This is a genomic window from Nocardioides exalbidus (assembly GCF_900105585.1).
Lineage (GTDB): Bacteria > Actinomycetota > Actinomycetes > Propionibacteriales > Nocardioidaceae > Nocardioides > Nocardioides exalbidus.
The window spans coordinates 4463155-4509050 of the sequence record NZ_FNRT01000002.1 but is presented as its reverse complement, the minus strand read 5'-3'; the positions used below and the strand labels follow the sequence as shown (position 1 = coordinate 4509050).

Genomic DNA, 45896 nt, shown 5'->3' with positions numbered 1-45896 from the left:
GGTCCCGCTGGTCGCGGCCCTCGTGGCTGCCGGCACGTGGTGGATCGGGGCGCTGATCACCTTCGGCGCCGTCGGCTGGTAGCCGGTCCTCCGCCTCAGGCGCCGACGATCCGGCGCACCAGGTCCTGCCAGCCCGCCTCGACCCGCTCGATCGACAGATGCTCGTGGTTGACCTGCTGGTCGAGCACGACGAGCTCGAGCGGGGCCAGGACCGCGGTGGCGAGCATGAGCAGGTCACCGGAGACGCCGAGCTCGCCGAGCAGGTAGCGCACGTGCATGTTGGCGAACGACAGCGCGGCCACCGAGCGTGCGCCCGGTCGTCCGGCCGCGGCGATCAACCGGGCGTGGCTGAGGTTGGTGGCCAGGCGCGAGTGCCCGAAGGCCAGCAGCCGGTCGTAGGCCGGGGCGCCCGGCCCGAGGGGCGGGGGACCGGAGAGCACGCTGGCCTGCCACGCGGTCTCCGACTCGTTGAGTACTGCCGCCATCAGGCCCTCGCGGCTCTCGAAGCGCCGGAAGAGCGTGCCCTTGCCGACGCCGGCCTCGGCCGCGACGGTGTCCATCGTCACGCAGTCGACCCCCCGCGTCTCGACGAGGTGCAGCGCTGCCGCGAGGATCGCCTCGCGGTTGCGAGCCGCGTCGGCCCGCTCCGGGGCGGGGCCGTCCGCCATCGGGAGCAGGTTGGTCATGCCGCCACCCTAGGGTCCGGAAAAAGATCTGGACATCGGGAATGAAAACGGACCACGGTCCGTTTTTCCGGTATGACCACTCACCACCAGACCCGTGTCGCCGTCCTGCTCGGCTCCCTCCGTGCCGGCTCGCTCAACCGCCGCATCGCCGAGCACCTCCGCGACAACGCCCCCGAAGGCGTGACCGTCGACGTCGTCGAGGGCCTCGACACCATCCCGTTCTACAACGAGGAGATCGACGGCGACACCGTGCCCGCCGGCGCCTCCGCCCTGCGCCAGGCCGTCGCGTCCGCCGACCGCGTCCTCGCCGTGACCCCGGAGTACAACGGCACCATGCCTGCCGTGCTCAACAACGCCATCGACTGGCTGTCCCGCCCCTACGGCCAGGGCGCCATCGTCGGCAAGCCCTTCGCGGCCATCGGCGCCACCCCGACGCCGTACGGCGGCAAGTGGTCGCACGAGCACGCCCGCCACTCCGCCACCATCGCCGGTGCCGTCGTGGTCGAGGGCATCGTCGTCGACGAGTCCGCCGTCGAGGGTGACCCGCTGCAGAACGAGGAGGCCATCCAGCGCTTCCTCGGCGCGCTCGACGCCCTCGTCGCGCACGAGGTCGAGGCCGCTGCCTGACCCACTCCGCTGGTTGAGCAGGGCGAGGAACGAGCCCGTGTCGAAACCAAGGATGAGTAGGTTCGTGGAGTGAGCCTCCACGACCTGACCGCGCTCGAGCAGGGTGACGCCGTCCGCCGCGGCGAGGTGTCGCCGCTCGAGCTCGTCGAGCACTACGCCGGACGCGCCGACCACGTCGGCGCCTTCATCACGACCACCGTCGAGCAGGCCCGCGACCACGCGCGCCGGCTCGCCGACACGGGACGCCCCACGGACGCAGGTCCGCTGTGGGGCGTCCCGACGGGCATCAAGGACCTCCACCCGACGGCGGGCGTCCGCACCACCTTCGGCTCGGCGGCCTACGACGACTTCGTCCCCGACGCCTCCGACAACGTCGTCCTGTCCGTCGAGGCAGCAGGGATGCCGAGCCTGGGCAAGACGAACACCCCGGAGTTCGGGTCGCCCTGCTACACCGAGCCGGACGTGGCTCCACCGGCCGTCACGCCGTGGGACACCACCCGCACCGCCGGCGGATCGTCCGGTGGCGCCGGAACCGCGGTGGCCGCCGGCCTGCTGCCGGTCGCGCCCGGGTCCGACGGCGGTGGATCGATCCGGATCCCCGCCTCGTGCTGCGGCCTCGTCGGGCTGAAGCCGAGCCGCGGGCGGATCAGCGGCGCGCCGATGTACGGCGACCCGATCGGCCTCGCCACGCCCGGCACCCTCGCCCGCACGGTCCGCGACGCGGCCGCCCTCCTCGACGTCCTCGAGGGCCGTCGCGTCGGGGATCCCTTCTGGGCGCCCGAGCCGACCACCTCCTTCCTCGATGCCTGCGACCGCGAGCCCGACCGGCTCCGGGTTGCCCGCTTCATCGCGCCCGTGATCGCCGACGTCGAGGTCGCCCCGTCCAGCGTGGCCGCCTGGGAGGCCGCGTCGGCCCTGCTCGCCGACCTCGGCCACGACGTCGAGGACGTGCCGGTCCCGATCCCGCCGGCGGCGGTCGCCGACTTCGAGACCTGCTGGGCCGTGCTGACGGCCCTGTCGCCGGCGCCGCCCGGACGCGAGGACCGACTGCGACCGCTCACCCGCTGGCTCGGCGAGCGCGGCCGCGCGGTCAGTGGCCCCGAATTCGGCCTCGCCATCGGCAGCCTGCGTCGCCACGCGGCCGCCGCCCTTGCCGCCCTCGCGCCGTACGACGTCGTCCTCACCCCGACCCTCGCCCGCCCGCCGGCGCTGGTGGGCGAGCTGCGCGACGACGCCGATCCGGCGCGCGACTTCGCGAACCAGAAGGACTTCACGCCCTGGACCAGCGCGTGGAACGTCACCGGCATGCCGGCGGTGTCGCTCCCGCTCCACTGGACCGACCACGGGCTCCCGGTCGGCGTGATGCTCGCCGCCCGGCCGGCCGAGGAGGAGCTGCTGCTCGCGCTCTCGGCCCAGGTCGAGGAGGCAGCGCCGTGGGTGGACAGGCGGCCGCCCGGCTGGTGACATGGCTGCCATGGGCCAGCTGACGCCGTACCTCTGCGTGGCGGACGCGCGTGCCGCGATCGAGTGGTACGTCGACGTCCTGGGCGCCGAGGTCGTCCTCGAGCCGATCCTGATGGACGACGGCCGCGTCGGCCACGTCGAGCTCGCCGTCGGTGGCGGTCGCTGGATGATGTCGGACGAGTTCGACTCCGCCGGGGTCGCGGCGCCCGACGCCTCCCGCGGTGCGAGCGTCTCGCTCCACCTCGAGGTCGACGACGTCGACACGGTGTGCGGCCGCGTCGTCGCGTCGGGCGTGACGCTCGACCGCGGCCCCGAGGACAGCCCGCCCGCCGGTCGGGTGGCGGTCTTCCGCGACCCCTTCGGGCACCGCTGGTTCGTCAACCGGCCGACGGGCTGAGGGGCCATCGGAAGGGCTGTGCACCCGAGTCTCCCGGTTGTCGGCCGAGATCTTGCCTACGAAGCGGGGTGGTCACCGGATATCCGGTGACTCCCGGGTCAGCGATCAGTCGCCGATCCCGCGCGCGTGGAGCGCGTCGCCGGTGTCGCGGGCCCGGGCGACGACGCGGATCACGAAGGGGATCAACCGAGCCCGGGGTGAGCGCTCGAGACCCCGCGCGACGGCGGCGTCGCGCGACTCCTCGGCCAGCATGATCGTGGTCGGGATCGCCCGCAGCATCAGCGAGAAGGCCAGGGCCACTGCCTCGGGATCGACCCCGACCCGCCGCAACGGTTGCAACCCGCGTGACACCGCGTCGAGCACCTCGTCGACCGGCGTCGTCACGGTCAGCGTCGTCGCGAGCAGGATCAGCGCGACCAGGTCTCCGACGACCTCGACCGCGCGCGGCCAGCCGTTCTGCCACACCGTCCACGCGCCGAGGATCGCCGCCGTCAGCAGCAGCCACCGCATCGCCCGGAGGGTGAGCCCGAGCCGGGCACCCGACCACACCAGCAGCCCGGCCGCGACAGCCAGGAACGCGACCGCCGACCCCGGCCCGCGTACGACGACCACGACGAGGCTGGCGACCATCAGGCCGAGCAGCTTCGCGCCGGCCGGGAGCCGGTGCAGGGGCGTCGTACCGGGCTGGTGCAGGCCGAGCAGCTGGGCGCTCACGCCGACCGCCGGTAGTGCTCGACCACGTCGGCCGGGTCTCCGTCGAGCTCCACCCGGCCGTGGCGCACCAGCAGCGCACGGTCGCACCGCGCGGCGAGCTCGAGGTCGTGGGTGACGACGACGACCTGCTGGGAGAGGCCGAGCAGCAGCTCGCCGATCCTCCGGCTGTTGCCGAGGTCGAGCAGGGTGGTCGGCTCGTCGGCCACGAGGATCGACGGCTCGGTCGCGAGCACGCCGGCGAGCGCGAGCAGCTGGCCCTCGCCGCCGGACAGCGCGTGCACGCTGCGGTCGCCGAAGCCCTCGAGCCCGTGGTCCGCGAGGACCCGGTCGGCCCGGGCCAGCCGGTCCGCCTTGTCCTTCACCTGGCGTCGCAGCGATAGTGCCACGTCCTCGCGCGCGGTCGGCATCACCAGCTGCGCGGCGGGGTCGGTGAACATGAACCCCACCCGGCGTCGTACGTCGCGTCCCTCCCGTGCCACGTCGAGGCCGTCGACGAGCACGCGGCCGGTGGTCGCGGGGACCAGCCCGTTGACGAGCCGGGCGAGGGTCGACTTGCCCGAGCCGTTGGGTCCGATCAGGGCGACCCTCCGCTCGGTGAGGTGGAGCGTCGTCTCGTGGAGGATCTCGCGGGTGCCGTCGTGGGTCGGGACCGTGACGGTGACCTGCTCGAGGCGGATCTCGCTCACGTGGCGGGCGTGCCCTGGGGCCGCGCCTCGGCGGTCGCGGTGACCGGCCGGCCGAGCAGGTCGGGGAAGGCGCGGTGGACGGCGGTGGCGACGAGCGCCATCGCGACGTTCTTGAGCAGGTCGCCGATCCAGAAGATCTTGTCGATGTCCCACGCCTGGCCCCACGTGAGGTCGGCACGGAGCACGAGACCGGCCATGCCGAGCGTGTGGATGAACAGTGCCGAGCTGAGCAGGCCGGCGCAGAAGATGGCGACCGGGCTGACGAGCGAGCGGCGGGGGAGCCGCTCGACGATCGCGCCGCAGAGCGCGGCGGCGAAGACGAACCCGACGAGGTAGCCCGCGGTCGGGCCCGTCAGCACCGCAAGGCCGGCCGCTCCGCCGGAGAAGATCGGCAGCCCGGCGGCGCCGCCGGCGACGTAGAGCAGGACGGCGAGGAAGCCGGGGCGGCTGCCGAGCACCGCGCCGGAGAGCAGCACCGCGAAGGTCTGCAGGGTGATCGGCACCGGGCCGGCGACCTTGATCGCGGGCAGCAGGGCACAGGCCGCGACGAGGGCGGCGAACGCGGCGATCAGGGCGATGTCGGTGCCGGGGTTGCGACGAGTGCTCATGCGGGGGATCCTCTACCTGAACGGTGATCAGTTGAACGGTGTTCAGGTTAGGGTCGCCGGGTCCACACGTCAACGACGAGAGGGGAGGGCGACGTGCCCCACCACCGCTCCGACGTGCTCGACCACGCGATCTCGCTGCTCGATCGGGGCGGCCTGGCGTCGCTGACCATGCGCCGGCTCGGCACCGAGCTCGAGGTGCAGCCGAGCGCGATCTACCACCACTTCGAGAGCAAGCAGGTGCTGCTCGCCGCCGTCGCCGACGAGATCCTCGCCCGCGGCGCGCGCCCGCGCACGGCCGCCGAGTGGCCCGACCAGCTCCGGGAGATCTGCGTCGAGCTGCGGCAGGCGATGCTCGCCTGCACCGACGGCGCCGACGTGGTCGCCACCGTGTGGGCCTTCGGCCTCGGTGCCGCGGCGCCCGTCGCCGACCTCGAGAAGGTCCTGACCGACGCCGGAGCGCCTGCCGAGCTCGTCGCGGTCGCCTCCCGCACGCTGGTCCACTACGTCTTCGGCCACGCGTTCGAGGAGCAGACCGCCCGCCAGGCCGTCCGGCTCGGCGCCGTCGAGCGCTCCCTCGACTCGCTGCCCGACTTCGACCTCGGCCTCGACCTCGTGGTCGACGGCCTCCGCGCCCGCCTGTCCTGACCGGGCACTGCGCCCGGATCGGGCGCAGGCGTCAGGTGCTCGTGTCGACGTCGGCCCCGTGGAGCTCGGCGAGCAGCACGGCGCCGGCGAGGTCGAGCCTGGTCTTCTTCAGCGAGGCGGCCGACAGGTCGACGCCGTCGAGGCTCGCGCCGCGGAGGTCGGCGCGGTCGAGGGTGGCCTCGCGGAGGAGGGCCCGGTCCAGGCGTGCGCCGCGGAGCACGGTGAGGGTGAGGTCGGACAGCGACAGGTCGGCCTCGCGCAGGTCGACGCCGCTGAGGTCGACGCGCGAGAGGTTGGCGCCGCGGACGGTCACGCCGAGCCACGACCCGCCGGTGACGGTGACCGGTCGCAGCACGCACTCGGCGAACGTCGAGCCCACCAGCTTGCAGCCGTCGAGCGTCGCGTCGAAGAACGACGTGCGCCGGAAGTCGCAGCCGACGAAGGCCGTGGCCGTGTGCGTCGAGGCGTTGAACCGGCCGCCGTGGAAGGTGCACCGCTCGAAGACGGCGCCTGCGGTCGAGGCCTCGGAGAGGTCGACGTCGGTGAAGGTGCACTCGACGAAGCGGGCGGCGCCGAGGTCGTCGCCGTACCAGTCCTCGCCCCTGAAGTGTTCGCCGCTGGCTTCCTGAGGGACGGTCACGCCGCCCACCGTATCGGTGGGCCGGCGGATAGGGTCGTGCCCGTGATCGCGTCCCACCAGCACCGCTTCATCTTCCTCAAGACCCGCAAGACCGCGGGCACGAGCGTGGAGATCGCGCTGTCGAAGGTGTGCGGACCCGACGACGTCATCACCGAGATCAGCCCCGAGGACGAGGCCCTCCGCCAGGCCGCCGGCGGCCGCGCGCCGCAGAACTTCCAGTCGCCGCCGCTGCCCCGCAAGGCCTACAACCACATGGGCGCCAAGGCGACGCGCGACCTCGTCGGTGAGGACGCGTTCCGCGACTACTTCACCTTCGCCATCGAGCGGAACCCGTGGGACGCGGTCGTCTCCCTCTACTTCTGGAAGTACAAGGACCGACCCGAGCTCCCCGACTTCGAGACCTACGTCCGGGAGATCTGGATCGAGCAGCTCGCCAACAACCGCCGGCTCTACCGGATCCGCGGCACGATGGCCCTCGACCGGGTCCTGCGCTACGAGAACCTCGCGACCGAGCTGCAGGAGGTCTGGGACCACCTGTCCCTGCCCGGTACGCCGGACCTCCCGCGCGCCAAGGGCAACGCACGGCCGGCGGGGCACTACCGCGAGCTCTACACCGACGCCTCGCGTGAGCGGGTCGCGACGGTCTTCGCCGACACCATCGAGGCCTTCGGCTACGAGTTCTGAGGCCCGACGTCCAGTGACGGCGGCCGGTCGAAGTCGGGACCGTCGCCGACCATGAAGACGTCGAGGTCGATCGTCGCGGTCTGCCCGGCGCCGAGCGTCGGGATGACGCCGAACTTCACCTCGAGGAAGCCCCACCCGACCTCGATCGCCGTCACCGGCGCCGCCCCGGCCGCGGCCTCGACGTCGTTGACCACGATCGCGACCAGCGCGCCGTCGTGCTCGATCACGAAGTGGCCCATGCAGTCGTTGAAGCCGTCCCAGCTCGGGCCGTACCAGTCGGGGAACCCCAGCGCCCGCCCGATCTCGGCGTGTGCGGCCGCGCGCGAGGTCATCACCGACCCGTCGAGGTCGATGCGGAGGTAGCCCGCCCGCTCGATCAGCGCGTCCATCTCGCCGACGACGCTGGTGTGCACCTTGTGGATCGGCCCGGACCGCAACCATGGCAGCTCGGTGCGGACGTGCGGTCTGCTCACACCGGCGAGGGTACGACGCCCAGCAGCCGCTCACACGCGGCGACCAGGCGGGCACGCAGCGGGGCACCCCGCTCCGCGAACCCCCGCTGCGCCTCGACGTAGGCCGCTTTTCCCTCCGCGGTCTCGATGCGGACGGGCTCGAAGCCGAGGTCGGCGAGGTCGTAGGGCGCCGCCCTCATGTCGAGCACCCGGATGTCGCGGGCGAGCTCGAAGCAGTCGGCGACCAGGTCGCTGGAGACCATCGGCGAGAGCCGGAACGCGTGCTTGTAGAGGTCCATGCCGGCGTGCAGGCAGCCCGGCTGCTCGAAGTCGGGACGGTCGTCGCGGCCCGGCTGGAGGGTGTTGAGCGGACGCGCGGACGGCGTGAAGAAGCGGAACGCGTCGAAGTGCGAGCAGCCGATCCGGTGCGACTCGACGACGGCGTCCGTCCCTTCCTGGCCGAGCCGCAGCGGCCAGTCGTGCCGCGTCCCGTGGTCGGCGGAGCGGTGCACCATCGCCCACTCGTGCAGGCCGAAGCAGCCGAACTGCGGCGCGCGCCCGGCCGTCGCCGACAGCAGGGTGTGGAGCTGGCGCAGCAGCGGGAGCTGCGACTCCACGAAGCTAGGCGCCACCGTGACCGGGTCGCCCGCATAGCCCTTCAGGTGGGCGTAGTCCCCGGCGTCCTCCAGCGCGACCCCGAAGCCCGGGTGCCAGCGGCGCAGCTGCGCGGGGCGCTGGGAGTAGTAGGTGAAGAGGAAGTCGTGGACCGGGTGCTTCACCTTCTCCGCCCGGCGGGCGAGGTGCGGCGCCACGAAGTCGTCGACGCGGGCGGCGTGGGCCTCGGCCCGCGCGCGCCACTCGGATCCGGTCAGCACCTGCACGCCGCAACGGTAGTTCGTGAGGACCCCTCGTCCCGACATCGCGGGAACCGCACTCGCGACACCGCGCGTCGTCCTAGGGTGCGGCGCGTGAGCACCCACACCTGGCTGATGCCGCCCCGTCGCCGCTGACCGTCGTCGCGCTGGCGGTCTTCCTCGCGCTGGCCGTCGCCGCCTCTGTCGTGTGGCAGGTGAGCACCGCGAACGACCGACGTGTGGACGCCGCATCTGCGGGTTCGTCTCGCTCGCGGTCCTGGAGTCGCTGCCCGCCCGGGTGCGGCCGCTCGAGTGGTCGGTCGCCGAGGCGTGAGCGTGCCGCCTGTTCGGGCTTGTTCGGGTTCGCGTCGCGGGTGTGGGTGGCGCTCGTCCCGCGGGACAGGATGGTCGAGCGCGTCGTCGCGTGCGCTGCCTGGGACCGGGTCACGGGGGTGTCTGGTCCGCAGCGCGCTGGTGCGCCCGACGCGGCAGGGAGGAAGGACGGGAGGTCCCGCATGGGGAGGGACCTCCCGACTTCCCGGGCGTCCCCGGCGTCCCCGACCGGCCGCACGCCGACCGCACCCCGACCACATCCCGACCACATTCAGGGTCGTGCGACCGCGTGCGGGCGCGTGCCGGTCGGTTGGATAGCCTCGGACCATGCGCATCTGCAGGTTCACCACGGGTGACGAGCCCCGTTTCGGCGTCGTGACCGGCGAGGTCGACGAGTTCGGCCAGCCGGCCGAGGACTCGGTCGTCGTGCCGCTCGCCGGAGACCCGCTCTACGTCGGGATCAAGCTCGTCGAGGAGGAGCTCCGGCTCAGCGACGTACGACTCCTCGCGCCGATCATCCCGCGGAGCAAGGTCGTCGGCATCGGCCGCAACTACGCCGCCCACGCCGCCGAGCTCGGCAACGACCTGCCCGAGGAGCCGCTGATGTTCCTCAAGCCCAACACCACGGTCGTGGGCCCGGGCGACCCGATCTTCTACCCGCCGCAGACGAGCGACCTCCACTACGAGGGTGAGCTCGCCGTCGTCATCGGCCGCATCTGCCGCGACGTCCCCGCCGAGCAGGCCACCGACGTGATCTTCGGCTACACGATCGCCAACGACGTGACCGCCCGCGACCTCCAGCGCTCCGACGTGCAGTTCACCCGCGCCAAGGGGTTCGACTCCTTCTGCCCGCTGGGCCCGTGGATCGAGACCGACCTCGACCCGCAGGCGTTCAGCGACGGGGTCGCGGTGCAGACCCACCTCAACGGCGACGTCGTCCAGGACGGCTCGACCGCCGACATGATCTTCGACGTGCCGACCCTCGTCGCCCACGTCTCCTCCGTGATGACGCTGCTGCCCGGCGACGTCATCCTCACCGGCACCCCCGAGGGCGTCGGGCCGATGGAGGTCGGCGACGAGGTCGAGATCTCGATCGCCGGCATCGGCGCCCTCACCAACCCCGTCAGCAAGAGAGCATGAGCCCCGACATGAGCACCCCCGTACGCGTCCGCATGGCCCCGTCCCCGACGGGGTCGCCGCACGTCGGCCTGGCCCGCACCGCCCTCTACAACTGGGCGTTCGCACGCCACCACGGCGGCACCTTCGTCTTCCGCATCGAGGACACCGACAAGGCGCGCAACACCGAGGAGTCCTACGACTCGCTCATCGACCTGATGACGTGGCTCGGCCTCACCTGGGACGAGGGCGTCGTCGTCGGCGGCCCCTACGGCCCCTACCGCCAGTCCGAGCGCACCGACATCTACGCCGACGTGCTCGCCCGCCTGCGGGAGTCGTCGTACACCTACGACTGCTTCTGCACCAACGACGAGGTCGAGGCGCGGCGCAAGGCGAGCGGCTCGAAGGTGATGGGCTACGACGGCTTCTGCCGCGAGCTCTCCGCCGAGCAGCGAGCCGCCTTCGAGGCCGACGGCCGGGCGCCGATCGTGCGGTTCCGGATGCCCGACGGCTCGATCACCTGGGACGACTTGGTCCGCGGCGACATCACCTTCGAGACCGAGCACGTCCCGGACTTCGCGCTCTGCCGTGCCAACGGCGACCCGCTCTACACGCTGACCGCGCCGGTCGACGACGCCACGATGGCGATCACCCACGTGCTCCGTGGCGAGGACCTGCTCTCCAGCACCCCGCGCCAGATCGCCCTCTTCGACGCGCTGAAGGAGCTCGGCGTCGCGACGACCACGCCGGCCTTCGGCCACCTGCCCTACGTCATGGGCGAGGGCAACAAGAAGCTCTCCAAGCGCGACCCCCAGGCCCACATGGCGCTCTACCGCGAGCAGGGCTTCCTGCCCGAGGGCCTGCTCAACTACCTCGCGCTGCTCGGCTGGGCGATCTCGGGCGACCGCGACGTGTTCTCGCTCGACGAGATGGTCGAGAAGTTCGAGATCTCCGACGTGAACCCCAACCCGGCCCGTTTCGACCTCAAGAAGGCCGAGGCCATCAACACCGCGCAGATGCGGCTGCTCCCGCTCGACGAGATCACCCACCGGGTGCTGCCGTTCCTCAAGGACGCCGGCGTGGTCGGCGACCCGGTGGGCGACGCCGACGCGCAGCTCCTCGAGCTTGCCATGCCGCTGGTCGCCGAGCGCATCAACAAGCTCACCGAGGCCGCGCCGATGCTCGGCTTCCTCTTCGTCGACGAGGCCGACTTCGTCCGCGAGGAGGAGCTCGACGGCACCGCCAAGGACGTCGTCAAGGCCGCGTACGACGCCCTCGCCGGTGTCGAGTCGTGGAGCACCGCGGCCATCGAGGACGCGCTGCGCGTCGCGCTGATCGAGGGTCTCGGGCTCAAGCCGCGCCTTGCCTTCGGCCCGGTGCGCATCGCGATCTCCGGGCGCAAGGTCAGCCCGCCGCTCTTCGAGTCGATGGAGCTGCTCGGCCGCGACCGGTCGCTCGCCCGGCTCCACGACGCGATGTTCGACTGAGCGGGCGCCGCGACATGGCCACCGCGCTCCCGCCCGACTTCCGGCCGCGCTACCACGAGCTGCACCGGGTCGGGCGCCCCGGCTGGTGGCGCTCGCTCGTCGGTGCGGTCGTGCTGCTGCTCCTGGTGTTCGTCGTCGTGCCGGCGGTCGCCGGGCTCGTCGCCTTCGGGGTCCTCACGGCGACGGGCAGCACGGTCGACGAGGCGACCAGGATCCTCGACGTCACCAGCGGGGTCACCCCCGCCGGGCTGGCGTCGCTCAACATCATCCTCGGCCTCGCCATCCCGACGAGCTGGCTGGTCGTCTGGCTGATGCACCGGCTCAAGCCGCGCTGGCTGTCGTCGGTGATGCCCCGGATCCGCTGGCGTTTCCTGCTCGCCTGCCTGCCGATCTCGGTGGTCGCGCTCGTCGCCAGCCTCGTGGTCGCGATGCTGGTCCCGAGCGCCGACGTCGCCGGCACCAGCACGGCCGGGTCGCTCAACGAGTTCACGACCACCACGCGCGACTTCCTGCTCGTGATCGCGCTGCTGACGCCGTTCCAGGCAGCGGGGGAGGAGTACCTCTTCCGGGGCTACCTCACCCAGGCGTTCGGCTCGATGTTCGCGAACCGTCGAGTCTCGCTGGTGCTCGCGGTGCTCGTGCCGTCTTTGCTCTTCGCGCTCGCGCACGGCCTCGGGCAGAGCGTCCCGGTCTTCTTCGACCGGTTCGCCTTCGGCGTCGTGGCCGGCATCCTGGTGATCCGCACGGGTGGCCTCGAGGCGGCGATCGCGATGCACGTCCTCAACAACTTCGTCGCCTACGGCCTCGCGCTGTCGTTCGGCGACATGACCGAGGCGCTCAACGCCAGCGGGCCGTCGAGCTGGTGGATGATCGCCTCCACCCTCGCCCAGTCGCTCACCTACCTGGCCCTGGCGAGCTGGCTCGCGAAGGCGATGCACCTCGTCGACTCCGGACCGCCGGTCGGACGGGTGCTGCCGCCTCCGCCGGGCCACCCCGAGTTGGTCGGCCAGCCACCTCGCGTGTAACGTTCGGGATCGGTTCGGGGAGGTTCGCCACCCGGGACCACGTGGGAATCAGGAACGGTCGCCCTGCCCGCAGGGTCGACGGAACTGATACCCCCATGGGGTATGGTGTAATTGGCAACACGGCTGGTTCTGGTCCAGTTGTTCTAGGTTCGAGTCCTAGTACCCCAGCGGATCCCGGCCCACGGGTCAGGATTTGGTGGCGACACTCCGGTGTCGCTACAGTTTCACCCGCTGCTTCCGAGCAGCACCATGCAAGCCCCCGTCGTCTAGCGGCCTAGGACGTCGCCCTCTCACGGCGGTAACGCCGGTTCAAATCCGGTCGGGGGTACCACGCATGCGAGGCCCGGTCTTCGGACCGGGCCTCGAGCCATTTCCGGCCTCTTCGTGTTCGGAGAGCGGTGGCACAGCCACATTCCGGGCCTGTCGAACGTGGCTCACACACCGCTGCCACGCGTGTCGTCGTACGACGCGCAGCTGCCGGTGGCACAGCCACATTCCGGGCCCGTCGAACGTGGCTCACGCACCGCTCGAGGCGGCCGTGTGGGAGAGCCGGACGGGTGCCGAGCTGGTCCAGACCTCCGTGCCGCGCGGGATCCGATCCGGTGGTGCCTGCACCACTCTTTGCGCCTCACCGGCAGGTTTTGCCCGTCCTGGCCTTCCCCGCGACGTCGCGGCCTCGCGATGCTGCCGCGCATGACATCTCGCGTGGGGGCGCTCGTGTCCTCGGTACTCCTTGCTCTCGGCCTGACCGTCGTCGCCGTCGCTCCGGCGCACGCGGCGGGAGGCACCACAGTCAGCTTCGACACGGCCAGCGGCCTGCACGTCGTCGACTCCCGTACCCAGTCGACGGTGGTGAACATCGGCTTCCAGGTCTCGACCAGCAGCGTGTGGTTCCGTTCGACGGCAGGCATCGCCTCGTGGCCTGCGAACTGCCAGTCGGTCGACGAACCAGCTCTCGGACAGTACGTCTACTGTCCCGGCGCCTCCGTGGCTGGCGTCGTCGGCGTCTTCGGCGCGGGCTCGGACACCATGCGGGTGCAGGGCGTCTGCATGGAGTACGTCGGTGCGGCCCTCGGCGACGGGTCGGACACGTTCGAGCACACCGACTGCCCGACGGCCGCGACCGAGGTCCTCGGGGAGGGCGGTGACGACTCCATCGTCACGGGCAACGGCCCCGACGAGATCGACGGCGGGCCGGGCAACGACTTCATCCGCACCAACGGCGGCGACGACAAGGTGAGCGGTGGCGACGGCAACGACAAGCTCGAGTCCGGAGCAGGCAACGACACCGTCTCCGGGGGCACCGGCAACGACGCGATCTACCCGAGCGCCGGCAACGACGTGGCCAACGGCGACGACGGCGACGACCTGCTCGCGAGCTACCAGGGAGACCCGGACTCCGGAGCCGACGACCTGCGGGGCGGCAACGGCACCGACACCATCGACCTCGGGAACCACACGCCCGGCGCCACCATCGCGCTCGACGACGTGGCCAACGACGGCAACTCGGGCGAGGGCGACAACTACCACTCCGACTTCGAGCGGATCCTGGGCAGCCCGGGTGCCGACGTCATCATCGGCACCAACGGCCCCGACTACATCAAGGCCGGCACCGGCAACGACACCGTCCAGGGCCTCGGCGGCAACGACGAGATCGACGGTGACAGCGACAACGACGTCATGGACGGCGGAGCCGGCAACGACATCCTCTACGGCGGCTACGGCAACGACGACGTCACCGGCGGCCCGGGCATCGACTCGCTCTACGGCGACTACACCGCGTGCTCGGCCTACGGCTGCCCGGCCGGCGCCGACGTCCTGCGCGCCGCCGACGGTGAGGTCGACACCGTCAACTGCGGCTCCGGCGCCGACCAGGCGTACGTCGACGGCAACGACGTCCTGGGGACCGATGGCTTCCAGGTCTGCGAGGCAGTCACGCGGATCGGCCCCGTGCCCGACCCGGACACCAACGGCGCGACCGTCAGGGCCGGAACGGCCAGCCGCGCCAAGGGCGTGAAGGCCACGCTCACCTGCGTGGCGGCCTGCACGGCGACCGCCCAGGTCGTGGTGAGCAAGAAGGTCCAGAAGGCCCTCAAGCTCAAGAGCCGGGTGCTCGGCACGGCCAGGAAGTCGCTGAAGTCCGCCGGCAAGGCCAGCGTCAAGGTCGGCATCGCGAAGTGGGCCGTGCAGAAGCTCAAGGGCAAGGGCACGGTGAAGGCGACCCTCACCGTGAAGGTGAGGTCCGGCACCACGGCGACCCTCACCCAGAACATCAGGCTCAAGCCCTAGACGCACCGACGGGCGGTGCGTGAGGAGGATCTCTAGGCTCGGGAACCCTCCTCACGCACCGCCCCGAGGGCGGAGGTGCGTCACTCCTGCGGCTTGACCGCCAGCACCGCGCAGTCCGCACCGAGCAGGATGCGCTGCGCGACGCTGCCCATCAACAGCTTGCCGACCGGCGAGCGCCGGCGCAGGCCGATGACGACCAGGTCGGCGGACACGTCGCCCGCGACCGAGAGCACCTGGTCGCCGACGTCGGCGCCCATCGAGCGGCGTACGTCGACCTCGATGCCGGCACCGCCCAGCTCGACCGCCAGTGCGGCGAGCTCGTCCTCGTCGGCGTACCTCTCGTCGACGAGGGCGTCGCCGCGGGTGGCGTTGACCACCACGACCTTGCCGTCGCGGAGCTTCGCCTCGTCGATGGCACGCGCCAGGGCTGCCTCGCCGTACTCGTCGGGCGTCCAGCCCACCACGATGGTCGTCATCGCACCTTCTCCTCTTCGGTCGATTCCTCGATGTCGGCCGCCACCGCGGCGGGCGCGGGACGCACCCGGCGGACCACGAGCGGAGCGATCACGGCAACCGCCACGATGACATAGATGACCACCGCGAGCGGCTCGCTCCAGAGCGCGGAGACGTCACCACCGGAGATCGCCATCGCCTCGCGCAGGCGGAACTCCATGAGCGGGCCGAGGATGACACCGAGGATCAGCGGCAGCACCGGCAGCGCGAACCGCCGCATCATCAGCCCGAGCAGCCCGAGCACGAGCAGCAGGAAGAGGTCGAAGGCCTCGAGGTTGCTGGCGTACGCACCCAGGGTGGCGAAGAACAGGATGCCGGCGTAGAGCTGCGGTCGCGGGATGCGCAGCAGCTTGGCCCACAGCGGCGCGAGCGGCAGGTTGAGCACCAGCAGGAGCGCGTTGCCGACCAGCAGGCTGGCGAGCAGCGCCCACACCAGCTCGGGCTGGTCGGTCATCAGGCTGGGGCCCGGCTCGATGCCGTATCCCTGGAAGGCCGAGAGCATCACCGCCGAGGTCGCGGTGACCGGCAGGCCGAGGGCCAGGAGGGGCACGAAGGTGCCGGCCGCGGACGCGTTGTTGGCGGCCTCCGGTCCGGCCACGCCCTCGATGGCGCCCTTGCCGAACTCGTCCTGACCGCGCCGGACGGCGAGCTTCTTCTCGGTGACGAAGGAGAGGAACGTCGGGATCTCGGCACCGCCCGCGGGCACCGCGCCGAACGGGAAGCCGAAGGCCGTCCCGCGCAGCCACGGACCCCAGGAGCGCTTGAGGTCCTTGCCGCTCAGCCAGGGCTGGCCCACCGGGATGATCCGCACCGGGCTGCGGCGCAGGTGGGCGGCGACCCAGAACGCCTCGCCGAGGGCGAAGATCGCGACGGCCACGACGACGACGTCGATGCGGCCCGCCAGGAGCGGCTGGTCGAAGCTCAACCGCGTCTGGCCGGTGTTGAGGTCGAGCCCGACGAGGCCGATGGTGAGGCCGAGGAACAGCGCGATGAAGCCGCGCAGCGGCGATCCGCCCAGCACGCTGGTGACGCTGACCATCGCGAGCACCATCAGTGCGAAGTAGGACGGTGCGCCGATCTCGACCGCCACCGAGGCGAGCGCGGGGGCGAAGAAGACCACGAGCATCGTGCCGATCGTCCCGGCGATGAACGACCCGATGGCCGCGGTGGCCAGCGCCTGCGACGCCCGCCCCGCCTTGGCCATCAGGTTGCCCTCGAGGGCCGTCATCACCGACGCGGACTCACCGGGGGTGTTCAGCAGGATCGCCGTCGTCGAGCCGCCGTACATGCCGCCGTAGTAGATGCCGGCGAACATGATGAACGCCGGGATCGGCTCCAGGCCGTAGGTCACCGGAAGCAGCAGCGCGATGGCCATCGCCGGTCCGATGCCGGGCAGCACGCCGACGAACGTGCCGAGCAGCACGCCGATCGCGGCGAAGAGCAGGTTCTGCGGGGTGAGGATGGCGCCGAAGCCGTCCATCAGCAGGTTGAGGCTGTCCATCAGAGCACCCCGTCCAGGATGCCGGCCGGGAGGATGACGCCCAGCCCCTCGTGGAAGAAGTACCAGCTGGCCACGGACAGCACGAGGCCGACGATGACGTCGCGCACGAGCGTCCGGCTGCCCAGCGCCCAGGCGGAGCCGACGAAGAGGATCGCGCCGCTCAGCGCCCAGCCGACGAACGAGATCGTCAGCACGGTGAAGAGGAGGACGCCGACGAGCTTGGCGACCGTGATCCAGTCGGCGGGCTGCCGCAGGTCGATGTCCTCGCCGCCCTCGGCCTCGGGCACGTTGCCGCGGAGGGTGGCCAGCACGAGCAGCAGCCCGAGCGCGACCGTCACCGCGCCGATGACGTAGGGGAACACGCGCGGTCCGACCGGGTCGCCGAACCCGATCCGCAGGGTGGTGGCGTCGTAGAAGGTGTAGGCGCCCACCACGACCAGCAGCGCGGCCAGGCCGAGCTGGGCCATGTCGCGGTCGGGTGTCGCGGGCGGGGGTGCGTCAGGTGTCTGACGGTCGGTGTCGAGTGATGTGCTCACAGCAGGTCCAGCTCCTCGAGGGTGGTGGCGACACGCTGGTCCTGCTCCTGCAGGAACGCCGTGAAGTCGTCGCCGGTCTTGAACTCGTCGATCCAGCCGTTGTCGGCGAGGGCCTGCTGCCACTCGTCGGTGTCGTGCATCTCCTCGAGCATCCCGATGAGCTCGTCACGACGCTCCTCGCTGATGCCGGGGGGCGCGAAGACTCCGCGCCAGTTGGTGAAGACCAGGTCGATGCCCGACTCGGTCAGGGTGGGGGAGTCGCTGATGCCCTCGCCCTTGAGCCGCTCCTCGCCGGAGACGGCCAGCAGCCGGAGCTGGCCCGAGGCCAGCTGGCCGGTGAACTCGCCGACGCCGGAGAAGCCGACGTCGATCTTGTTGCCGAGGAGGGCGCTGGTGAGAGGCCCGCCGCCGTCGTAGACGACGTAGCGCACGTCGCGCGGGTCGATGTCGACGGTGCCGGCCAGCTGCATCGGGAAGAGGTGGTCGGGTCCGCCGGGAGAGGAGCCGCCACCGACCACGATCGAGCCCGGGTCGTCCTGCCAGGCCGCCACCAGGTCGTCGATGGTCTTGTACGGCGAGTCGGCCGGGACCAGCACGCCCTCCTGGTCCTCGATGAGCTGGGCGAGCGGCGTCGCGTCGTCGAGCTTGTACGGGGCGCCGAAGGAGTAGAGCGAGCCGACGACGCCGAGGCCGGCGGTCATCATGGTGCGCTCGTCGCCCTCGGCGTTCATGAGGCGCGTCATCGCGACCGAGCCGCCGGCACCGATCACGTTGGTGACCTCGAACGAGCCGCCGGTGATGTCACCGTGCTCCATGATCGCGACAGCCGCGCGGCCGGTCTGGTCGTAGCCGCCGCCGGGGCTGTTGGGGATCAGCATCGTCATGTCGCTGCTCGCCGCACCGCGGGTGACCCCGCACCCGGTGGCGAGGAGCAACGCGCTGCTGAGGGCCACGACGGTGGCGAGCACTCGCCTCGTCCTATGGCGCACCATGTGCACTCCGATCTCTCGATGTCTCGCGCCGGACCCGACAGAGTCCGACCCGACGATGGTGGAGACTTCGTGTGGTGCTCGTCACGCTTGGGAAAGCAATGGAGGTTGTGGAACTTGTGGTCACGCTCACGATGGCGTCCGGCGACCCTCGCCGGCCAGTTCCTCGTGCTCCAGGTCTCGGTGCTGCTGGTCGTGGTGGTGGTGGCGAGCGTGGTCTCGGTGCAGCAGAGCGACGCCGACTTCCGTGCCACCCGGGGTGCTGCGATGCGCGACGCTGCGGAGCGCCTGGCCAACGACAGGTTCGTCCGGTCGACCTTCCGCGACGGCACGGTCGCCGAGAACCGCGGGGCCCTGGCCACGATCACCCAGGTGACACGCGACAGTTACCAGGCCAGCGGGGTCTACGTCGCCGCACCTGACGGCACGGTGCTGGTCAGCAGCGACTTCGCCGGCCGCGGCGAGCGGCTCGACCTGCTCGGAGGCCCTGCCCAGCGCCTGCGTGCGTGGACCGGCGACGTGGACGACTTCGGCACCTCCTCGATCGCCGCGCAGGTGCCGATCATCAACCGCCGCCTCGAGCTGGTCGGCATCGCGATGGTGACCGAGGAGTACCCCACCTGGCGACAGCGGGCCCGGAGCGTCCTGATCGACGTGGTGCCGGTGGCCGGGCTGGGCCTCGGGCTCGGCATCGCCGGGTCGTTGCTCCTCTCGCGCCTCATCCGGCGCCGCACCCGCGGACTCGAGCCCGCCGCCATCGCGGCGCTCGCCGACCAGCGCGAGGCGCTCCTGCACTCCCTGCGCGAGGGCGTCTTCTCGGTTGCCGTCGACGGCACCGTGACGATGCTCAGCGACAGCGCGCGCGAGCTCATCGGCATCGAGGGTGACGTCGAGGGCCGGCGCGTCGACGACCTCGACCTCGACCCGGCCGTGCGCGGACTGCTCGCCGACGACGCCGAGATCCGCGACCACGTCGTGGTGGTCGACGACCGGCTGCTGGTCGTCAACCGCACCCCGGTCGTCGAGGGCGGTCGCCGCGTCGCCTCGGTCACCACGCTGCGCGACCGCACCGAGCTGCTCGCGCTGCAGAGCGAGCTCGACGCCCGCGAGTCGATCACGAACACGCTGCGCGCCCAGACCCACGAGTTCCACAACCAGCTCCACACCATCTCCGGCCTCGTCCAGCTGGGGGAGTACGACGAGGTGGCGCGGCTGGTCGGCACGATCCGTCGCCGCCGGGCCGAGATCTCCGACGCCGTCCTCGCGCACGTCGAGGATCCCGCGGTCGCCGCGCTGCTGATCGCCAAGACCAGCCTGGCGGCCGAGCGCGGCGTCGACCTCAGGGTCAGCGAGGCCAGCGATCTGCCGCGACTGGACCACGAGTCGTCCACCGACCTCGGCACCGTCCTCGGCAACCTCGTCGACAACGCCGTGGACGCCTCCGTGTCCGTCGGCGGCACGGCCGTCGAGGTCGACCTCCGGCTCGACGACGGCACGGTGCACCTGGCGGTCACCGACACCGGGCCCGGCGTCCCGGCGGAGGTGGTCGGCGAGATCTTCCGGCGGGGCTGGAGCTCCAAGGCGCCGACGGTGGGCGGACGGGGGGTCGGGCTGGCGCTCGTGCAGGTCGTCTGCGAGCGTCGGGGCGGCAGCGTCGAGGTCCGGTCGGGGGCCGACAGCGGCGCCGTGTTCGACGTACGGCTGCCGGGGGCGTGGGAGGACGTGGAGGTGGACGCACGGTGAGCGACGTCAACGTGCTCGTGGTCGACGACGACTTCATGGTGGCGCGGATCCACACGCAGTTCGTCGAGCGCACCCCGGGCTTCGTCGTGGTTGGGGTCGCCAGCACCGGCCAGGCAGCCCTCGACGACGTCGCGCGCCTGCGGCCCGACCTCGTCCTGCTCGACGTGCACCTGCCCGACATGACCGGCATCGACGTGCTGCGCCGGCTGCGAGCCGGTGGGGACGACGTCGGCGTGCTGGTCGTGACGGCGGCCCGCGAGGCCGACACCGTGCGCGCCGCGGCGTCCGGGGGAGCGGTGCACTACCTCGTGAAGCCCTTCGACTACGACGACCTCCGCGTGCGCCTGGAGTCGTTCCGCGCCGCCCACCAGGCGCTGGCCGGCACCGGCGCACCCGCGCAGCACGACATCGACGCGGTGTTCGGCGCGGCCACCGTCGCGGTCCCCGCCGCGAGCCTGCCGAAGGGCCTGAGCCCGGAGACCGCCGACGCCGTCGAGGCGGCGCTGCGGGACGCGGGCGAGCTGTCGGCGGCGGAGTGCGCCGACGTCGTCGGCATCTCGCGCGTGTCCGCCCGCCGCTACCTCGAGCACTTCGTCGCGCGCGGGTCGGTCACGGTCCGCCTCCAGTACGGCGGTGCCGGCCGGCCCGAGAGGCGCTACCGCAGCGGCGGCTGAAGGTCGTCGGAAGGCCGCCGACGGCCGTGTCCGTTTTCCGCTGGTGAGACCAGGGTGCGCGGGCCACACTGGACGCATGACACCGACCGGACACCTCGACACCGAGGCCTGCTACCGCGCGGTGCAGAGCCGGGACCGCCGCTTCGACGGCGTCTTCTACACGGCCGTCCGCACGACCGGGATCTACTGCCGGCCCTCCTGCCCGGCGCGCACCCCGGCCGAACGCAACGTGACCTTCCACGCGACCGCGGCCAGCGCACATGCGGCCGGCTACCGCGCCTGCAGGCGCTGCCTGCCCGACGCCACGCCCGGCAGCCCGGAGTGGGACGTCGCCGCCGACGTCGCCGGCCGCGCCATGCGACTCATCGCCGACGGGCTGGTGGACCGCGAGGGTGTGGAGGGTCTGGCCCGTCGGGTCGGCTACACGCCGCGCCACCTCGGCCGGCTGCTCACCCAGGAGCTCGGCGCCACGCCGCTGTCGCTGGCCCGGGCCCGTCGCGCCCAGAGTGCCCGCGTCCTCATCGAGACCACCGACCTGCCGCTCACCGACGTCGCCTTCGCCGCCGGCTTCGCGAGCGTGCGGCAGTTCAACGAGACCCTGCGCGAGATCTACGCCGCCTCGCCGAGCGAGCTCCGCGGCACGCGCGCCGCCGGCTCGTCGGGTGGCGCCATCGCGATGCGGCTGCCCGTGCGCACGCCCTTCGCCGGACGCCGGCTGCTCGACTTCCTCGCCTTCCACCTGGTGCCGGGCGTCGAGGTCGCCGCGCCCGGCTGGTACGCCCGGACGCTCGACCTGCCCCACGGCCCCGGCACCGTCCGGCTCGAGCTGGCCGACATCCCCGCGGGCCCGGGCACGGCGTCGGTGCGGGCCGAGTTCTGGCTCCACGACCTGCGCGACACCGCGGCCGCGGGCGAGCGCGTCCGCCGGCTGCTGGACGCCGACTGCGATCCCCGGGCGGTGGACGAGCACCTCGGTGCCGATCCCGTCCTCGGTGACCTGGTGCGGGCGACGCCCGGCCTGCGGGTGCCGGGCCAGGTCGACGGCGACGAGACGGCGGTGAGGACCGTGATCGGGCAGCAGGTCAGCGTGACCGGCGCCCGGACGGTCGCCGGTCGGCTGGTGGCCGCGCACGGCCGTCCCGTCGACTCGCCCGTGGCCGGGCTCACGCACCTGTTCCCCGACGCCGCGACCCTCGCCGGGGTCGACCCCGAGACCCTGCCGATGCCGCGGGCGCGAGGCCGGGCCCTGGTGGGCCTCGCCTCCGCGCTCGCCGACGGTTCGGTGGTGCTGGACCGCGGCCCCGACCGCGACGACGTACGCCGCTCCCTCATGGACCTGCCGGGCATCGGCGCCTGGACCGCCGACTACGTCGCGATGCGGGCGCTCGGCCACCCCGACGCCTTCCTGCCCACCGATCTCGCCGTCCGCAGGGTGCTCGCCGATCTGGGAGGCTCGGTCGACACCGAGCGGTGGCGGCCCTGGCGGTCCTACGCCCTGATGCACCTCTGGAACCCCCTGATGCCCGACACGCCCGCTCCGAAGGAGACCTGACATGTGGACCGTGATGCCCTCGCCGATCGGCGACCTGCGCATCGTCGAGCGCGACGGCTCGATCGTCGCGATCGAGTTCTCGCCCTTCAACCAGCCCGCCGACGGGCGGCCGCTCGGGTCCCGCTCCGACGACGACCCCGTGCTGGTCGAGACCGTGCGCCAGCTGACGGCGTACTTCGACCGCGAGCTCACGGACTTCGACCTGCCGCTCGCGCCGGTCGGCACCGACTTCCAGCGCCGGGTGTGGACCCAGCTGGAGAAGATCGCCTACGGCGAGACCGCGTCCTACGGCGAGATCGCCGGCCGGCTCGGAATGACCAACGCCGCCTCGCGCGCCGTCGGCCTGGCCAACGGCCGCAACCCGATCCCGATCGTGGTGCCGTGCCACCGGGTCATCGGTGCCAACGGCACGCTCACCGGGTACGCCGGTGGGCTGGAGCGCAAGCAGCAGCTGCTCGAGCTGGAGCAGGACGCGCTCTTCTGAGTCGCCTCGGCCTCAGCGACCGCGACCCATCACGCCGCCGATGCCCGACGCCACGACGGCGGGTCCTGCGACGAGTCCGAAGATGAAGGGCACGACGTCGCGGCTCTGCTGCAGCAAGGTGGTGTAGGAGTAGTCGCTCGTGTTGCGCAGCCACGGCGGGACCAGCCACCAGCCGAGCGCGATGCCGGCGGCGATGACCAGCCACCAGAGCGCGGACGTCAGCGCTCCCTGGCTGATGCCGTCGAGCAGGCCACCGGCGAAGCCGATGAGGGCGAGACCCGCGAAGGCGATGAGGCCGGCGCCGATGTTGGCGTCGTTGCTCGTCCGGCTCATCGCCGGGACGGCCACCTCGGTGTAGAGGATCAGCGCCAGCCCGATGACGGCGAGGCGCAGCAGGATGGAGAGGACCGCCTTCATCGGCCCTCCTTCGACCACTGCGGGTCGCGACCCGAGCGGGCGAGCACGCGCTCGAAGGGGCTGGCGTCGTCGGTGACGCCGACCGCGGGGGCGAAGAGGCCGGGCGTGCCCGACTCCTCGAAGCCGCCGACGAAGGCCATGCAGGCCTCGGCGGTCGCGTCGTCGCAGTCGTAGGGCTGGCCCGTCGCCCGCGCCAGGTCCCAGCCGTGGAGGACGATCTCGTCGAGGGCGACCAGGCCACCGACCTGACCGGGCAGGTCGACGCCGCCGGCGCGGGTCATCCCGTCCCACGCGGCGGGGTTCCGCCATGCCCGGGTCATCGCCGGGACCTGTGTCGCCAGCGCGTCGCGCCACCCGGGCTCGGGGTCCGGCCAGCCGCTGTCGTCGGGGTTCGTGTCGGTGAGCGGCCCGAAGTCCTTGTCGGCAGCGGCCCGGAACGCGAGCGTCAGCCCGACGAGGTGCGCGACGAGCTGGCCGACCGTGCGGCCCTCGCAGGGCGTGGGTCCACCCAGCTGGTCGTCGGTGACGTGCGCGGCCACCGCCACCAGCCGTTCTCCTGCGGGTCCGAGGTCCACGAGATCGCTCATGGCGCAACTGTGCCCGACAAACGACGGCGGTGAGAAGGAATCAGCTGTCTAGGGTCTCGCTGGACACCACCTCCGCCAGCATCCGGCGGATGCTCGCGATCACCGGTTCGTAGAGCAGGGTGCCGACCACGACCCGCTCGACGGCCCGCGTGCGGTCCTCGGTGGGGATCCGCGACACGTCGAGCTCGACGAGTGGCCGGAGGGAGTCGGCGTAGGTGTCGAGGAGCTCGTCGGTCGCGGGGAAGTCGAGTCGCGCGAGGGTGTCGAGCTGGCCCGCGAGGCGTGCCCGGAGCGGGCCCCCGTCGGCGAGGTGCCACCCCTGCCGCGCGACGAGGCCGTCGACCATCTCGAGCGCCTCCCGGGATGGGGCCGCCTCCGGCTCGGGGGAGAGCAGCCACTGGGCGGTGCCGAAGCTCTCGTGCAGCGGGACCGAGACGTCGTCGACCGCCCCCAGCACGCGCCGCACGTCCTCGAGCGAGAGGCCCGCGACCTCGGTCAGCGCGCGGACGAGGGCGAGGCGGCGCACGTGCGAGTCGTCGTACGACGCCCAGGTGCTGCTCTCGGTCGCGCCGGGCGCCAGCAGCCCGAGGCGGAGGTAGTACTTGATCGTCGCGGTGGGGAGGCCGCTGGTGCGGGACAGCTCGGCGAGGCGCATGCGGACATCTTGACACATCGGATAGTTCAGGTGTCCCATATTGGATAGCAACGCTATCCAGCAATCGGAGGTCATCATGTCTGCTGAGTCCCAGGCCCTCGCCGGGATCCTGCTGCTCTCGCTCGTCACCGTCGAGACGGGCGGCCTCTACCTGATGCGGCTCTGGCGCAGGCCCGGCACGGCGACGGCGTTCCAGATCGGCTTCGCGCGCGCCGGGCACGCCCACGCCGCGGTCCTGCTGCTGCTCGGGCTCGCGATCCAGCCCTACGCCGACGCCGCCGACCTGGACGGCGCGATCGGATGGCTCGCCCGCACCGGCGCCCCGGCCGCGGCGATCCTCATGCCGGCGGGGTTCTTCTTCTCCTCGATGGGCGAGGGGCGCGAGAGGCCCAACGGGCTCGTCGCGCTGGTGTTCGCCGGCGCGACCGTGCTCGCCCTCGGCCTCACCTGCCTCGGGCTCGGCCTGCTGCTCTGAGCCGGTCGTGGGGCGGCGGCTACTCCGACGCGGCGCGCCGCAGCGACTCGGAGAGCCGGTCGGCGGCGGCGAGGACGGCGGGTGCGTGCATCCGGCCGGGCTGGCGCGAGAGGCGCTCGAGGGGACCGGAGACCGAGACCGCCGCGATGACCTTGCCACCGGGGGAGCGGACGGGCGCGGAGACCGACGCGACGCCCTGCTCGCGCTCGCCGACCGACTGCGACCAGCCGCGGCGGCGGATGCCGGACAGGGCGGTGGCGGAGAAGGCGGCGTTCTGCAGGCCGCGGTGCATCCGCTCAGGGTCCTCCCAGGCGAGCAGGATCTGCGCGGCGGACCCGGCGTTCATGGTGAGCTGCGAGCCGACGGGGATCGTGTCGCGCAGGCCGGAGGGGCGCTCGGCTGCGGCGACGCAGACGCGGTGCTCGCCCTGGCGGCGCCAGAGCTGGGCCGACTCGCCGGTGATGTCGCGCAGGCGGGCCAGGACCGGGCCGGCGGCCGCGAGGAGGCGATCCTCGCCGGCGGCGGCCGAGAGCTCGGCCAGCCGCGGGCCGAGGACGAAGCGGCCCTGCATGTCGCGGGCGACGAGGCGGTGGTGCTCCAGGGCGACGGCGAGGCGGTGGGCGGTGGGTCGGGCCAGCCCGGTGCCGGCGACGAGACCGGCCAGCGTGGCCGGTCCGGCCTCGAGCGCTGCGAGCACGAGCGCGGCCTTGTCGAGAACGCCGACGCCAGATCCGTTGTCCATATGCCGATATTGTCATCTCAGGGAGTGGGATGCAAGATGTAGCGTCGCCCCACCGCACGTTGAAGTCGAAGGAGTTTGTGTCATGGGCAAGACCCTGTCCGAGAAAGTCTGGGACGAGCACGTCGTCCGCAGTGCCGCCGGAGAGCCCGACCTCCTCTTCATCGACCTCCACCTCCTCCACGAGGTGACCTCGCCGCAGGCCTTCGACGGCCTGCGCCTGGCCAACCGCACCGTGCGCCGACCCGACCTGACGCTCGCGACCGAGGACCACAACGTCCCCACCATCGACTGGGACAAGCCGATCGCCGACCCCGTCAGCCGCACCCAGGTGGAGACGCTCCGCAAGAACGCCGCCGACTTCGGCGTCCGGCTGCACCCGCTCGGCGACATCGAGCAGGGCATCGTGCATGTCGTCGGGCCGCAGCTCGGCCTGACCCAGCCTGGCATGACGATCGTGTGCGGCGACTCGCACACCTCCACGCACGGCGCGTTCGGCGCGATCGCCTTCGGCATCGGCACCTCCGAGGTCGAGCACGTGCTCGCCACGCAGACGCTGACGCAGGCGAAGCCCAAGACGATGGCCGTCACCATCAATGGCAGCCTGCCCGAGGGCGTCACGGCCAAGGACATGGTGCTCACCCTGATCACGCACACCGGCACCGGTGGCGGTCAGGGCTACATCGTGGAGTACCGCGGTCAGGCCATCGAGGAGCTCTCGATGGAGGGCCGGATGACGGTGTGCAACATGTCGATCGAGTGGGGCGCCAAGGCCGGCCTGATCGCCCCCGACCAGACAACCTTCGACTACATCGAGGGCAAGCCCGAGGCGCCGAAGGGCGACGACTGGGACGCCGCCGTCGCGCACTGGAGGACGCTGCGCACCGACGACGACGCGGTCTTCGACAAGGAGATCGAGCTCGACGCCGCGACGATGACGCCGTTCGTCACGTGGGGCACCAACCCCGGCCAGGGTGCGCCGCTCGGTGCCAGCGTCCCGAGCCCCGACGACTTCGACGAGCCCAACGACAAGATCGCCACCGAGAAGGCCCTGCAGTACATGGGCCTCGAGGCCGGCACGCCGCTGCGGGAGGTCAAGGTCGACACGGTCTTCGTCGGCTCCTGCACCAACGGGCGCATCGAGGACCTCCGCCTGGCCGCGTCGATCCTCGACGGGCGCCACGTCGCCGACGACACCCGCCTGCTCGTCGTGCCCGGCTCGGTGCGCGTACGGCTGCAGGCCGAGGCCGAGGGGCTCGACAAGGTGTTCATCGCCTCGGGCGCCGAGTGGCGCGGCGCGGGCTGCTCGATGTGCCTGGGCATGAACCCGGACCAGCTGGCTCCCGGCGAGCGCAGCGCGTCGACGTCCAACCGCAACTTCGAGGGCCGCCAGGGCAAGGGCGGGCGCACGCACCTCGTCTCCGTCCCCGTCGCAGCCGCGACCGCGATCCGCGGCACCCTCTCCAGCCCGGCCGACCTGCAGGAGGTCTGACCCATGGACAAGTTCACGACCCACACCGGTCTCGGCGTCCCGCTCAAGCGCAGCAACGTCGACACCGACCAGATCATCCCGGCGGTCTACCTCAAGCGCGTGACCCGCACCGGCTTCGAGGACGGCCTGTTCGCAGCCTGGCGCAACGACCCGGACTTCGTGCTCAACGATCCGACCTACGCGGCCGGCACGGTGCTGGTCGCCGGTCCCGACTTCGGCACCGGCAGCTCGCGCGAGCACGCCGTGTGGGCGCTGCAGAACTACGGCTTCAAGGTCGTCATCTCCTCGCGCTTCGCCGACATCTTCCGCGGCAACTCCGGCAAGGCCGGGCTGGTCGCGGCGCAGGTCGACGAGAAGGTCGTGCAGCGCCTGTGGGACTGGATGGAGGACCACCCGGGCGGCGAGATCACCGTCGACCTGGAGAGCCGCACCGTCCGTGCCGGCGTGGGCGAGGACGCCGTCGAGGACTCCTTCGACATCGACGACTACACCCGCTGGCGGCTGCTGGAGGGACTCGACGACATCGGGATCACCCTCGGCCACGACGCCGACATCACGGCCTTCGAGGCCGCGCGGCCGAGCTGGAAGCCAGTCACTGCTTGAAAAAACCCCTGCAAATAAGGGCGATGGTGATTGTCCTCACCCTTCCTTGTGCCTAGCGTGCGACGGAAGGGTCGAGCACGAGCTCGGCTTCCAGAGGTTCATTGGAAGGGAAGCTAGTGAACAAGACAGAGCTCATCGACGCGCTCGCCGCGCGTTACGAGGGGAACCGCAAGCAGGCGGCGCACGCGCTCGAGTCGGTGCTCGACACGATCACGCGCGAGGTCGCGAAGGGCGAGAAGGTCGCGATCACGGGCTTCGGCTCCTTCGAGAAGGCCGTGCGCAACGCGCGCTGGGTCCGCAACCCGCAGACGGGTGAGCGGATCAAGTCGAAGAAGAAGTCCGTGCCGAAGTTCTCCGCCGGCAAGGAGCTCAAGGACGTCATCTCGGGTGCGAAGAAGCTTCCCAAGCTGACGGCCGCCAACATGCCGAAGCCGCCCGCCGGTGTGCGCGCTGCGGCTGCGGCCGTGACCGGCGCTGCCTCCTCGACCGCCAAGAAGGCACCGGCCAAGTCGGCGGCGCCGGCGAAGAAGGCTGCTCCTGCCAAGACCGCCGCCGCCAAGAAGGCGACGCCGGCCAAGAAGGCCTCGGCCAAGAAGGCTGCTCCCGCCACCACGGCTGCCAAGAAGGCGCCGGCCAAGAAGGCTGCTCCCGCCAAGACCGCCGCCGCCAAGAAGGCGACGCCGGCCAAGAAGACCGCGGCGAAGACCACCGCGGCCAAGAAGGCGCCGGCCAAGACCGCCGCCAAGAAGGCTCCCGCGAAGAAGGCCCCGGCCAAGAAGACCGCGAAGAAGTCCTGACACAGCACCAGCACTGAAGGCGGGCCGTCCCATCGGGACGGCCCGCCTTCAGCGTGTCAGGTGGGCACTCGCCTGCGCGGTGTGTGGGCCGACGCCGGCCGCCAGGGCCGCGTCGAGGTCGTCGAGGTCGTCGACGTCGCGACGCACGCTCGTCGCTGCGACACCGACCTCGACGGCACCGCCGCCGGAGTGCCGGGCCGCCGAGTCGACGCCGAACGCCGGTGAGAAGCGGGCGGCAGGAGCGGCGTACAACGTCGTGCCGCTGCCCGCGTGGTCGCGCACGAACACCTCGTGGCCCAGGCCCACCTCGCCCACGACCTCGGCCAGGACCGACGCGAGCTCGACCGGTCGCAGCCCGGGCAGGTCGGCGCACAGCGCCACGGGCACGGCGCCCGGCCAGCGTCGTACGACCTCTGCGGCGCCCTGCACCAGCGTCGCGTTGAGGTCCTCGCTGGTGCCGTCGGGCATCACCTCGGCACCGAAGGCGCGCATCGTCGCCGCCAGCCGGAAGTCGTCGGTCACGACGAGCACGGCCTCGACGCCGGGCGTCGACACCGCCGCCTGCACGGTGTCGAGCGCGAACGCCTCGGCGAGCGCGCGCCGGGCCTCGTCGTCGAGGGGTTCGTCGGCCGAGAGCCGGGACTTGCCGAACGCCGGGGGCTTGACGGGTACGACGACCACGCATCGCAGCGGCTCAGGGGTCTGGGACGTCACCGCAGAATCCTGCCACCGGCGAGGTGCGCGGCGGTGTGCCGGTCGCCGGCGTGGGACCGAGTAGCCTGCTCGCGACGCAGCGAGCGTCACACACGACCGCGGGAAGAGGGAGGGCGCTGGGTGCGCGTCAGGAAGCTGGAGCGGAAGCGCGGCTGGGCCTTCACCGTCGCGGCGAGCATCCTGAAGCCGACCTTGCTGTCCGCGACCTCGCGCACGTGGATCGACGGCGAGAAGATCCCGGCCACCGGCGGCTGCATCGTCGCGATCAACCACATCTCCCACGTCGACCCACTGCTGTCGGCTCACTTCGTCTACGACCACGGCCGGCTGCCGCGCTACCTCGCGAAGTCCGGCCTGTTCACCAACAAGTACCTCGGCGGGTTCCTCACGTCCGCAGGACAGATCCCGGTCGAGCGGTTGAGCCGCAACGCCGTCGGTGCCTACGACGCGGCGGTGCGCGCGATCCACGACGGCGAGTGCATCGTGATCTATCCCGAGGGCACGCTGACGCGCGAGCCCGACCTGTGGCCGATGAAGGGCAAGACCGGCGCCGCCCGGATCGCCCTGGCCACCGGCTGCCCGGTCATCCCGGTCGGACAGTGGGGTGCGCAGGAGGTGCTGCCGCCCTACACGAAGACCCCGCACCTGCTGCCGCGCAAGCACGTCGTGATGAAGGCGGGCGACCCGGTCGACCTCGCCGACCTCGTCGCGGCCCCGCAGTCCGCCGAGGTCACCGCCGAGGCGACCGAGCGGATCATGGCGGCGATCACCTCGCTCGTCGAGGACGTGCGCGGTGGCACCGCCCCCGCCGAACGGTTCGACCCGCGCCAGCTCGGCCTGCGCGAGACCGGCAACCCCCACGAGGACCAGACGAAGAAGAGGAAGGGCAGCCGATGACGAAGGTCGCCGTGTTCAGTGCCGGGTCGTGGGGCACCGCGTTCTCGCTCGTGCTCGCCGACGCCGGCAACGACGTCTCCCTCTGGGCGCGCCGCGACGACGTGGTCGAGGCGATCAACGACCGGCGGGAGAACACCGACTACCTGCCCGGCATCGAGCTGCCCCCGACGATCAGTGCGTCGACCGACGCCGAGCAGGTCGCCGCCGACGCCGACGTCGTCGTCCTCACCGTCCCGTCGCAGAGCCTGCGGGAGAACCTCACCGCGTGGGCGCCGATCATCCCCGAGAAGGCCACCATGGTCTCGCTGATGAAGGGCGTCGAGCTCGGCTCGCTGATGCGGATGAGCGAGGTGATCCAGGAGGTCACCGACGCCTCGGCCGACCGCATCGCCGTCATCAGCGGCCCCAACCTCGCGCGCGAGATCGCGCGGCGCGAGCCCGCCGCCTCCGTCGTCGCGTGCACCGACGAGGACCGTGCCAAGCAGCTCCAGGCGATCACCCACGGCCCGTCGTTCCGGCCCTACACGTCCGTCGACGTGCTCGGCTGCGAGATCGGCGGCGCCTACAAGAACGTCGTCGGCCTCGCCGTCGGCATGGCGGTCGGCCTCGGCTTCGGCGACAACACCACGGCGTCCGTGATCACCCGCGGCCTCGCCGAGACCGCCCGCCTCGCCATGGCGCAGGGCGCCAACCCGCTCACCCTGATGGGCCTCGCCGGGCTCGGCGACCTCGTCGCCACCTGCTCCTCGCCGCTCTCGCGCAACCGCACCTTCGGCGAGCGCCTCGGCCAGGGCATGACGACCGAGGAGATCTACGCCTCGACCCGGCAGGTCGCCGAGGGTGCCAAGTCCTGCAAGTCGCTCCTCGCCCTCGCCGAGCGCGAGGGGGTCGACGCCCCCATCGCCCAGGCCGTCGACGCCGTCGTCGACGGCAAGATGACCGCCCTCGACATGGTCAACTCCTTCATCGCCCGCGACACGAAGGCCGAGACGGACTAGGTCGAGGCGCGAGATCTGGTCCGTCCGACGGCCTCCGCACGCGACGTCATGAGAATTCCCGGTCCGAACCGGGGATTCTCATGACGTCCCGGTCGGCGAGGTCAGCCGACACACCCGTCCAGGGCGGTCCTCAGGTCCTCCCAGAGGTCGTCGACGTCCTCGATGCCGACCGAGAGCCGCACGAGGCCCTCGGGGATCGTCGCCGCCTCGGCCTTCCAGCGCCGTCGGCGCTCGAGGCTCGACTCGACACCGCCGAGCGAGGTCGCGTGGATCCACAACCGGGTCTTGCGGCTGAGCAGGTCGGCGGCCACCTCGCCCTGGGCGAGCACGATGCTCACGATGCCGCCGAAGCCGGGGTAGCGCACCTCCGACAGCGCGGGGTGCTCGGCGAGGCGGCGTACGAGCTCCTGGGCGTTGGCCTGCGAGCGCTCGACGCGCAGGTGGAGGGTGCGCAGGCCGCGCAGCGTCAGCCAGGCCTCGAACGGCCCGGGGATCGCGCCCAGCAGGTCGCGGCGGCCCTTGAGCACGCCGAGGAGGTCGTCGTCGCGGGTGACGATCGCGCCCATCTGCACGTCGGAGTGGCCGGCGAGGTACTTCGTCGCGGAGTGCACGACGATGTCGACGCCGTCCTCGAGCGGACGCTGGAGCAGGGGAGTGGCGAAGGTGTTGTCGACGACGACGTAGGCACCGGCCTCGTGGGCGGCGGCCGTGATCGTGGCGATGTCGGCCACCTCGAGCGCCGGGTTGGTCGGCGACTCGAGCCACACCAGTGCGGCGTCCGCGCAGGCCGCGACGACGGCGTCGGTGTCGGTGATGTCGACGAGCAGGGCCTTCAGCCGTCCGCGGGCCTCGAGGTCGGCGAGCTGCATGACGGTGCCGGTGTAGGCGTGCCTCGGTACGACGACCGTGCCGTCGGCGCCGACCAGGTCGAGCACCGTCGCGACGGCCGCGAGGCCGGAGGCGAAGGTGAGGCAACGACCGCCCTCGAGCTGCCCGAGCGCGTCCTCGAGGGCCGTCCAGGTCGGGTTGCCGTAGCGGCCGTACTCCACGTCCCCGCCGGCGACGTAGGTCGCGGCCATCGTGATCGGCGTGTTGAGCGGGGCGTCGGGCACCTTGTCCGGGCGTCCGGCCGTCACGGCGATCGTGCTGGGCCTGAGCGGAGAGTCTGCAGCCATGGGCGCCAGCGTAGGTGGATAGGGTCGTGCCGATGAACGAGACCTCTGCCGACAAGACGCCCGACGAGCCCGGGCGCAAGCCCCGAGTCGCCGTCGTGTTCGGCGGCCGGTCCTCCGAGCACGGCATCTCCTGCGTGACGGCGGGCAGCGTGCTCGCCGCGATCGACCGCGACGCCTACGACGTCGTGCCGGTCGGGATCGCCACCGACGGCCGCTGGGTCCTCGAGGCCGACGAGCCGTCGCGGCTCGCGATCCGGGGGAGCGAGCTGCCGGTGGTCGACGCCGACCGCTCGCCGGTGGCCCTGATGGGCGCCACCACCGGGACCGACCTCGTGGTCACCGAGCCGTCCAGCGTCCCGTCGGTGATCGGCGAGGTCGACGTGGTGTTCCCGTTGCTCCACGGCCCCTGGGGCGAGGACGGCACCCTGCAGGGGATGCTCGAGATGGCGGCCGTGCGCTACGTCGGCTCCGGCGTGCTCGCCTCGGCGATCGGCATGGACAAGGCCTACATGAAGGTCGTGCTCCAGGCCGCCGGGCTCCCGGTGACCCCCGGCATCGTCGTCACCCGCAGCGAGCTGGCGCAGGACCCGGTCGGCGTACGCACGCGCGTCGAGGACCTCGGTTTCCCCTCCTTCGTGAAGCCGGCCCGGGCCGGATCGAGCATGGGCATCAGCAAGGTCCACGACGCCTCGGAGATCACCGAGGCGCTCGAGGAGGCCTTCCGCCACGACCCGAAGGTGCTCGTCGAGCAGTCGATGGAGGGCGCGCGCGAGGTCGAGTGCGGCGTGCTCGGCACGATCGAGGGACCGGCGGAGACCTCGCGTCCCGGCGAGGTCCGCACCGGCGGCGACCACGAGTTCTACGACTTCGAGGCGAAGTACCTCGCCGACCAGCACACCGAGATCGACATCCCCGCCGACCTGCCGGCCGGGACCGAGCAGGAGCTCCGCGCGATGGCGGTGCGCGCGTTCGAGGCGCTCTCCTGCGAGGGCCTGGCGCGCGTCGACTTCTTCGTCATGCCCGACGGGGCGCTCGTGATCAACGAGCTCAACACGATGCCGGGCTTCACCCCGACGTCGATGTACCCCAGATGTGGGCGGCGTCCGGGATGTCGTACCCCCAGCTCGTCGACCGGCTGCTGCAGCTCGCGCTCCACCGCGACACCGGCCTGCGCTGAGTCCTCAGAGGCAGGACAGCCCCTCGCCGAGGTGCTCCTTCAGCACCGGCGCGAGCTCGGCGAGGGCGCGGTCGATGCCCTCGGCGCGGTAGTCGGACGGCACGTCCACCTCGACGTAGGGCGCGAGGCTGAGCGCCACCGGCGTCGCGTCCTCGCCCTGGTCGGTGAGCTGGTCGTCCGGCACCCACCACCCGACGCCCTTGATGATGTTGCACTCGGCCGTCTCCTCGTAGTCCGACGGCAGCGGCACGCCGCAGGTGAGGACGTACGCCGGATCGCCCCACGCCGCGCCGAGCGCGTCCGCGGGCTCGACGTCCACGCGGTCCTGGCCGGCGAGCGTGCCGGGCAGGTCGGCGACGAGGGCCTCGCACGTCGCGCGGTCGGCGGGGGAGAGGTCGGGGTCGTCGACCTCGATGGGCCCGCCCCCGCTGCAGGCGGTCAGGAGCGCACACGCGAGCACGGACGCGACGACGCCCCGGCCCATGGGTGGACCGGGGCGTCGCCGTCGGGGCACGTGGCTCAGATGTGGACGACCGGGCAGGTCAGCGTCCGGGTGATGCCGTCGAGGTTCTGGACCTTCGAGACGACGAGCTTGCCGAGCTCGTCGACGTTCTTGGCCTCCGCGCGCACGATCACGTCGTAGGGACCGGTGACGTCCTCGGCGAGCGTGACGCCGTTGACCTGGGCGATCTCGCGGGCTACCTCGGCGGCCTTGCCGACGTCGGTCTGGATCAGGATGTAGGCCTGGACGACCATCGTGGACTCCTCGGTCTCGTTCAGCGGGTGTGACCGGCCAAACCTACCGCGCGACGCGTCGGTGCCGACAGGGGCCGGGTGACAGTGGTCACCGGCCCGGTCTGGTGGGATGGGGACATGGCCCTCGACCCGGACGCAACCCTCGGTGAGGCCGGCGAGTTCGGCCTCATCTCGCAGCTCGTCGCCCAGTTCGGCGAGGCTCTCGCCGACGACGAGCACGTGCTCGTCGGGCCCGGTGACGACGCCGCCGTGCTGCGCATCAGGCACGGCCACGTCGTGGTCTCCACCGACATGGTCGTCGAGGGCCGCCACTTCCGCCGTGACTGGGCCAGCGCCGAGGACGTGGGCCACCGCGCGGCCGCGCAGAACCTCTCCGACATCAACGCCATGGGCGGCACCGCCCGCCACCTGACCATCGGCCTGGCCGCGCCCGCCGACCTCCCCGTGCAGTGGGCGCTCGACTTCGCCCGCGGTTTTGCCGCGGAGTGCGCCACCGTCGGGGCCACGGTCGTCGGGGGCGACACCACCCGCGCCGACGAGATCGTCATCGCGGTGACGGTCCTGGGCCAGTGCACCGTCTCGCCCGTCCTCCGCTCGGGCGCCCGTCCCGGCGACGTGCTCGCCCTCACCGGTCGCCAGGGCTGGGCGGCCGGAGGACTCGCCGTCCTCGGGCGCGGGTTCCGCTCCCCGCGGGTGCTGGTCGAGGCCTACCGCCGGCCGGAGCCGCCGTACGCCGCCGGCAAGGAGGCCGCCGAGGCCGGGGCGACCTCCCTCATCGACGTCTCCGACGGCCTCCTCGCCGAGGCCGCGCACCTCGCGGAGGCCAGCGGCGTCGCGATCGACGTGCGCACCGGCGCCTTCGAGGTCCCGGAGCCGCTCGTGGCGGTGGGCGCGGCGCTCGGCGCCGACCCGATGCAGTTCATCCTGGCCGGCGGCGACGACCACGCGCTCCTCGCGACCTTCCCCGACACCGGGTCCGTGCCCGCCGGGTGGCAGGTCGTCGGCGACGTCCGCGAGGGCGAGGGCGTCACCGTCGACGGGGGCGCGTACGACGGCCCCACCGGCTGGACCCACTTCTGACACGACGAAGCCCCCGCCACATCAGTGACGGGGGCGACGACAGGAAGTCTGGTCAGGTCAGCGGGAGACCTTGCCGGCCTTGAGGCAGCCGGTGCAGACGTTGAGGCGCTTGGGCGTGCCGTTGACGGTCGCCCGGACGCGCTGGATGTTGGGGTTGAAGCGACGCTTCGTGATCTTGCGCGACCAGGGACGGTTGTTTCCGAAGCCCGGCTTCTTGGCGCAGATGTCGCAGACGGCAGCCACCGTGCACTCCGATCCGTTCGAGGTTGATGTGTCAGGGAGCCCTCACCGCAGGAAGCGGCAGAAGGCAACCGCGCAAGAGTAGCCGAGGTCCGGCGCAGGCATGAAATCGCAGTCCGGTCGCACCCTCCTACTACCCTGTGGCGCGCACCACAGTTCATCCCACGACCCCTTCGACCACACCCTCGACCACACCCTCGACCAACCCGGAGCACACCGACTCGATGGAGCCAGTCACCCACGGCATCACGCTCGACGGCGTCGCCCGGTTCGTCGACATCGCGACCGACGCGCTGTCCTCGGCGCGCGAGGAGATCGACGCCCTGAACGTCTATCCCGTGCCCGACGGTGACACCGGCACCAACATGTTCCTCACCGTCTCGGCTGCCCGCGACGAGCTCCGCGCCGCCCGCGCGGCCGACCCCGACCTCACGCTCGACGAGGGGATGGCACTGCTCGCCCGCGCCGCGCTGATGGGGGCGCGGGGCAACTCCGGGGTGATCCTCAGCCAGATGCTCCGCGCCTACGTCACCCACCTCGCGGGTGCGGACGGCCAGGACCCGCGCGCCCGGACGATCGCCGTCGCGATGTCCTCGGCCACCGACGCCAGCTATGCCGCGGTCGGCACCCCGGTCGAGGGGACGATCCTCACGGTCGCCCGCGCAGCGTCCGACGCCGCCCTCGCCGCCTCCCAGCACGACGGCGCCCGGGCCCGCGACGTCTTCTCGGCCGCGGCCGCGGCTGCGCGCACCGCCCTCGCCCGTACGCCGGACCAGCTCCCCGTGCTGGCCCAGGCCGGCGTCGTCGACGCCGGGGGCCGCGGGCTCACGATCGTGCTCGACGCCGTCGAGACCACCGCGACGGGCCGCCGTCCGACGCCGTGGACCGCACCGATCGGCACCCACCACATCCCCGTCTCCCCACTCGTCTCGGCCCACGCCGGCGGCGCGGGGGAGGGCGACCACCTCACCGAGGACGGTCCCGGCTACGAGGTGATGTTCCTGCTCGACGCCGCCGACGAGGCGATCGCCCCGCTGCGCGCGACGCTCACTGCCCTCGGCGACAGCCTCGTCGTGGTGGGCGGAGACGGGCTGTGGAACGTCCACGTCCACGTCGACGACGTCGGCGCCGCGATCGAGGCGGGCATCACGGCCGGGCGCCCGCACCGGATCCGGGTCACCCACTTCGCCGAGCAGGTCGCCACCCGCCACTCGCCGTCGGGCCGCGCCTCGACGCGCACGGGCCGCCGGGTCGTCGCCGTCGCGGCAGGCCCCGGGCTGGTCGAGCTGTTCGAGTCCGCAGGTGCCGTCGTCGTCACCGGCGGTCCGGGGCAACGCCCGTCGACGGGCCAGCTGCTCGAGGCGATCACGGCCTGCGGCGCCGCGGAGGTCGTCGTGCTCCCCAACGACGGCGACTCGGTCCGTGCGGCCGAGATCGCGGCGCGCACCGCCGAGGCCGAGCTCGAGGTCCACGTCGAGGTGATCCCGACGGCCGCCCAGGTGCAGGGACTCGCGGCGATCTCGGTCCACGAGCCCGGCCGTGCCTTCGACGCCGACGTCCGCGAGATGACCGCGACCGCGCGCCACGCACGCCACGGTGCCGTCACGATCGCGGCCCGGCAGGCGATCACGATGGCCGGGCCGTGCGAGCCCGGCGACGCGCTCGGCGTCATCGCGGGCGACTTCGCGGTGGTCGGCTCCGACCTCGAGACGGTGGCGACCGAGGTCCTCGAGCGACTGCTCGCCGGTGGTGGCGAGCTCGTCACGATCGTGTCCGGCGAGGGTGGCGTCGAGCTCGCCGAGGTGGTCGCCGCCCACGTCGAGGACCGGCATCCCACGGTCGACGTGGCCGTCCACGACGGGGGGCAACCGCGCTACCCGCTGCTCGTCAGCGTCGAGTGATCGGCAGGATTGGACCATGGTCGCGATCACCCCGGAGAGCCCGATCGGTGCGGTCTTCGGCAACCACCACAAGAAGCGCAAGCTCGCCGAGGAGGGCCTGGGCCTGGCGACCGTCGGTGACCTCCTGCGCCACTTCCCCCGCCGCTACGTCGCCGCGACCGAGCTGTCCGAGGTCGCCAGGCCGGTCGTCGGGGAGCAGCTGACGATCGTCGGCGAGGTCCGCTCCTGCGAGAGCGCGTCCTTCTTCTCCGGCAACCGCCGCCAGTTCCGTACGACGGTGCGGCTGCGCACCGACGGACCCGACTTCTCCGTGACCATGTTCAGCCCCTACCAGGGCCAGGCCGACCGCCACGAGGCGGAGTTCCGGCCCGGCAGCCGGGCGGTCTTCACCGGCAAGGCCAAGCTGTTCCGGCAGATCTGGCAGCTCGAGCAGCCGCACGGGTTCGCCCTCGACGGCCCGGAGGCCGCCACCCTCAGCAACCTGCTGCCGGTCTACCCGCTGACCGCGAAGCTCTACACGTGGGACCTGCAGAAGGTCGTCTCGGCCGCGCTCGACCTCGTGACCGGCGTCCCCGACGTCTTCACCCCCGAGCTGCGCGAGCGCTTCGACCTGCTCACGGTCATGCAGGCGCTGCGCTGGATCCACGCACCCGACGACTGGAGCCAGCTCGGGGCGGCGCAGAAGCGGTTCCGCTTCGAGGAGGCGCTCGTGCTCCAGCTCGTGCTGGCCCGGCGGCGGGCCGTGCACCGAGCGCAGGGCGCCCAGTCGCGCGCCGGCCGCGCCGACGGCGTGCTCGCGGCCTTCGACGCGCGCCTGCCGTTCGAGCTGACCGACGGCCAGCGCGAGATCGGCGGCCTGGTCGCCGAGGAGCTCTCGCGCGACCACCCGATGAACCGGCTGCTGCAGGGTGAGGTCGGGTCCGGCAAGACCCTCGTCGCGCTGCGCGCGATGCTCCAGGTCGTCGACGCAGGTGGGCAGGCGGCGCTGCTCGCCCCCACCGAGGTGCTGGCGCAGCAGCACCTCCGCTCGATCACCGCGATGCTCGGCGACCTCGCCCAGGGCGGGATGCTCGGTGGTGCCGCCGAGGCGACGACCGTCGTGCTGCTCACCGGGTCGATGGGGAGGGCGGCGCGGCAGGAGGCGATGCTCAAGATCGTCACGGGCGAGGCCGGCATCGTCATCGGCACCCACGCGATCCTCGAGGACCGCGTCGAGTTCGCCGACCTCGGGCTGGTCGTCGTCGACGAGCAGCACCGCTTCGGCGTGGAGCAGCGCGCCGCCCTCACCGACAAGGCCGGCACCCCGCCCCACGTCCTGGTCATGACGGCGACGCCCATCCCGCGCACGGTCGCGATGACCGTCTTCGGCGACCTCGAGACGTCCGTCCTCGCCGAGCTCCCCGCCGGTCGGGCCCCGATCCAGACCAACGTCGTCCCCCTCGCCGACCAGCCGGCGTGGATCGACCGGGTCTGGCAGCGGGTGCGCGAGGAGGTCGCGAAGGGGCACCAGGCCTACATCGTGTGCCCGCGGATCTCGGGCGACAACGGCGAGGAGGGCGAGACCGACCAGCTCGACCTCGACGAGGACGGCAAGGAGATCGCCCCGAAGCGGTCGCTCGCCGCGGTCGAGGAGGTCCACGCCGAGCTGGCGGCCGGGCCGCTCGCCGGCCTCCGCACGGCGATCCTGCACGGCAGGCTGGCGCCCGACGAGAAGGACCGGACGATGCGGGCGTTCGCCGCCGGTGAGGTCGACGTGCTCGTCTCGACGACCGTCATCGAGGTCGGCGTCGACGTCCACAACGCCACCGCGATGGTGCTCCTCGACGCCGACCGGTTCGGCGTGTCCCAGCTGCACCAGCTGCGCGGACGCGTCGGACGTGGCGGCCTGCCGGGCCTGTGCCTGCTGGTCTCGCACGCCGAGATCGGCTCGCCCGCCCGCGACCGCCTCGACGCCGTCGCTGCCACCACCGACGGCTTCGAGCTGAGCCGCGTCGACCTCGAGCAGCGTCGCGAGGGCGACGTCCTCGGGTCCCACCAGTCGGGCTTCAAGTCCAGCCTCGTCTCGCTCCGGGTGCTGCGCGACGAGAAGACCATCGACCGTGCCCGGGAGGCGGCGGAGGCGCTACTCTCCGAGGACCCTGGGCTCGAGCAGGCGCCCGCACTCGCCGACGCAGTGGCCGACGTGGAGCGTTCTGCGGCGTCAGGGTTCATGGAGAAGGGCTGACCACGGGGACATGACGCGCATCATCGGGGGATCGGCGGGCGGCCGCCGGCTGGAGACGCCGCGCGGCCAGACGACGCGACCCACCAGCGACCGCGTCCGCGAGGCGCTCTTCTCGGCGATCGAGTCGCGCACCGGCTCGCTCGACGGGCTGCGCTTCCTCGACCTCTACGCCGGCTCCGGCGCGGTCGGCCTCGAGGCCTGGTCCCGCGGCGCGGGCGTCGTCACGCTCGTCGAGCAGGACCGGCGTACGGCCTCCCTCATCACCCGCAACGCCGCCACCCTCGGCTTCTCCCGCGCCAGGGTCGTCGCCACGACCGTCTCGACGTTCCTCGCAGCGCAGCCCGCCGCCCCCTACGACGTGGTCTTCCTCGACCCGCCCTACCCCACGACCGACGCGGAGGTCGACGCCGACCTGGTCGCGCTGGTGGCGCACGGCTGGCTCGTCCCGGGCGCCATCGTCGTCGTCGAGCGCGCCGCCAAGCGCACCGTCGTCACCTGGCCGGAGGGCATCGAGGAGGAGCGCATCAAGCGCTACGGCGAGACCGCGCTTTGGTACGGTCACGCCACCCCGGCAGCCTGACTCCAGCCTCGCTGCCACGGGCCCGACAGGAGGGAGCGCGCGTGCGTCGCGCAGTCTGCCCCGGGTCGTTCGACCCGGTGACCAACGGCCACCTCGACATCGTCGGGCGGGCGGCCGGGCTCTTCGACGAGGTCGTCGTCGCGATCGGTGTCAACGCCTCCAAGAACCGGCTCTTCAGCCCCGACGAGCGCATCGCGATGCTCGAGGAGGCCACGGCCGACCTCGGCAACGTCCGGGTCGCCGGCTTCGAGGGGCTCATCGTCGACTTCTGCCGCGAGATCGACGCGGTCGCGATCGTCAAGGGCCTGCGCGGCTCCGGCGACTACGAGTACGAGCTCCCGATGGCCCAGATGAACTCCCACCTCACCGGCGTCGAGACGGTCTTCCTCCCCGGTGCCGTGGGCAACGCCTTCGTGTCGTCCAGCCTGGTCAAGGAAGTCGCCGCGCTCGGTGGCGACGTGCGCGGGCTGCTCCCCGAGGCGGTCCACGAGCATCTCGTACGCCGCCTCGCGGAGCGGCGCTCCTGACCCGGCGGCAGTCCCACGTGCCACTCGTTTTGCCCCCGTGCCCGCGCGGCGGATACGATTCCGAGGTTGTGTTGGTGTCCAGAAGCAGGAGTTCGACGTGAGCAGCCTGGACCCGAGGGCGCCGCTCGTGCTTGACACTCGCGAGCTCGGCCGCCGCCCGGGGTCCCAGCGTGAGCTCGAGCTCTCGGTTCCGGCGCCAGCAGAACTTGGTATCGAAGTCCTCTCTGTCCCCGAAGGATCGCCGGTCGAGCTCGACCTGCGGCTGGAGGCGGTCATGGAGGGCGTGCTGCTCACGGGCACGGCCACGGCCGCGCTCGCGGGGGAGTGCGTACGGTGCCTGGAGCCGATCGAGGACGAGGTCCACGTGACGCTGCAGGAGCTCTACGTCTACCCCGACCAGCACGACAAGGCCGCGGAGCACGACGACCACGACCTCGACGACGAGACCAGCCGGCTCGAGGACGACCTGATCGACCTCGAGCCCCTGCTGCGGGATGCGGTGGTGCTCGCACTGCCCTTCCAGCCGCTGTGCATGGATGATTGCCCCGGGTTGTGCATCGAGTGCGGTGCGCGGCTCGCGGATGATCCGGACCACGCACACGAAGCGCCGATCGACCCGCGCTGGGCAGGACTCCAGCAGCTGCAGGACCCCACAGACTGACCACCTCGCCGGGAGACCCCGGTGGAGCAACGAGCAACAGGAGACAACCATGGCTGTTCCGAAGCGGAAGATGTCGCGCAGCAACACGCGTCACCGCCGTTCGCAGTGGAAGGCCGTCGCGCCGACCCTCGCGACGTGCGCCAACCCCGCCTGCGGCGCCAAGCACCTCCCGCACCGTGCGTGCGGCCAGTGCGGCCAGTACGGCGCGCGCGCCGACCGTCGCCAGGTCCTCTGAGTCCCCTGACCACCGACGAGCTCCGCTCGGCGCTCGGTGATCCGGTCCTGGATCCCGAGCTGCTCGAGCGCGCCCTGACCCACCGTTCGTTCGCCTACGAGAACGGACAGATCCCGACCAACGAGCGCCTGGAGTTCCTCGGAGACTCCGTGCTCGGGGTCGTGGTCACCGAGACGCTCTACCGCACCCACCCGGACTTCTCCGAGGGCCGGCTGGCCAAGCTCCGCGCGGCCGTCGTCAACGCTCGCGCGCTGGCCGACGTGGCGCGCGAGATCGAGCTCGGCCAGCACATCATGCTGGGCCGCGGCGAGGAGACCACCGGCGGTCGCGACAAGGCCTCGATCCTCTCCGACACCGTCGAGGCGGTGATCGGCGCCATCCACCTCAGCGGTGGCATGGAGGAGGCCGCCAAGGTCGTCCACCGGCTCTTCGACCCGGTGATGGAGGCCGCGGCCTCGATGGGCGCCGGCCTCGACTGGAAGACCTCCCTCCAGGAGCTCTCCGCCGACCTCGGCCTCGGCGTCCCCGAATACCTCATCGAGGACGACGGGCCCGACCACATGAAGACCTTCGTCGCCCGCGTCCGCGTCGGCGAGCAGGTCCTCGGCAACGGCACCGGCCGTTCCAAGAAGGAGGCCGAGCAGGGCGCCGCGGAGACCGCCTACCGCGAGATCGAGGCGGCCCACGCCTCGAGCACCTCCGACTCCTGAGCCCCGGAGCACCCCGTGCCCGAGCTCCCCGAGGTCGAGGTCGTCCGCGCCGGCCTCGAGCGCCACGTCGTCGGCAGCACCATCGCCGCCGTGGAGGTGCTGCACCCGCGCCCCGTGCGCCGTGACCACCGCGGCTCCACCGGGTTCGTCGCCGCCCTCACCGGCCAGCGCATCAGCGCCGTGCGCCGACGCGGCAAGTACTTCTGGCTCGCCCTGGCCAACGGCGACGCCCTGCTCGGCCACCTCGGCATGAGCGGCCAGATGCTCCTTTACGAGCCCGGCGCACCCGACGAGCGCCACCTGCGGGTGCGCTTCACGCTGGCCACGCCCGACGGACGCGCGCTCGAGATGCGCTTCGTCGACCAGCGGATGTTCGGCGGCCTCGCCGTCTCGGAGGGCGGTGCCGACCTCCCCACCGAGATCGTGCACATCGCCCGCGACCCGATCGACCCGCTGTTCGACGACGAGGAGTTCGTGCGCCGCGCCCGTCGTCGTACGTCCGGCATCAAGCGGCTGCTCCTCGACCAGGGGCTGATCTCCGGCGTCGGCAACATCTATGCCGACGAGTCGCTGTGGCGCGCCCGGCTGCACGGCGAGCGACCGGGGGACCGGCTCACCGGGCCCGTGCTCCGCGAGCTGCTCGGCCACGTCCGCGACGTGATGGGCGAGGCGCTCGCGCAGGGCGGCACGTCGTTCGACGCGCTCTACGTCAACGTCAACGGGGAGTCCGGCTACTTCGACCGCTCCCTCGACGCCTACGGGCAGGAGGGCGAGCCGTGCCGACGCTGCGGCACGCCGATCCGGCGGGTGGCGTTCATGAACCGTTCGTCCTACTTCTGCCCACGCTGCCAGCGCCCGCCGCGCGTCGTGAAGCAGCATTGACCCCCGGACCCACCCTCGGATTGACCCGTCGCGACCGCGGTGGGACTCTTGTAGACGGCCGCCTCGCGGTCACCGCCCCTCCTCTGAGATGCTCATCGAAAGGCGCCCCATGGCGAAGGCTCTGATGGGTCATGTGACCAACGAGCTGCGTACGACCCCCGCGATGTCGGTGGAGAACCGGCGACTGCGTCGCCGCGTCGAGGACCTCGAGTCGATGGTCCTCCGCCTCCAGGCCGACAACGACCGCCTCGAGGCGGCCGCCCGGGAGATGGCGCGCGAGACCGCTCGCGCCGCCCAGGACCTGCAGCCCGCCTGACCCGGTCCCGACCGGTTAATGATGTGCGACCGCGACGGCCGCGCACGTAGGCTCACGACCTTGTGAGCAGGATCGTCGAGACCGTCTTCCCGGCCCGTCTCGGCCGTGGCTTCCGCTGGCTCGTCGGGTCGTCGTGGGTGACCAACCTCGGCGACGGCATGATGATCGCGGCAGGCCCGCTGCTCGTGGCCTCGCAGACCCGCAACCCGGTGCTCGTCTCGGGAGCGATGCTGGCCCTGACCCTGCCGTGGCTGATGTTCGGGCTCTTCGCCGGGGCGCTCGCCGACCGGCTCGACCGGCGGCGCGTGATCATGACCGCCAACGCCGTGCGCGGACTCGTGCTCGCGGGCCTGTCCGTCGTGATCGTCACCGGGCACGTCAACATCGCGATCGTCCTCGTCGGCATGGTCGCCCTCGGCACCGCCGAGACCTTCGTCGACGCGACCTCCGGCACGCTCACGCCGATGCTCGTCGACAAGCGCGACCTCGGCATCGCCAACTCACGCCTCATGGCCGGCATGATCACCGGCAACCAGCTCGTCGGCCCCGCGATCGGCGCCCTGCTCTTCGCGGCCGGGATGGCCCTGCCGTTCATGGTGACGGTCGTCTGCATCGCCCTCGGCATCGTGCTCGTGTCGCGGATCGGCACGCCGCCGGGCGCGGTCCGCGAGGACGTCGACACCCACATCCGCAAGGACATCGCGGAGGGCGTGCGCTGGCTGATGGGCAACCCGCCGGTGCGCACGCTCGCCTTCATCATCGTCGTCTTCAACGTGACGTGGGCTGCTCCCTGGGCGGTGCTGGTGCTCTGGGCCCTGGAGCGGGTGGGGATCGGCGAGGCCGGTTTCGGCCTGCTGACGACGGCGTCGGCGCTGGGCGGGCTGGTGGGCACCTTCGCCTACGGCTGGCTGGAGAAGAAGGTGCCGCTCGCGTCGCTGATGCGCGCGGTGCTGCTCGCCGAGGTGCTCTTCCACCTCGCGATGGCGCTCACCACCACGCCGTGGACGGCGTACCCCCTCATGTTCTTCTTCGGCGCCTACGCCTTCGTCTGGGGCACGCTCTCGATGGCCGTGCGCCAGCGCGCGGTGCCGCGGGAGTTGCAGGGGCGTGTCGGCTCGGTCTACATGATCTGCGTCCAGGGTGGGGTGCTCGTGGGCTCGCTGCTCGGCGGCGTGATCGCGCACTACTGGGGCCTCACGGCACCGTGGTGGTTCGCGTTCGTCGGCGCCGGGGTGACGCTGGCGCTGGTGTGGCGCTCCCTCGGCCACATCGCGCACGCCGACGCCGACGCGGGCGCCGGCACGGACGCAGTGCCTGCCTCCTAGCGGGATGGTTCGATGGGCGGATGGAAGCGCTCGCTGAGCTCGTCGAGTCCCTGCCCGCCGGCGTGGTCGCCACCGACCCGGCCACCGTCGCCACCTACCGCTTCGACTGGTCGAAGGACACCGGCGCCGGCACGCCGGTGGCCGTGGTCCGGGCCGAGGACGCCGGCCAGGTGCAGACCGCGGTCCGGTGGGCCGCGCGGCACCGGGTGCCCGTCGTCCCGCGGGGCGCGGGCTCGGGGCTGTCGGGCGGCGCCAGTGCGGTCGACGGCGGGATCGTGCTCAGCCTCGAGCGGATGCGGGCGATCGAGATCGACGCCGACTGCCAGGTCGCCGTGGTCGAGCCGGGCGCCCTCAACGCCGAGGTGAAGGCCGCGTCGAGGCAGCACGGCCTCTGGTACCCGCCCGACCCGTCGTCCTTCGAGATCTGCTCGATCGGCGGCAACGTCGCGACCAACGCCGGCGGCCTGTGCTGCGTGAAGTACGGCGTCACCACCGACTACGTGCTCGGCCTCGACGTCGTGCTCGCCGACGGCACGCTCGTCACCCTCGGCGGCAAGCGCATCAAGGACGTCGCCGGGCTCTCGCTGCTCAAGCTCTTCGTCGGGTCCGAGGGCACGCTCGGCATCGTCACGAGGGCGATCCTGCGGCTGGTCCCGGTGCCGCTCCCGCCCGCGACCCTGGTCGCCTCCTTCGGCTCGGTGGTCGACGCGGCGCGGGCCGTGGTCGACGTACGACGCACGCTGCGGCCGTCGATGATGGAGCTGATGGACCGGGCGTCGATCAACGCGGTCGAGGACTTCTCGCCGCGCGGGCTCGATCGCGCCGCAGGTGCCCTGCTGGTCGTGCAGTCCGACGCGCCGGGTGACGCGCGGGTCGCGGAGATCGCCGTGGTGGAGGCGGCCTGCCTGGCGGCGGGTGCGTCCGAGGTCGTCGTGACCGACGACCCGGCTGAGGGGGAGATGTTCGTCGAGGCACGGCGGATGGCCTTCCCCGCCGTCGAGGCGCGCGGGGCGCTGCTGCTGGAGGACGTGGGC

General features: G+C 72.2%; 52 protein-coding genes, 2 tRNA genes and 1 pseudogene (1 of these 55 running past the window's edge). 35 read left to right on the top strand and 20 right to left on the bottom strand.

What is annotated here, in order from left to right:
• Positions 1 to 95 precede the first annotated feature (95 nt).
• Complete coding sequence (locus BLV76_RS21920) at positions 96 to 686, bottom strand: TetR/AcrR family transcriptional regulator (protein ID WP_090967293.1); 591 nt, start codon at positions 684 to 686, stop codon at positions 96 to 98.
• 72 nt (positions 687 to 758) lie between these two features.
• Here BLV76_RS21920 and BLV76_RS21915 point away from each other — a divergent pair, with 72 nt between their 5' ends.
• The 3 genes from BLV76_RS21915 to BLV76_RS21905 all read left to right on the top strand — a co-directional run bounded on the left by BLV76_RS21915 (position 759) and on the right by BLV76_RS21905 (position 3174).
• Positions 759 to 1313 (top strand): NAD(P)H-dependent oxidoreductase, encoded by a 555-nt coding sequence (locus tag BLV76_RS21915; protein ID WP_090967292.1) that lies wholly within the window; start codon positions 759 to 761, stop codon positions 1311 to 1313.
• A gap of 69 nt (positions 1314 to 1382) precedes the next feature.
• Positions 1383 to 2777 (top strand): amidase, encoded by a 1395-nt coding sequence (locus BLV76_RS21910; protein WP_090967291.1) that lies wholly within the window; start codon positions 1383 to 1385, stop codon positions 2775 to 2777.
• 1 nt (position 2778) lies between these two features.
• The gene (locus tag BLV76_RS21905) at positions 2779 to 3174 is read left to right on the top strand and encodes a VOC family protein (protein ID WP_245734468.1); all 396 of its coding nucleotides are present in this window, start codon (positions 2779 to 2781) and stop codon (positions 3172 to 3174) included.
• Between the two features lie 105 nt (positions 3175 to 3279).
• Here the strand turns inward: BLV76_RS21905 and BLV76_RS21900 are convergent, their stop codons facing one another.
• Genes BLV76_RS21900 through BLV76_RS21890 form a run of 3 tightly spaced genes read right to left on the bottom strand, consistent with a single transcriptional unit; the run spans position 3280 to position 5182 of the window.
• Positions 3280 to 3888, bottom strand: coding sequence for an energy-coupling factor transporter transmembrane component T family protein (locus tag BLV76_RS21900; RefSeq protein ID WP_090967290.1), 609 nt, complete (start codon positions 3886 to 3888; stop codon positions 3280 to 3282).
• Positions 3885 to 4574, bottom strand: coding sequence for an energy-coupling factor ABC transporter ATP-binding protein (locus BLV76_RS21895; RefSeq protein WP_090967289.1), 690 nt, complete (start codon positions 4572 to 4574; stop codon positions 3885 to 3887). Before BLV76_RS21895 ends, BLV76_RS21900 begins: the two co-directional genes overlap by 4 nt.
• Positions 4571 to 5182 (bottom strand): biotin transporter BioY, encoded by a 612-nt coding sequence (locus BLV76_RS21890; protein WP_090967288.1) that lies wholly within the window; start codon positions 5180 to 5182, stop codon positions 4571 to 4573. The genes BLV76_RS21895 and BLV76_RS21890 overlap by 4 nt, the downstream gene beginning before the upstream one ends.
• 93 nt (positions 5183 to 5275) lie before the next feature.
• On the opposite strand from BLV76_RS21890, the gene BLV76_RS21885 reads away from it, so the two are divergent.
• Entirely contained in the window at positions 5276 to 5827 is a 552-nt protein-coding gene (locus tag BLV76_RS21885) for a TetR/AcrR family transcriptional regulator C-terminal domain-containing protein (protein ID WP_090972125.1), read from the top strand.
• 31 nt (positions 5828 to 5858) lie between these two features.
• Here the strand turns inward: BLV76_RS21885 and BLV76_RS21880 are convergent, their stop codons facing one another.
• The gene (locus BLV76_RS21880) at positions 5859 to 6467 is read right to left on the bottom strand and encodes a pentapeptide repeat-containing protein (protein WP_090973106.1); all 609 of its coding nucleotides are present in this window, start codon (positions 6465 to 6467) and stop codon (positions 5859 to 5861) included.
• Between the two features lie 42 nt (positions 6468 to 6509).
• On the opposite strand from BLV76_RS21880, the gene BLV76_RS21875 reads away from it, so the two are divergent.
• The gene (locus BLV76_RS21875; RefSeq protein ID WP_139306668.1) at positions 6510 to 7151 is read left to right on the top strand and encodes a sulfotransferase family protein; all 642 of its coding nucleotides are present in this window, start codon (positions 6510 to 6512) and stop codon (positions 7149 to 7151) included.
• Here BLV76_RS21875 and BLV76_RS21870 read toward each other — a convergent pair.
• Both BLV76_RS21870 and BLV76_RS21865 read right to left on the bottom strand, forming a co-directional pair.
• Entirely contained in the window at positions 7139 to 7624 is a 486-nt protein-coding gene (locus BLV76_RS21870; protein ID WP_139306667.1) for a barstar family protein, read from the bottom strand. The two genes, BLV76_RS21875 and BLV76_RS21870, sit on opposite strands and share 13 nt — an antisense overlap.
• The gene (locus BLV76_RS21865; RefSeq protein WP_245734849.1) at positions 7621 to 8484 is read right to left on the bottom strand and encodes a 3-methyladenine DNA glycosylase; all 864 of its coding nucleotides are present in this window, start codon (positions 8482 to 8484) and stop codon (positions 7621 to 7623) included. Before BLV76_RS21865 ends, BLV76_RS21870 begins: the two co-directional genes overlap by 4 nt.
• 181 nt (positions 8485 to 8665) lie before the next feature.
• Here BLV76_RS21865 and BLV76_RS23410 point away from each other — a divergent pair, with 181 nt between their 5' ends.
• From BLV76_RS23410 to BLV76_RS21835, 7 genes are all read left to right on the top strand, one after another.
• Complete coding sequence (locus tag BLV76_RS23410) at positions 8666 to 8791, top strand: hypothetical protein (RefSeq protein WP_281246176.1); 126 nt, start codon at positions 8666 to 8668, stop codon at positions 8789 to 8791.
• A gap of 326 nt (positions 8792 to 9117) precedes the next feature.
• Positions 9118 to 9930, top strand: coding sequence for a fumarylacetoacetate hydrolase family protein (locus BLV76_RS21860; protein ID WP_090972117.1), 813 nt, complete (start codon positions 9118 to 9120; stop codon positions 9928 to 9930).
• 8 nt (positions 9931 to 9938) lie between these two features.
• Complete coding sequence (gene gltX, locus BLV76_RS21855) at positions 9939 to 11393, top strand: glutamate--tRNA ligase (protein WP_090972115.1); 1455 nt, start codon at positions 9939 to 9941, stop codon at positions 11391 to 11393.
• Positions 11394 to 11407: 14 nt separating this feature from the next.
• A complete protein-coding gene (locus BLV76_RS21850) occupies positions 11408 to 12418 on the top strand; it encodes a CPBP family intramembrane glutamic endopeptidase (protein WP_090972114.1) in 1011 nt (336 codons plus the stop codon).
• 96 nt (positions 12419 to 12514) lie between these two features.
• Positions 12515 to 12586 (top strand) — tRNA-Gln (locus tag BLV76_RS21845).
• An 87-nt stretch (positions 12587 to 12673) separates the two neighbouring features.
• Positions 12674 to 12749: transfer RNA gene (locus tag BLV76_RS21840), tRNA-Glu, on the top strand.
• Between the two features lie 362 nt (positions 12750 to 13111).
• Entirely contained in the window at positions 13112 to 14707 is a 1596-nt protein-coding gene (locus BLV76_RS21835; RefSeq protein ID WP_175539785.1) for a calcium-binding protein, read from the top strand.
• An 80-nt stretch (positions 14708 to 14787) separates the two neighbouring features.
• Here BLV76_RS21835 and BLV76_RS21830 read toward each other — a convergent pair whose 3' ends face one another.
• The 4 genes from BLV76_RS21830 to BLV76_RS21815 are packed head-to-tail and all read right to left on the bottom strand — an operon-like array spanning position 14788 to position 18225.
• Positions 14788 to 15183 carry a universal stress protein gene (locus tag BLV76_RS21830; protein ID WP_090972110.1) on the bottom strand — a complete coding sequence of 132 codons (396 nt, stop codon included), beginning with the start codon at positions 15181 to 15183 and terminating at the stop codon, positions 14788 to 14790.
• Positions 15180 to 16721 carry a tripartite tricarboxylate transporter permease gene (locus BLV76_RS21825; protein WP_090972108.1) on the bottom strand — a complete coding sequence of 514 codons (1542 nt, stop codon included), beginning with the start codon at positions 16719 to 16721 and terminating at the stop codon, positions 15180 to 15182. The genes BLV76_RS21830 and BLV76_RS21825 overlap by 4 nt, the downstream gene beginning before the upstream one ends.
• Positions 16721 to 17257 (bottom strand): tripartite tricarboxylate transporter TctB family protein, encoded by a 537-nt coding sequence (locus BLV76_RS21820; RefSeq protein WP_245734847.1) that lies wholly within the window; start codon positions 17255 to 17257, stop codon positions 16721 to 16723. The genes BLV76_RS21825 and BLV76_RS21820 overlap by 1 nt, the downstream gene beginning before the upstream one ends.
• Positions 17254 to 18225 carry a Bug family tripartite tricarboxylate transporter substrate binding protein gene (locus BLV76_RS21815; protein ID WP_245734845.1) on the bottom strand — a complete coding sequence of 324 codons (972 nt, stop codon included), beginning with the start codon at positions 18223 to 18225 and terminating at the stop codon, positions 17254 to 17256. The genes BLV76_RS21820 and BLV76_RS21815 overlap by 4 nt, the downstream gene beginning before the upstream one ends.
• Positions 18226 to 18363: 138 nt before the next feature.
• Here BLV76_RS21815 and BLV76_RS21810 point away from each other — a divergent pair, with 138 nt between their 5' ends.
• The 4 genes from BLV76_RS21810 (at position 18364) to BLV76_RS21795 (ending at position 22699) form a co-directional block, all read left to right on the top strand.
• Positions 18364 to 19989 carry a sensor histidine kinase gene (locus tag BLV76_RS21810; protein WP_217630421.1) on the top strand — a complete coding sequence of 542 codons (1626 nt, stop codon included), beginning with the start codon at positions 18364 to 18366 and terminating at the stop codon, positions 19987 to 19989.
• Positions 19986 to 20663: a response regulator gene (locus BLV76_RS21805; protein ID WP_175539784.1), complete on the top strand. Its 678-nt coding sequence runs from the start codon at positions 19986 to 19988 to the stop codon at positions 20661 to 20663. Before BLV76_RS21810 ends, BLV76_RS21805 begins: the two co-directional genes overlap by 4 nt.
• A gap of 76 nt (positions 20664 to 20739) precedes the next feature.
• Entirely contained in the window at positions 20740 to 22215 is a 1476-nt protein-coding gene (locus tag BLV76_RS21800) for an AlkA N-terminal domain-containing protein (RefSeq protein WP_090972102.1), read from the top strand.
• A 1-nt stretch (position 22216) separates the two neighbouring features.
• Positions 22217 to 22699, top strand: coding sequence for a methylated-DNA--[protein]-cysteine S-methyltransferase (locus BLV76_RS21795; protein ID WP_090972100.1), 483 nt, complete (start codon positions 22217 to 22219; stop codon positions 22697 to 22699).
• Between the two features lie 12 nt (positions 22700 to 22711).
• Here BLV76_RS21795 and BLV76_RS21790 read toward each other — a convergent pair whose 3' ends face one another.
• From BLV76_RS21790 to BLV76_RS21780, 3 genes are read right to left on the bottom strand one after another with little or no spacing between them, the layout of a single operon-like run.
• Positions 22712 to 23116, bottom strand: a complete 405-nt coding sequence (locus BLV76_RS21790) for a hypothetical protein (protein ID WP_090972098.1) — start codon at positions 23114 to 23116, stop codon at positions 22712 to 22714.
• Positions 23113 to 23703 carry a TIGR03086 family metal-binding protein gene (locus tag BLV76_RS21785; RefSeq protein ID WP_090972096.1) on the bottom strand — a complete coding sequence of 197 codons (591 nt, stop codon included), beginning with the start codon at positions 23701 to 23703 and terminating at the stop codon, positions 23113 to 23115. The genes BLV76_RS21790 and BLV76_RS21785 overlap by 4 nt, the downstream gene beginning before the upstream one ends.
• Before the next feature lie 40 nt (positions 23704 to 23743).
• A complete protein-coding gene (locus tag BLV76_RS21780; protein WP_175539783.1) occupies positions 23744 to 24358 on the bottom strand; it encodes a MerR family transcriptional regulator in 615 nt (204 codons plus the stop codon).
• A gap of 76 nt (positions 24359 to 24434) precedes the next feature.
• Between BLV76_RS21780 and BLV76_RS21775 the strand changes: the two genes are divergently transcribed.
• Positions 24435 to 24833, top strand: coding sequence for a hypothetical protein (locus tag BLV76_RS21775; protein WP_090972093.1), 399 nt, complete (start codon positions 24435 to 24437; stop codon positions 24831 to 24833).
• A gap of 19 nt (positions 24834 to 24852) precedes the next feature.
• Here BLV76_RS21775 and BLV76_RS21770 read toward each other — a convergent pair whose 3' ends face one another.
• Complete coding sequence (locus BLV76_RS21770; RefSeq protein ID WP_090972091.1) at positions 24853 to 25575, bottom strand: IclR family transcriptional regulator; 723 nt, start codon at positions 25573 to 25575, stop codon at positions 24853 to 24855.
• Between the two features lie 82 nt (positions 25576 to 25657).
• On the opposite strand from BLV76_RS21770, the gene leuC reads away from it, so the two are divergent.
• The 3 genes from leuC to BLV76_RS21755 all read left to right on the top strand — a co-directional run bounded on the left by leuC (position 25658) and on the right by BLV76_RS21755 (position 28464).
• The gene (leuC, locus tag BLV76_RS21765; protein ID WP_090972089.1) at positions 25658 to 27064 is read left to right on the top strand and encodes a 3-isopropylmalate dehydratase large subunit; all 1407 of its coding nucleotides are present in this window, start codon (positions 25658 to 25660) and stop codon (positions 27062 to 27064) included.
• Positions 27065 to 27067: 3 nt separating this feature from the next.
• Positions 27068 to 27667 carry a 3-isopropylmalate dehydratase small subunit gene (gene leuD / locus BLV76_RS21760; RefSeq protein ID WP_090972087.1) on the top strand — a complete coding sequence of 200 codons (600 nt, stop codon included), beginning with the start codon at positions 27068 to 27070 and terminating at the stop codon, positions 27665 to 27667.
• Between the two features lie 116 nt (positions 27668 to 27783).
• Positions 27784 to 28464: an HU family DNA-binding protein gene (locus BLV76_RS21755; RefSeq protein WP_090972085.1), complete on the top strand. Its 681-nt coding sequence runs from the start codon at positions 27784 to 27786 to the stop codon at positions 28462 to 28464.
• Positions 28465 to 28512: 48 nt separating this feature from the next.
• Here the strand turns inward: BLV76_RS21755 and cofC are convergent, their stop codons facing one another.
• On the bottom strand, positions 28513 to 29178 hold the full coding sequence (cofC, locus tag BLV76_RS21750; RefSeq protein WP_217630420.1) for a 2-phospho-L-lactate guanylyltransferase: 666 nt from the start codon (positions 29176 to 29178) through the stop codon (positions 28513 to 28515).
• A gap of 120 nt (positions 29179 to 29298) precedes the next feature.
• Between cofC and BLV76_RS21745 the strand changes: the two genes are divergently transcribed.
• Together BLV76_RS21745 and BLV76_RS21740 are read left to right on the top strand one after the other, a co-directional pair.
• Complete coding sequence (locus BLV76_RS21745) at positions 29299 to 30075, top strand: lysophospholipid acyltransferase family protein (RefSeq protein ID WP_090972083.1); 777 nt, start codon at positions 29299 to 29301, stop codon at positions 30073 to 30075.
• Positions 30072 to 31073: an NAD(P)H-dependent glycerol-3-phosphate dehydrogenase gene (locus BLV76_RS21740; protein ID WP_090972081.1), complete on the top strand. Its 1002-nt coding sequence runs from the start codon at positions 30072 to 30074 to the stop codon at positions 31071 to 31073. Before BLV76_RS21745 ends, BLV76_RS21740 begins: the two co-directional genes overlap by 4 nt.
• A 101-nt stretch (positions 31074 to 31174) precedes the next feature.
• Here BLV76_RS21740 and BLV76_RS21735 read toward each other — a convergent pair whose 3' ends face one another.
• Positions 31175 to 32248 carry a trans-sulfuration enzyme family protein gene (locus BLV76_RS21735; protein ID WP_090972079.1) on the bottom strand — a complete coding sequence of 358 codons (1074 nt, stop codon included), beginning with the start codon at positions 32246 to 32248 and terminating at the stop codon, positions 31175 to 31177.
• A 32-nt stretch (positions 32249 to 32280) separates the two neighbouring features.
• Between BLV76_RS21735 and BLV76_RS21730 the strand changes: the two are divergent.
• Positions 32281 to 33303: pseudogene (locus BLV76_RS21730) on the top strand (D-alanine--D-alanine ligase family protein); the annotation flags it as partial.
• A 126-nt stretch (positions 33304 to 33429) separates the two neighbouring features.
• Here BLV76_RS21730 and BLV76_RS23500 read toward each other — a convergent pair.
• Positions 33430 to 33909, bottom strand: a complete 480-nt coding sequence (locus BLV76_RS23500; protein ID WP_090972077.1) for a DUF3515 domain-containing protein — start codon at positions 33907 to 33909, stop codon at positions 33430 to 33432.
• A gap of 35 nt (positions 33910 to 33944) precedes the next feature.
• Positions 33945 to 34181, bottom strand: coding sequence for an Lrp/AsnC family transcriptional regulator (locus tag BLV76_RS21720; protein WP_090972075.1), 237 nt, complete (start codon positions 34179 to 34181; stop codon positions 33945 to 33947).
• 117 nt (positions 34182 to 34298) lie between these two features.
• On the opposite strand from BLV76_RS21720, the gene BLV76_RS21715 reads away from it, so the two are divergent.
• On the top strand, positions 34299 to 35261 hold the full coding sequence (locus BLV76_RS21715; RefSeq protein ID WP_090972073.1) for a thiamine-phosphate kinase: 963 nt from the start codon (positions 34299 to 34301) through the stop codon (positions 35259 to 35261).
• Between the two features lie 57 nt (positions 35262 to 35318).
• Here BLV76_RS21715 and rpmB read toward each other — a convergent pair whose 3' ends face one another.
• On the bottom strand, positions 35319 to 35504 hold the full coding sequence (gene rpmB, locus BLV76_RS21710) for a 50S ribosomal protein L28 (RefSeq protein ID WP_056602600.1): 186 nt from the start codon (positions 35502 to 35504) through the stop codon (positions 35319 to 35321).
• A gap of 221 nt (positions 35505 to 35725) precedes the next feature.
• Between rpmB and BLV76_RS21705 the strand changes: the two genes are divergently transcribed.
• From BLV76_RS21705 to BLV76_RS21655, 11 genes are all read left to right on the top strand, one after another.
• Positions 35726 to 37402, top strand: coding sequence for a DAK2 domain-containing protein (locus BLV76_RS21705; RefSeq protein WP_090972071.1), 1677 nt, complete (start codon positions 35726 to 35728; stop codon positions 37400 to 37402).
• A 16-nt stretch (positions 37403 to 37418) separates the two neighbouring features.
• Positions 37419 to 39626, top strand: a complete 2208-nt coding sequence (locus BLV76_RS21700; protein WP_090972069.1) for an ATP-dependent DNA helicase RecG — start codon at positions 37419 to 37421, stop codon at positions 39624 to 39626.
• Positions 39627 to 39636: 10 nt separating this feature from the next.
• Positions 39637 to 40206, top strand: coding sequence for a 16S rRNA (guanine(966)-N(2))-methyltransferase RsmD (gene rsmD, locus BLV76_RS21695; RefSeq protein ID WP_090972067.1), 570 nt, complete (start codon positions 39637 to 39639; stop codon positions 40204 to 40206).
• A 41-nt stretch (positions 40207 to 40247) separates the two neighbouring features.
• A complete protein-coding gene (gene coaD, locus BLV76_RS21690; protein WP_090972065.1) occupies positions 40248 to 40733 on the top strand; it encodes a pantetheine-phosphate adenylyltransferase in 486 nt (161 codons plus the stop codon).
• Between the two features lie 97 nt (positions 40734 to 40830).
• Positions 40831 to 41394, top strand: a complete 564-nt coding sequence (locus tag BLV76_RS21685; protein ID WP_090972063.1) for a YceD family protein — start codon at positions 40831 to 40833, stop codon at positions 41392 to 41394.
• 49 nt (positions 41395 to 41443) lie between these two features.
• On the top strand, positions 41444 to 41629 hold the full coding sequence (gene rpmF, locus BLV76_RS21680; RefSeq protein WP_090972061.1) for a 50S ribosomal protein L32: 186 nt from the start codon (positions 41444 to 41446) through the stop codon (positions 41627 to 41629).
• A complete protein-coding gene (gene rnc / locus BLV76_RS21675) occupies positions 41584 to 42339 on the top strand; it encodes a ribonuclease III (RefSeq protein ID WP_090972060.1) in 756 nt (251 codons plus the stop codon). The genes rpmF and rnc overlap by 46 nt, the downstream gene beginning before the upstream one ends.
• A gap of 15 nt (positions 42340 to 42354) precedes the next feature.
• The gene (gene mutM, locus BLV76_RS21670) at positions 42355 to 43221 is read left to right on the top strand and encodes a bifunctional DNA-formamidopyrimidine glycosylase/DNA-(apurinic or apyrimidinic site) lyase (RefSeq protein WP_090972058.1); all 867 of its coding nucleotides are present in this window, start codon (positions 42355 to 42357) and stop codon (positions 43219 to 43221) included.
• A 109-nt stretch (positions 43222 to 43330) separates the two neighbouring features.
• Positions 43331 to 43537: a hypothetical protein gene (locus BLV76_RS21665; RefSeq protein ID WP_090972056.1), complete on the top strand. Its 207-nt coding sequence runs from the start codon at positions 43331 to 43333 to the stop codon at positions 43535 to 43537.
• Between the two features lie 62 nt (positions 43538 to 43599).
• A complete protein-coding gene (locus BLV76_RS21660) occupies positions 43600 to 44862 on the top strand; it encodes an MFS transporter (RefSeq protein WP_090972054.1) in 1263 nt (420 codons plus the stop codon).
• 20 nt (positions 44863 to 44882) lie between these two features.
• A protein-coding gene (locus BLV76_RS21655; protein ID WP_090972053.1) for an FAD-binding oxidoreductase crosses the window boundary here: on the top strand, positions 44883 to 45896 show its 5' portion. It continues 348 nt past the right edge of the window; the window shows 1014 of its 1362 coding nt (coding positions 1-1014); the start codon lies at positions 44883 to 44885; its stop codon lies beyond the right edge, outside the window.

Bases quoted from the DNA above. Each gene is read 5' to 3' on its own strand.
- BLV76_RS21920 (WP_090967293.1), bottom strand. From the start codon at position 686: ATGACCAACCTGCTCCCGATGGCGGACGGCCCCGCCCCGGAGCGGGCC.
- BLV76_RS21915 (WP_090967292.1), top strand. From the start codon at position 759: ATGACCACTCACCACCAGACCCGTGTCGCCGTCCTGCTCGGCTCCCTC.
- BLV76_RS21905 (WP_245734468.1), top strand. From the start codon at position 2,779: ATGGCTGCCATGGGCCAGCTGACGCCGTACCTCTGCGTGGCGGACGCG.
- BLV76_RS21890 (WP_090967288.1), bottom strand. From the start codon at position 5,182: ATGAGCACTCGTCGCAACCCCGGCACCGACATCGCCCTGATCGCCGCG.
- BLV76_RS21860 (WP_090972117.1), top strand. From the start codon at position 9,118: ATGCGCATCTGCAGGTTCACCACGGGTGACGAGCCCCGTTTCGGCGTC.
- gltX (WP_090972115.1), top strand. From the start codon at position 9,939: ATGAGCACCCCCGTACGCGTCCGCATGGCCCCGTCCCCGACGGGGTCG.
- BLV76_RS21850 (WP_090972114.1), top strand. From the start codon at position 11,408: ATGGCCACCGCGCTCCCGCCCGACTTCCGGCCGCGCTACCACGAGCTG.
- BLV76_RS21835 (WP_175539785.1), top strand. From the start codon at position 13,112: ATGACATCTCGCGTGGGGGCGCTCGTGTCCTCGGTACTCCTTGCTCTC.
- BLV76_RS21830 (WP_090972110.1), bottom strand. From the start codon at position 15,183: ATGACGACCATCGTGGTGGGCTGGACGCCCGACGAGTACGGCGAGGCA.
- BLV76_RS21825 (WP_090972108.1), bottom strand. From the start codon at position 16,721: ATGGACAGCCTCAACCTGCTGATGGACGGCTTCGGCGCCATCCTCACC.
- BLV76_RS21800 (WP_090972102.1), top strand. From the start codon at position 20,740: ATGACACCGACCGGACACCTCGACACCGAGGCCTGCTACCGCGCGGTG.
- BLV76_RS21795 (WP_090972100.1), top strand. From the start codon at position 22,217: ATGTGGACCGTGATGCCCTCGCCGATCGGCGACCTGCGCATCGTCGAG.
- BLV76_RS21790 (WP_090972098.1), bottom strand. From the start codon at position 23,116: ATGAAGGCGGTCCTCTCCATCCTGCTGCGCCTCGCCGTCATCGGGCTG.
- BLV76_RS21785 (WP_090972096.1), bottom strand. From the start codon at position 23,703: ATGAGCGATCTCGTGGACCTCGGACCCGCAGGAGAACGGCTGGTGGCG.
- BLV76_RS21780 (WP_175539783.1), bottom strand. From the start codon at position 24,358: ATGCGCCTCGCCGAGCTGTCCCGCACCAGCGGCCTCCCCACCGCGACG.
- BLV76_RS21775 (WP_090972093.1), top strand. From the start codon at position 24,435: ATGTCTGCTGAGTCCCAGGCCCTCGCCGGGATCCTGCTGCTCTCGCTC.
- BLV76_RS21770 (WP_090972091.1), bottom strand. From the start codon at position 25,575: ATGGACAACGGATCTGGCGTCGGCGTTCTCGACAAGGCCGCGCTCGTG.
- leuC (WP_090972089.1), top strand. From the start codon at position 25,658: ATGGGCAAGACCCTGTCCGAGAAAGTCTGGGACGAGCACGTCGTCCGC.
- leuD (WP_090972087.1), top strand. From the start codon at position 27,068: ATGGACAAGTTCACGACCCACACCGGTCTCGGCGTCCCGCTCAAGCGC.
- BLV76_RS21740 (WP_090972081.1), top strand. From the start codon at position 30,072: ATGACGAAGGTCGCCGTGTTCAGTGCCGGGTCGTGGGGCACCGCGTTC.
- BLV76_RS21735 (WP_090972079.1), bottom strand. From the start codon at position 32,248: ATGGCTGCAGACTCTCCGCTCAGGCCCAGCACGATCGCCGTGACGGCC.
- BLV76_RS23500 (WP_090972077.1), bottom strand. From the start codon at position 33,909: ATGGGCCGGGGCGTCGTCGCGTCCGTGCTCGCGTGTGCGCTCCTGACC.
- BLV76_RS21720 (WP_090972075.1), bottom strand. From the start codon at position 34,181: ATGGTCGTCCAGGCCTACATCCTGATCCAGACCGACGTCGGCAAGGCC.
- BLV76_RS21715 (WP_090972073.1), top strand. From the start codon at position 34,299: ATGGCCCTCGACCCGGACGCAACCCTCGGTGAGGCCGGCGAGTTCGGC.
- BLV76_RS21705 (WP_090972071.1), top strand. From the start codon at position 35,726: ATGGAGCCAGTCACCCACGGCATCACGCTCGACGGCGTCGCCCGGTTC.
- BLV76_RS21700 (WP_090972069.1), top strand. From the start codon at position 37,419: ATGGTCGCGATCACCCCGGAGAGCCCGATCGGTGCGGTCTTCGGCAAC.
- rsmD (WP_090972067.1), top strand. From the start codon at position 39,637: ATGACGCGCATCATCGGGGGATCGGCGGGCGGCCGCCGGCTGGAGACG.
- rpmF (WP_090972061.1), top strand. From the start codon at position 41,444: ATGGCTGTTCCGAAGCGGAAGATGTCGCGCAGCAACACGCGTCACCGC.
- BLV76_RS21665 (WP_090972056.1), top strand. From the start codon at position 43,331: ATGGCGAAGGCTCTGATGGGTCATGTGACCAACGAGCTGCGTACGACC.